We start from the raw sequence: 54,757 nt of genomic DNA, 5'->3' as shown, positions 1-54,757 counted from the left end.
ATGGGAAGTTATTAACCGATAACTTTATCAAAGCCAATTTACCCGTTAGAGATTTTGAAACCTTAATCAATATACAGGGAATTTGTACTTTTACTGAATTAAAACATGTCTGGTACGAATTGAATGGATCATTAACTATTATCAAAAACGGTGAAAAAGATATCGCCGTACTTGTGATTGAGGAAGGAAAAATAAGCCAAGAAAACTTGAAAGAATTAAATAAAAACGAAGATTGGGTTGAAGAGGAAATTAAGAAACAGGGTTATGAAAAATCAGAAGACATTTTCTGTGCTGAATGGTTTGATAATAAATTAATTATTTATCCTTACGATAAAGTAAATAAATAAGCATAATTTATTGATTTTATTTTATAAATAGGTGGATAAATAACTATCCACCTTAATAAATTCTAACGTAATTGGCTATCTTTACTACCACGTCGATTATATAAATTTGCCGTCTTAGCTAAAGTTTTATCTATATTTTGCTGGCAAACTAAGCAATATTGAACCCCCGGTAAAGCTAATTGCCGTGCTTCGGGTATAGGATCACCACATTCAATACAAAAATGAGCACTTTCTAAACCTTGATTTAATTGACGCCTTGCGTTTTCTATTGCATCTGCAATAGTACCTTCAATTTGTTGATTAACTGCATCATCCGATGCCCAGCCACTTGCCATGATGGAATTCCCCCCTTACAACTCAATATGGTGATAATTTAATCATTTTCAAGTAAAAAAAAGTGATTAATAATAGAGATGTTTGCAGTAATGGTGGTATTATGTAACTGGCAACGCTTTTAATTAATATCGTTTAATTGGAGGTTTATATGCAACAATATGAACAAGCAACTTTTGCAGGTGGTTGTTTTTGGTGTATGGTAAAACCTTTTGATAAATATGAAGGTGTAATTGATGTGGTGTCAGGATACACGGGGGGGCAAGTAGCTAATCCTACTTATCAACAAGTTTGTCAAGGTGATACAGGTCATACCGAAGCGGTTTTAATCACTTTTGATCCGAAAAAAATTAGCTATAAAACGTTGTTGAATATTTTTTGGCAACAAATTGATCCAACTGATGCAGGCGGTCAATTTGCTGACAGAGGCGATTCTTATCGTCCCGTTATTTTTTATCATAATGAATTTCAGCATAAACTCGCGCTAGAATCTAAACAGGCATTGGAAGACAGTCACCGATTTTCTAGTCCTATTCAAGTAAAGATAGAACCTGCTGTCGTATTTTATCCAGCAGAAGAGTATCATCAAAACTACTATAAAAAACAATCACAACATTATGACCGTTATTATCAACTCTCTGGACGTTCTCACTTTATATCCAAACATTGGTTAGATAAAAACAGTCCAAAGGTAAATAAATAATGCAAAATTATCCTCAATATAGTGCTTGTCAAAAATGGAACCATTGGCTATCTGCGATATTGGTTTGTATGGTGGTATCACTGTTACTATTTAAAATCACTTTGTCGCAATTTTTAGGCGGAATGTTTTCTATTTATTTACTGCATAAATCTTTTGGCGTAGTGGTATTTTTATTGACGATTTGGCGCATTTATATCAACATCAAACAGGGCGTACCTAATGTTTTGCCCTATGATAAAAAATTACAACGAATTTTGTCAAAATCAATACAAGGATTTATCTATATTTTATTGCTTTTAATTCCATTGTCGGGGTATTTGATGAGTAGTCATGATCTTAATGTTTTTGGGGTCATCTCAATTCCTGCTATCGATATGCCAAACGCGGGGTATATGTTTTTTCATCGTGCTCATCTGTTAGGTTGCTATTTGTTAGCAATATTTTTGGTTTTACATATTGCAGGAGCCTTGTATCATTATTTCGGGATGAGAGATAAAGTATTACAATCGATGCTGTAAAGCCAATTTTTACCATTAATTGATGTTTAACTCTTTAAAATAGTTAGGTGCATTATGAATAAGTTAATGAAAGAAAAAGCAGTGTCAGCATTGAGTCCGATGCAATATTATGTTACTCAACAAAATGGTACTGAGCCGCCTTTTGAAAATGAATTCAATGCAAATCACCAAGATGGTTTATATGTCGATATAGTCTCGGGAGAGCCATTATTTACCTCCTTAGATAAATTTGATTCTGGTTGTGGTTGGCCAAGTTTTAGTAAACCGATTGATAACAAAAGCATTATTGAAAAACTAGATCAAAGTCATGGCATGCATCGTACTGAAGTGCGTTCACTAAAAGCCGATTCCCATCTTGGTCATGTTTTTGAGGATGGTCCTAAAGCATTAGGAGGATTACGCTATTGTATCAATTCTGCCGCTTTACGCTTTATACCGAAAGAACAACTTCAAGCAGCAGGTTATGGTCAATACTTACCGCTTTTTGAGTAATTTGAATAATTTTAATCCTATCATCGTATCGACGATTGGTAGGATTTTCAGCTTTTTTCTAAACGCTCTCACTGGTTTCGACTATACTTTAATGACATATGTGAATAGGAAAGCTTAATTCTGAAATAGAATTATCCTGTTAACTTTTGGATTAAATATTGACTGATATCAAGATAAATATTTTTAGCGCAATGCTGATGAGTTTTTGGCTTAATAATTTTTTGTTTTTAGTAATTAGGTAGAAGCAAAGTTATGATATTTAATCTTTCTTTATGACAAACTACATTGAGATGATTAAAATAGAGATAAAAAGCTTAATTATTTTGCCTACGTGTTTACTGAATGATGCGCAAAAATAATTTTTAAAATACTTGTTATCTCTATCATTAAGGATGAACAATATAAAAATTGCTAGCTAATTCTTACGTTTAAATAAAACATAGCTGATAATTAAAAAAACTAAACTGGTTAACATTGATCCTATCACAGGATAGATACCCATAACGATACTTGCTTGTGCAAAAAGATTATCGGCAATATAGAAGATAAATCCAAAACTTATCCCAATGATGACACGTACTCCCATCGATACGCTACGTAAAGGCCCAAAAATAAACGAAAGTGCTAATAACATCATGACTGCAACAGAAATCGGTTTAATAAGTTTTTTCCAGAAAAGTAGATCATAATATTTAGTGTCTTGACCTGAACTTTTTAAATATTGGGCGTATTGGTAAAGTCCAGAAGCAGATAGTGAATCAGGATCGAAAGCAACAATATTAAGTTTGTCTGGTGTGATGTTTGTTTTCCATGGCATCGATACCATATTATTACCAATTATTTTGTTTGGTTGGTTTAGTTCATTTCTTTCAATTTGCAATAAAGTCCATATGTTATCCTTAAATACAGCACTTTCGGCATGAGTAATTGATAATAATTTATTATTATCTACTGAATAAATATCAATATTAGAGATGGAGTTATCATTATTGACATGGCCGATAAATACATAATCGTTGCCATCTTTTGCCCACAGACCATTTTGTTGTGCCATTAATGAATTTCCATATAATTTTTCAGATCGCATATTACGAGCAGTTTGTTCACTCACGGGAGCAACCCATTCACCAATCGCCATTGTTAAAATCACTAATGGTAATGCTGTTTTCATCACGGCTAATGCTATTTTAAAACGACTAAATCCAGACGTTTCCATGACAATTAGCTCACTACGAGACGCTAATATACCTAAACCTATTAATGCACCTAGTAATGCAGCCATAGGGAAAAAAATCTCTAAATCTTTTGGTACCATTAATAAAGAATAGATACCCACAGCAAAAGCATCATAGTCAACTTTTATTTTTCTTAATTGGTCGATAAAACGTATAATGCCCGATAAGCTAATTAATAAAAATAGGCAAATACCAATTGTGCTTAAAATAGTTTTACCAATATAGCGATCTAAAATCGAAAACATCCTTTTTCTCCTTTATGATGCAATATATTTTAAACGAAGTTTACGCATAAATAAGTTATCCCAACAGTTTAAAAACAAAGCTATTATAAAATAAATTAAATTAATGATATAAAACCATAAGGCGGGATCTAATCGACCTTTACCGGCATTTGCTTTAATAGAGCTTGCTAATAGAAAATAAATCAAATACAGCAATAGGGCGGGTAAAATTTGTGCCAAGCGACCTTGCCTAGGGTTAGAAACACTTAGCGGTATAACTAAAAATGCCATAAGTGGGACAGAAATAATAAGTGTTAGTCGCCAATAAAATTCAGCTTCTGCTTTCAGTGTTTTAGTTTGGATTAAATTTGTTAAACTCAATTGTTGGACATCGGTTTTTTCATCATCAATAGAATCCAGCTCTTTGGGCTTTATAATGCCTAAATAATTATGAAAATTTGATATCCGAAAATCTTTTAACTGCGCCGTACCTTCATAACGATTGGCATCTTCTAATGTAATAATCTGGTTACCATCATCATCATGACCGGTTTTACCTTTATTAGCAATAATAATTGAAGGTCGTTGGTTGTTCTTAGGATTGATTTGTGCAATAAATACTTTATCTAAGGCATTATTATTGACGCTGTTGATATAAATGACTGAATTACCATCTGGTGTTTGTTGGAATTGACCCGCTAAAAGCCCCGCTAAACTAGGATTAATTTTAGCATTTTCAATTAATTGATCTTGTTTAAGACTCGACCAAGGCCCAAACCAAAGGCAGTTTATTGAGGTTAATGCACAAGTCAATATACATAGAAAAAATACAACTTGATAGGTTAAATTCTTTTTTACACCACAAGCTTGCATAGCAACCATTTCACTATCAGAATACAACCGGCCAAAAGTCACTAAAATGCCAAGAAAAAGACTCAAAGGTAAAATTAAATCGGCCATATTAGAAATACCTAAAACCAGTAAAGGCATAATCAAATCACGTGGAATATTGCCCTCAATAGCACTGGATAATATTCTAATTAATTTTTGTGAAAAGAAAATTAATAACAAAATAAACAGTATTGCCCCTTGTGTTTTTAATGTTTCTTTAACTAAATATCGACGAATTATCACATTTAACCTATCTAAACGTTTCTATAAATTTGCCTATTATAATCTGATTTGTTTTGTTTAGTTATCTTTTTGTTGCTATCCCCAAATGAACCGATAAAATATTAGTAATCACAACGAATATAATATAAGAGAATCCTTATGGAAATTTTAATTAAAAATAGCCTTACTATCACAGATCAAAAATCAGAATGTTTAGTTATTGCTGTTAACGACGACAAAACTAAGTCTGCAATATTGAAAGAAGTTGATGATGCTACTAATGGTTTTATTCAGCAATTAATTAAATCAGAAGATATCAGCGGTGAACTGGGTAAAACGGCATTTTTATATTCTGGTTCAAATAATTTAAAACAAAAATTATTATTTGTTGGATGTGGTAAATTAAAAGAGTTCGATTTAGCTCGAGCTAAAACTACAATTAAAGCCGTTATTACAACATTAATTGAAAAGAAAGTTAAAAATATTAGTTGGGATTTATTAACGATTTGCTCAGCCATTAATCACGATATCGTTAAGCAATTACCCCAAATTATTAACGATATAACTTATAATTTTGATCAATTCAAATCAAAAAAATCTCCATTACCAAGTTTAAATAAAATAACATTAGTATCCAGTGATAAAAAACAGCTTAAATCTATTACAAATTATTTAGTACAAGGTCAAATTATTGCAGAAGCGGTTAATGCAACTAAAACAATTGCCAATATGCCATCTAATGTATGCAATGCCCAATATTTAGCTGAACAAGGTAAAAAATTGGGTAAAAAGCACACATCTTTAAACGTGTCGTGCCTAGGCGAAAAAGAGTTAGCTAAATTAAATATGAATGCTTATTTAGCGGTAGGTCGCGGTTCAGAGAACGAATCAATTATGACCGTTATTGAATACAACGGTGCCAAAGACAAAAATGCTCAACCTTATGTTTTAGTTGGTAAAGGATTAACATTTGATTCAGGTGGCATTTCAATTAAACCCGCTGCCGGTATGGACGAAATGAAGTACGACATGTGTGGTGCAGCAACTGTTTATGGGGTGATGCAAGCCGTAGCCGAGCTAGCACTACCTATTAATGTAGTTGGTGTCATGGCGGGTTGTGAAAATATGCCAGATGGTAATGCTTACCGCCCTGGGGACATTTTAACCACTATGTCAGGTATCACGGTTGAAGTGATTAATACCGATGCAGAAGGTCGTTTGGTGTTATGTGATGTACTAACCTATGTTGAAAAATATCAACCTAAAGCTGTTATCGATATTGCAACATTAACTGGGGCTTGTATTATTGCTTTAGGCCATCATTATACTGGTGTGATGGGTAATAATGAACAATTAGTTGCTCAATTAGTTACTGCATCAAATAACGTTGATGATAAAGCTTGGGCGTTGCCAATTGATAATAATTTCCAAGATCAAATTAAATCAACGTGTGCTGATATTGTGAATGCTGCTGGTCGCGATGGTGGGACGATTACTGCTGCATGTTTTTTGTCTCGATTCACTGAAAAATATCAATGGGCGCATTTAGATATAGCAGGAACCGCTTGGAAATCTGGCGCGAGTAAAGGTGCGACTGGTCGACCGGTGGCGATGTTAGTTGAATATTTAATGGCTCAGTAAATTCATTTTATTATGAAAAAAGTCATTTTCTATCTTTTACAAAACCAGACACAAGCAGATCAATCAGGTATTTTATATCATGAAAAACTTGCTTGTGAAAAAATTGTTGAAGCATATCAAAACAATCAACGTATACTTGTAACTTGTCATGATCAGACGCAAGCAGAGAGAATTGATGAGTATCTTTGGCAATTAGATACAGATAATTTTGTACCCCATAATTTAGCAGGTGAAGGCATGAAAGGCGGATCACCTGTTGAAATTTGTTGGCCGCAAAAGCGCAGTAATGGTAATCGACAAATCTTAATTAACTTGCAAGAGCAATTTCCTGATTTTTCTGCTGTTTACCATAATATTATAGATTTTGTTCCGATTGATGAGCGATTAAAATCGCTTGCACGAGAAAGATACAAATCTTATAAAGATGCGGGGTTTAATTTGAAAACTATCCCTGTGTTATGTGAATAAAAAATACTGAGTTAACTCGTTAAACTATATAAAAAATTGGGTAATTAACATCACTAATTCGCGTTTTGTATTGATGAAAATTTAATACTTTTTTACTATCATCTATTTGTTATTCTGTCATTTTATATAAGAAAATGACAGATGTTTATTATCTTTTTATTTTGTTTACTCTCCGTTATTTTGGTGAAGATTGATAATGATTGAAGTTAACAAATCTTAACAAATATCTCAGATTTCTTGTTGCTCAGCCATCTGCAGTTATTTATACTTTCGCAGATTATTAATCTTAATTAAAAATTAATAAAAAAAGTAAATAAAATAGAAAAGGATATGCTAATATGTTAAAATATAAGGGATTAGAGGCCAGCCAGCCAGCCAGCCAGCCAGCCAGCCAGCCAGCCAGCCAGCCAGCCAGCCAGCCAGCCAGCCAGCCAGCCAGCCAGCCAGCCAATAATTCATCAATACTTGGCAACTTTTTAAAAAATAAAAATCTATTATTATTTTTAAGTCTATTTACTTTTATCAATCACACTTCGGCTTTGTCAGCACAATCGGTTAATGCAATTAAAGGTAATGCCCCTTATATATCATTCAACGGCTTAACCAAAGATACTGATATTACCCCTCTTTTAAGAATAATATTGCCCGATGGCACAAAAGTCGCGCCTGATAATGATGTTTCAACCTCATCAAATCCTATTCAGCTTGTTACAGGTAAAGCAAAGTTTTCTGATATTAAAACGTTTGTTTCACCTCCTAATGAAAACTCAAGTTATCCACAACAGTCATTAACACAGATTATTACTGCATCGAATTACTGGGGGGACAGAGATGGTGATGGTCAACCAGCGGTTACTGGGAATATAGCGTTAAATTGGTATGATTATGAGGGAAATAACATAACTGATTTTGTAAAAAGTAATTTCAATAGTGAATTAGAAGGCTGTAATGCACCTTACCAGTTGACGCTATCTACACCCGTAGTTGGGTTTATATCAACACAATATGGCATACCAAATACTAGTATGTTTCAAGGTGGAAGTAAAAGTTATTATCTTTATCCGAACGTTGATTCACTTGCAAAATTTTGCTATGCAAAACCCAATTTAGCGAGCGAAGAAGATGTTGGAGATAATTGGAAGTATGGAAAAGGATTTTATTCTTATGATCCTAACAATCCACAAAATAACTTTCCAACAACGGGATCAAATAATTTATTTTTTGATTTGAAAGTTGCTGGATTATCTGCTGATGAACTAATAAATATCAATGGGAGTAGCGTTGGACAAGTGTCTGGTAGTGGTGTGAGTTTAAGTTTGAGTAATTATGGCGGTTTATTGCGTGTAACCCTAAAAGGTCCATCTTTATCGAGTAATGGTGGCGTATTTACACCTTCCACATTTAGATTATATGCGAATAGAGATAAATCTATCGTTTTTTATACCTTTACGATATCGCGCTGGTATATTGGTATTCCTGGTGCCTCAGGGGGTTATTTGAATTCAGAAAATAGATGTAACTCATTAAATGGAGGTTACCGATTACCAGGGGTTTTGGATTTGACCAATTCGAATCGAGTAACCGATGGAAGTGGTAATAATATTAATTGGAATAATGGCGTACCGGGTGTGAAAGAAGTAGATCGACGATTAATTAGTTACCGAAATAGTAGTGGACAGTGGATGGGTGGATTATTTTCTGAATGGGGAAGTGTAACGAATGATTATTATGTTGGTAGTGATTGGGATAATTATCATGATCCCTATTTTGGAGGTGCTTATTATTGGACATCGGATTTAAGAAGTGATCAAAATCATTATGTTGTGGATGCAAGAAATGGCGTTATAGGTAATCGAGGTGATGAAGAGCCTAATTATTTAACAGGATGCGTCACGCCGTAATTATTTTTTATTTAAATTGTATAATTAGCTTAAAATAAATGCTCTATTTATAAAGTTATAATGGCAAACCTAATATCGTTTTACGATATTAGGTTTGCCAATTTTTTTTAGCTTAAAAAATAACCTAAATTAGTGGTTTTATTTGACAAAATATCAAAGAATAACTAGCAACTCAATGCCATATCATTCAATTAGATAGTGATTGAAATTTTATTAGAGTCGATTATATCAATCGCATTGAATATTAAGGCGATTCAGTTATAATGCAGATCATTTTAAAATTGATGTATTTATATGATTATTGGTTTTATTGGAGCAGGTAAAGTTGGGTGCACACTAGCGAAATATTTTAGTTTATCTGGTTTGCAAGTTGCAGGCTTTTATAGCCGAACTTATGAACATGCCAAACAAGCAAGTGATTTTACTCAATCTTATGCCTATTCATCTTTAGCTGATTTAGTGAATGATTGCGATTGTTTATTGGTGACAGTAGCTGATGGTCAAATTGCTTCTGTTTGGCATGATTTATGTCAATTACCTATTACCAATAAATGGATTGGCCATTGTAGTGGCTTATTGACATCACACATATTTCAGCAAAATAAAGTTGTGCATCCATTTGCTTTTTCATTACACCCTTTATACGCTATTTATGATAAGTTCGATTGCTATAATGCTATGTCGGACGTCTCTTTTACACTCGAAGCAAATAAAGCTATTATCGACCAATTACAACGTTTTTTAGCGCTATTACCTAATCGCTTGGCAATTCTTTCAGCAAATAAAAAGCCACTATATCATGCTGCTTGTGTCATGCTAAGTAATCAAGTGCTAGCTCTGGTACAAATAGGTGTAGATTTACTTAATCAATGTGGATTAGATAAAGAGTTTAGTGAACAAGCTTGGCATCCTCTATTTCTTGGTAATGCTAACAACATTTGTAAAGCGGGTGTCATTGATGCATTAACTGGACCTGTAGAGCGTAACGATATTGAAACCATTAAGCAACATATGATGGCAATGCCAAATGAGCTCAAACCAATTTATCAACAATTATCGACTATTTTGCTTAATATTAGTCGACAAAAACATCCCAATAAGGACTATCGACAATTAGAATTGGAGTTGTTACCTTGAAAAATACTATCCTTACTTTACAAAAATATAAACAAAATAAACAAAAAATTACGATGTTGACAGCTTATGACTATACTACCGCAAAACTAATGGATGAAAGTGGTGTTGATTGTCTGTTAGTTGGAGACTCCTTAGGCATGGTTATGCTTGGATATGATAGCACTGTATCGGTCACCATGGAGGATATGATTCATCATTCAAAAGCTGTTGCTAGAGCGGCTAAAACGGCTTTAGTTGTAACCGATTTACCGTTTATGTCTTACCATGCTTCTGTTTATGATGCAGTGTATAATGCTGGTCGATTGATTCAAGAAGGCAATGCTCAAGCCGTTAAACTTGAAGGTGGGCAGGCTTTTTGCGAACATATCAAAATGATAGCGCAAGCTTCTATACCGGTTATTGCTCATATTGGCTTAATGCCACAATCAGTATTAGCATTGGGTGGTTACAAAGTACAAGGTAAAAATTACCAAGCAGCGAAAGCGATTATTTTAGATGCTTTAGCTGTTGAACAGGCAGGTGCTGCGGCAATTTTACTCGAATGTGTACCTGCCGATTTAGCTAAATTCATAACTGAACTTGTTAGCGTTCCTACTATTGGGATTGGTGCAGGTCATGGTTGTGATGGGCAAGTTTTAGTCTATCAAGATATGTTATCTATGTATGATGGTGTATCGTCCAAATTTGTTAAATCTTTTGCCCCAATGGGGGACCAAATGAAACAGGCATTTGCGGATTATTGCCAAGAAGTTAAACAGCAACAATTCCCTGCACCTATTCATGAGTTTGCTATTGATGATGAGATCATGACTAAACTCAAATCTGAATTTTCAAACTAGCTTGGAAGAATAATAAACATGAAAGTTATAACCACTATCGATGAAGTCCGCGATCAGGTTAAAGCTTGGCGTAACAATGGCGAAAGTATTGGTTTAGTGCCGACCATGGGATATCTGCATGAAGGTCATCAAAGCTTAATGGCTAGCGCTAAAAAAGATAATCAAAGAGTGATTGTTACAATATTCGTTAATCCAATGCAGTTTGGTCCTAAAGAGGACCTAGCTAGCTATCCGCGTGATTTAGAAAGAGATAAAAAAGCCTGTCAGCAAATGGGCGTTGATTTGATTTTTTGTCCGTCCGCCGATGAAATGTATGACGCGAATTTCAATAGCTATGTCAATGTTAATGGTTTAACAGATGCGCTTTGTGGAAAAAAGCGACCGGGACATTTTAAAGGTGTTTGTACGGTTGTCACCAAACTATTTAATATTACTCAACCTGATCGCGCCTATTTTGGACAAAAAGATGCGCAACAATTAGCCGTCATTCAACGAATGGTTCAAGATCTCAATATTCCCATCGAAATTATTGGTTGTCCGATTGTGCGTGAAAGTGATGGATTGGCTAAGAGTTCGCGCAATAGCTATTTGACTGATAATGAGCGCAAAGCAGCCGTTTGTCTTTATCAATCGATAGAACTTGCTAATACTATGATCGCTCAAGGGGAAAGATCAGTAGCGACCATTCTTAGCGCGATGCAATTACTTATTGAACAACAGTCACTTGCTAAAATTGATTATATTGAATTTGTCGATCTTAGTTCATTAAAACCCGTATCGCAGTTAACACAAGATACACTATGCGCTTTAGCGGTTTATATTGGTAAAACTCGATTGATCGATAATTTTATTTATCATCATTAACAATCAATTTATTAATATAAAAGATCGCTTATCGACCGGCGATCTTTTTTTAACATATTCTACCCGTCTCGGAAAATCGATTTAATCAACGACTTTATTCGTATAGCAATTTATTGTTATGTCTTTTTACTGTAGAATAATAGCCATTTTTATGCCTTGAATTAGGATTGATGCCTTTATTATGAAAAATACGACTTATAATCCACAAGAAATCGAACAACCTATCTATCAACATTGGGAAGAAAGTGGTTACTTTAAGCCTAATGGTGACAAATCTCAGCCTAGCTATTGCATTGCTATTCCACCACCAAACGTAACGGGTAGTTTGCATATGGGACATGCATTTCAACAGACCATTATGGATGCACTAATTCGCTATCACCGTATGCAAGGTAATAACACGCTTTGGCAATCAGGTACTGACCATGCAGGTATTGCTACCCAAATGGTGGTAGAACGTAAAATTGCCGCTGAAGAAAATAAAACTCGCCATGATTATGGTCGAGATGCCTTTATCGAAAAAATTTGGCAATGGAAAGCCGAATCAGGTGGTAGCATTACTAAACAGATGCGACGTTTAGGGGATTCGGTTGATTGGGATCGTGAACGTTTTACGATGGATGAAGGCCTTTCTAATGCTGTTAAAGAGGTTTTTGTAAGACTTTATCAAGAAGATTTGATTTATCGCGGTAAACGCTTAGTAAATTGGGACCCAAAATTACGCACGGCAATTTCAGATCTTGAAGTTGAAAATCGTGAAGTTAAAGGTTCAATGTGGCATTTGCGCTACCCATTAGCGGATGGTGCAAAAACGGCAGATGGTAAAGATTATCTTGTTGTCGCAACCACTCGTCCTGAAACACTATTTGGTGATACTGGGGTGGCGGTTAATCCTGAAGATCCTCGTTATAAAGATCTTATTGGTAAATTTGTTATATTACCTTTTGTCAATCGTCGTATTCCTATTGTTGGGGATGAACATGCGGATATGACAAAAGGTACGGGTTGTGTAAAAATTACGCCTGCTCATGACTTTAATGACTATGAAGTAGGGCGTCGTCATCAACTACCGATGATTAATATCTTTACCTTTGATGGTGAGATTCGTACGCAAGCAGAAGTATTTGATACTAATGGTGAGTCAAGCACCGCTTACTCAACTGATATTCCGACACAATTCCAAAATTTAGAACGCTTTGCTGCACGTAAATTAGTTGTTGCAGAGTGTGAAGTTCAAGGTATTTTAGAAAAAATTGAACCACATGATCTCACCATTCCTTACGGCGATCGTGGTGGCGTGGTCATTGAACCAATGTTAACCGATCAGTGGTATGTTCGCGCTAAAGTCTTAGCTGAACCAGCAATAGCTGCTGTAAAAAATGGCGATATTCAATTTGTACCTAAACAGTACGAAAACATGTATTTTTCATGGATGAATGACATCCAAGATTGGTGTATTTCGCGCCAATTATGGTGGGGGCACCGAATTCCGGCTTGGTATGATAATCAAGGTAATGTCTATGTTGGTCGTGACGAAGCTGAAGTTCGCCGTGAAAACGGTCTATCTGCTGATATCGAGTTATCACAAGATGATGATGTACTTGATACTTGGTTCTCATCAGCGCTGTGGACATTCTCAACCTTAGGTTGGCCAGAAAAGACAGATGATTTAGCGACTTTCCATCCAACTAATGTTCTTGTAACTGGTTTTGATATCATCTTCTTCTGGGTCGCAAGAATGATTATGATGACGATGCATTTCATCAAAGATGAACATGGCAAACCTCAAGTACCTTTTAAAACAGTTTATGTAACTGGCTTGATTCGTGATGAAGAAGGGCAGAAAATGTCAAAATCTAAAGGGAATGTTATTGATCCTTTAGATATGATTGATGGGATATCACTTGCCGATTTATTAGAAAAACGTACTGGTAACATGATGCAACCACAGCTTGCTGAAAAAATTGCCAAACGTACTGAAAAACAGTTCCCTAACGGCATTGAAGCCCACGGTACCGATGCATTACGTTTTACTTTAGCCGCACTGGCGTCCACTGGTCGTGATATTAATTGGGATCTAAAACGTTTAGAAGGTTATCGTAATTTCTGTAATAAACTATGGAATGCTAGCCGTTATGTATTAATGAACACTCAAGATCACGATTGTGGATTTAAAGGTGGTGATTTAGAGTATTCATTAGCGGATAAATGGATCTTAGCGGAGTTTAATCAAACGGTGAAAACATACCGCGAAGCATTTGATACTTATCGTTTCGATTTAGCGGCTAATATCTTATATGAATTTACTTGGAATCAGTTCTGTGACTGGTATTTGGAGTTAACCAAATCAGTATTAGCTAATGGCGAGCAAAATCAACAACGAGCAGCTCGTCATACGTTAGTAACAGTCCTTGAAGCACTCTTGCGTTTGGCTCATCCAATCATTCCATTCATAACTGAAGCTATTTGGCAAAGTGTAAAACCATTAATGGCCATCAAAGCAGATACTATTATGTTACAACCAATGCCTGCCTTTGATAGCAAATTAGCTGATAATGAAGCAGTTGCTGATATCAATTGGATTAAAGATGCCGTTATCGCTGTTCGCAATATTCGTGCTGAAATGAATATTGCGCCAAGCAAACCGTTACAATTATTGATCAGAAAAGCATCACCGACTGTGCATCGCATTATTAGTGACAATGTCACCTTTATAGAGTCTTTAGCAAGATTATCCGAAATTGTCTTGTTAGATGAAAGTGAGGCAGGGCCATTATCGGTAACCAAATTGGTTGATGGTGCAGAGTTACTTATTCCAATGGCTGGTTTGATCAATAAAGATGATGAGCTAGCTCGTCTTGAAAAAGAAATAGCTCGCATTGAAGGCGAAATTGCACGTATTGATAACAAGCTTTCCAATGCCAGCTTTGTTGATAAAGCACCAGCAGCTGTAGTGGCTAAAGAGAAAGAAAAACAACAAGGCTATGTGGCTGACAAAGCTAAATTACAAGAGCAGTATGAAGCAATAAAAAGTCTTTAGTTTGAAAAAAAAACTCTCGTTGTTACGAGAGTTTTTTTAGACCTGATAATATTAGAATTTATAACCAACACCAATCATGGCAACCCATGGATCAAGTTTATACTTGGCCGTTACTTTGGTATCACCTAAATGAGTTTTAGCTTTAGTTTCAATATCGATATAACGTAATTGAGCATTGATAAGCCAATTTTCAGTAATGTTATAATCAGCACCAACTTGCGCAGCTAATCCCCAAGAGCTATCCAAATCTAAACCATGAAAACCTACATTTTTAGCATCGCCACTCAGTTTTTCATCAAAGAAGAAAGTATAGTTAACGCCTAATCCCACATAAGGTTGGAACTCATAGCTACTATCAAGTGGGTAAAATACAGCACTTAATGTTGGTGGTAAATGCTTAATTTTACCAAGATGAGCACCCGCTAAACCAGTAGAGTTGCCCCCTCCAAGTTTTACACGATGACTAAATGGGGTTGCGGCGAGTAGTTCAATACCAAGATTATCAGTCACCATATACTGAAAGTTTAAACCAAGCTGTGTGTCCTTATCTGCCTTAGCTTTTAAATCACTTTTGGCTCCGCCTACTTTAACATGATCACTTGAATCTTTTGGGTGAACGTAAACAGGACCACCACGGACGATGATTTCATTTGCATGATGTGCATAAGCCATAGAACTTGCTAAACCCATTGACATGAGCATTGCAATAGAAGATATTTTCATTTTTGCCTCCTCGTTTTACTTCTAATCCATAATTTATAAATATGCAAAAAATGGAATTTTATTTAATGTTTTTCAGATTTTATGTCTAAAATTATTTTATTAGTATAACTCTTTTAATATTAAAAAAATATCATAATAAATTTGATAATTCTGCAATTTAGTTCACATTTTAAAAAAATGCCAATCATAATTTGCATTGTTTATTAAGTTTATATACAATAGCTCCAATTCTTTCGTGGGTTGTTAGCTCAGTCGGTAGAGCAGTTGACTCTTAATCAATTGGTCGCGGGTTCGATCCCCTCACAACCCACCATTAACAATATGATTTTTAACGGTTTTAAGCAGTTTTTGATTCTGTGCCGAAAAAGTCAATTGTGCTTTGTGACGTAAATGTGACATTGTTTGCAAACTCTAACATGTGATCAGCATTCAAGTGGGCGTATTTATTCACCATTTCTAACGTTTCCCATCCGCCAAGATTTTTTAACGTATAGAGTGGTGTACCCGCTTGAACATGCCAACTTGCCCAAGTATGCCTCAAATCATGAAAATGAAAATCTTCAATACCTGATAATTCACATGCATCACTAAAGTCACGACGATCAATATCATAAACACGTTTTAGAGTTGATCTTGTAAAAACAAAATCGCAATTGTTTTTAAATCTCAATTTTCGTATTAATTCAATCGCATCGTGATTTAACAACAAAGCTCTCGCTTTACCCGATTTGGCATTGTCATTTGTTACAGTAGCTACACGATTAACTAGATCAACGTTATTCCATGTTAGCGTAAATATCTCACTCATTCGTGCACCTGTGGATAATGCAAAAAAACAAACATCTTTCATCCATTGCAAACGCAGGTTTTGAATTAGAAGAGCAGCCTTTTCTTTTGTTATCCATCTTACTCTAACTTTAGGCTCTTTAACTCTTGGAACAAACGGCACAGAATCGATCCAATCTAACTTATATGCTAAAGAGAACATACGCATAATATCAGCTCGATATCTGTTTATTGTTGCGTTAGAAACTTTTTTACACGTTTTTTCAACTATAACTGGCAATGATTTTAGTATTTCTTCACCAGTTATAGATGATAGTTCACGACCTGCAAATTTTGATAAAAAGTATTCAGCTCGCGCTTGTTTCACTCTAAAACTTTTTTGCTCTTTACCATCTTTTAAAAATAAAATAACCGCTTCTTCAAATAGCCGTTGCGGTTTTTTATTTAGTTTCACAGTATCCCATAATTCAGCTTTTAGCCTGTCATGATACTCTAACGCTTGCCTTTTGTCTGTCGTGCCAGTAGATTGCCTAATTCTTCCGCCATCTGGCGTGACGATGTCAATGTGCCAGTATTCACCACGCTTTTTGATTGACATTTTTTTACCTCCTTAATTTCAGAGGTTAGCCTATTTGCATTATGATTTGCTTTGAACTTTTCTTCAAACTCTTTTTTATCAGCTAACCATTTCCCAACTTTCTTCTTTTCGGATTTAGATTGATATGAAAACCCGTATTCCAGCTTTCTCTCAAAGAGGTATGTATATGATAGTTTGGATATTTTAGAAGCTTCTTTTAGTGTGATAATCTCCATAATAATTACCTACTCAATCATCTCTCTTTGTTCTTTAGTGTAGTTAGTCATGTTTGGTCCTTAATTTGCTGTATCTCTTAATCTCTTTCACTTAATCACCTCATGCATACCATTTATCGATAGAGTCAAATATTGTTCTTATTTCAGGGTCTAGTTGTGCTAGAAAGTTAATTATTAAATCATCAGCTTCGCCGTGGCATATTTCCTCGTCAGCATTAGAGTTTGCTATACGGATTAATTCTGCTTTTAGTTCATCAATAGTCATAATCATTTCCTTTAGAAAATAGTTATCGCACACTAAATAATCAGCGTGAGAATTGATTTTAAATTAATAGGATAGGGTGGATATCAAACGAGTTATTAACAGATTCGGGGGATAAAGGGCTTAATGCCCTTTAAAAATATTTAGCAATGTCTAATTATTGGCAAAACATTGTTCCATTTATCGATAATATTTTTTGGCTGAATATGTGCTGTTTCCCGTTCAATTATTACTTTAGCACTATATAAAACTCGCTTGTATTCACGAGCCATAGAATAAAAATTGCCTCTAAAACCTGAGTCAATCATGCGCAATGCAGGCTCTATTAATTCTATTTGATATCGCATCCTTTCAGCGGCTTTATATAACCATGCTAAATCATACCAATCTTCGTCAGATAACCCGCTTCGAGAATGCACACCGCCTAACCACTTAATCGCCTCATCAAATTTAGAGGCAGGCAAATCTTGGTAGCGAGGGATTTTGAATTGTTCATAAAGCTTGGTGTAAATTGCTTGATAATGTTCACCTGTTCGGTAAGAACGTTCATTTACGGCTTGCTTGATTGCCTGTTGTTGCTCTGAATTGATAGTTAGCGAATATGAGCCAGTTTTGCGAATTGTTGGTAACACTTCATCAAATACCCAATTTTGGAATTCTACAGCTTCTTTTTTATTACTTCTAAATATTACACGATATAAATTAGGTTCATTGATAAAAGTTACCTCACGATTCTGCCCTCCCGACCTGATATACATTTTATGTATACCAGCTTCTGACATATTGAAACGACTAGCATTGGCATTTTTTATATGCAAAATCTTGATAACATCAGTAAGGCAAAATAAAGGTTCATTATTTAATAATTGAACACGAACTTGAGAATTATTGAAATTGAAAACTGATAGTTGATGTGACATGACTTTATACCTCGTATGTTTAGTAATTTGATCACTTAGTAGGTGATCGGGCTTCAACTACCGCATACGACGGCGGGACTTATTTCTCTTTCGAGTATTGTATTACGTCCTCTCGACCCGATCATAGATATGATCAAATACCTAAAAAATAGGTATAAAAAAACCGCTAATCTATCGGGTGCGGAAGGCCGCGTATGTTGTAGTATTAACAACTATACAACCCGATAAAATCATTGTCAAATTAAAACGGAATAGAATTATCATCAAATTCTGTTGGTGGCTCATCTTGCGGAATAGGGTGATTAATTGGTTGTTGTGATTGCTGCTGGTTTGAATCATCACTACGAGAGCCTAAAATCTGCAATGTTCCACCAATAGGGTTGATAACAACTTCTGTAGTGTAACGATCTTGTCCTGATTGGTCTTGCCATTTACGACTCTGCAATTGACCCTCCAAATATACCTGCGTTCCTTTTTTAACGTATTCACCAGCAATTTCAGCTAATTTACCAAACACGACAACTCGATGCCATTCAGTACGATCTTTCTGTTCCCCAGTTTGTTTATCTTTCCATGATTCTGAAGTTGCAACACTGAAATTGGCAACAGCGCTACCATTTGGCATGTAACGGACTTCTGGGTCTTGTCCTGAATTCCCCACTAGAATTACACGATTAATTCCACGTGCCATTTTTATTCCTCGCTCTTAATTTATTTGATACTTGAGGGATGCTTAAACCTTGTTTATATAATGAGATTAGATTCTCATTGTCCATTTAACCTCCATTTGGTGTCACAGTGATGCACTAATAACAGCACGAATTACTACCCATCTTTCATCTTCAACCATACGCTTGATTTTTTTAACTTCGATTGGGTGTTGATCACGGAAATAACATTTACAAAGATTATCAGAACAATAATACCCATTAATTTGAAAGGTACGTTCACCAATCGCAACAATGCTTTCAACACACATTGTTAAATTTGATGACGGAAAATATTTATCTTCAAGTCTTTCTCCGTGATGAAAAATATACGCAATTTCTTCTTGTGTTAATTTGATTGTATTATCTATTTTATTCAAAATCTTTTTTTCAAAATCGCTAACTTTTTTATTCGCCATTTTCTTTCTCCAATTGGTTTTTAGCATTTTCTAATTCCATCACCTTGCGCATCTCCTCAAGCACTAAGAGGAGCGATTCTTTCAATTCATCATAGTGGGCGCTCACCTTAAGTTCAACATCGCTTACTTCGAATGTCATTTCGTCGATAGATTTTGGCGAGGATAAATAACTAAACGGTTCGTTTTCTAACTGATATAATGCCGATTCTTGAGTTTCAGCTTCAATTTCAAATTGATATTTTGCGTTTGTAGTTATTACTAAAGTTCCTGTGAATCTAGCCATCTAAACCTCTCTTATAATTAACTATTACATTCCCGCACTTGAACGGTACAATTAAAATTAAACATGTTTCAAAATTACAGCTATTCACGGGTTTGGTGCCGTCAGGTAATAAATACTGATAACGACCGTCGGGAACGTAAATAATGCAGTCTTGACCGTGTACATTTTCATGCCATTGCTTGGTTGCAGGGGTGTATGGCAGAACCATTAATACTGACTTTCCCCATTTTTTAGATTGTTCAATCGCCTTATTAAAAAACTTCCATTTTTGAGAAAAGGGCGGATTACAAAACGACGTCGTGAAAATAGGGCTGGAGCAATCAGAATAATAATTATCAGAAAACCAATCTATATCACTCAACGCATCCTGGCTTTCTAACAAACACCAATCGCTGTTTTGGATTTGAACGTCTTCATCAGAGCAACAAACATCAATATCGAATCCCTTAGCTCCGATTAGTTTTAATGCGTCATCAATCAATTCTTGTGGCGTTCGCCAGTAATCCTTGCTCTGCTTCTCTGTTTGTGATTTGTTTAATATTGCCATTTAGTTGCCTGTAAATTTAGTTAAATCAGTTAAGTTTGTCACTCTGTCGCCAACGGCGTGACTACCGTCATAATTGAATTATTAAAACACTGACTTGCATATTTCAAATTAGTGCGCTCTCTATAAGGAATAGGTCTCTGCTAACAGCTAATCATCAACGCATATACCAGACGAAAACAGTAAATTAAGAAGAAATGCCAAGCTTGTTATTTAAATCTTCAATAACTACGGCAGGTAAATTGATGATAGCTATATCAGTTTCTATACTGCCTAGAAAATTAACTGATTCTGGCCATATTTGTTGTAACTTCTTTAGAGTTGCACATCTATCTAGGAGAGCCAGAATCTCAAGCTTCAAATCATTTTTTTGTTTAATTAAACTATCTTTTTTATGCTCTAAATCTAAAAATCGTTTTGTAAACTCATGCTCTGCCGTATAAGTAGGATTTTCTTTTAAATCATAAAAAATAACACCGTCTGGAGTATATAAATTTGTATACATTCCACCGAAAACACATTTAATGTAAGAAGTTTCAAAAAAACCTCTAAAATTAAACGGTAGTTTTTTAACACGTTCTACTATTTTACACATATCTTCAATTTGTTCATTTGTCGCATTATCGTTATAAACATCAAGTGTCAATTTCGATAATTGGCTATTCACCTCTGCCAACTCTTTATTTACTGGTGATTGCTCAATTGCTTTTCTACAAATTTTCTCTTTAATTCTTTTGGTTAATCTGGTCATTGTTTTACTCCTTTTAAAAAGCCGTCACTTAGACGGCTATTAGCTTAATTAAGTTATGTTTTGAAACATTATTCTTTTATAAATGGCTCGGACTTTTTCAACATCAGCGGCACAATATTCTGCAACTTCATTGATTTTGCCCGCTTGCACAAAATCCCATACTTTCGAGCCGTCTATCGCGTCGCCTTTCGTTGGTAAACCCAATGACATACAAATCTCATTGAGAGAGACAAAACCACGTTTTCCCACCCATTCGATCATAGTGTCGAATATATACATATTGTTATAAGATTTGTTGTTGAGCGGTAGAAATGATGGTGGATTTACTCCTAAAACAATTGCGCGTTGATAAATAAAGCGTAGGTCAAAATTTTCGATATTATGACCAATAAAATTAGGTATTATCTCTGCGCTTGGTGTGTAGCAATTCTTCAAATCATTAAAAAATGTTACCAAAATTTCTTTTTCAGATTCAGCCCATTTATCATAATAAATTGTTTTCACATCACTATCGTTAATAGCGTAACCAATACATACTATTTGACCAAAACCGCCGTTTAAAGCGGTTTTACGATATGCTGGCTCTTTATTCTTCTCAACCCAAGCACTGATTGCCTCAGCGGTCTTATAATTTGCTGGAGCTATCAGGCTGTTGTGAATATAATTTTTTATATTTTCAGATTGTGTCGGGATGGTTTCTATATCGAAATAAATGTTAGCCTGCCTCATTATTGTTTGTTCTCTAATTTATGTTTATATCTATCGCTCAATGATTTGAGCTGATCACCTACGCCCAACACATCACAACGTTTATAGTATTTTGCGAAAACCGTTTTTAGCTCATCCTCTGACTTGCAGTTAGCAGCCTCTCCATCAAACAGCGACAAAATATACTCAACTGGTAATGCCCAGTCTGGAAGTGTTGGAGTTTCCCACCAAATATATGTCCCGTCTTTTGTTCGCGTTCTATTCCATCCATCAACTTTTTCCAAAGAAGTCTTAGCAAAGCCTTCTTCTAAATCATACAGATATCTACCAATTCCCCATTGAACACCTGCACGTTTCATTGCCCCAGAAATACCGCCTTTAACAGCCTCTATTTGGGTGTTTTCTGCGCCGTCTTTTTTTGTTATCCACTCACCATTAATCTTGATTTTTATACTGCACATAACCCCCCCATCAGGGGCTGGGTCGTAATCGTTTTGCCAATTTTCTTTTCCGCAAATTTCATCAAGCCGTTGCTGAATAGCTCTGTTTGTTACATACGCTAAAACCATACACCATGGTTTATTATTCGAGATGCCGCATTGCTGTACTCTCCATTCAATATCTTTGGGGTGGAAAGGAGCATCTAATTTAGCTAATTCCATGATTTACCTCGTTTAAATGTGTGTCGTTTTCTTGTTTTTGAACCTGTAAATTTGCCAATTCTGTTAAATCAACCTTATAAGCTTCTGCTATATCAATAATCACTTTTGACGGAATCGGTAATGAGTTATAAATTTCTTGCCATTTCATTTTTTAATCCGTTGCGATCTGAAACATCCAGTGAATCAACATAAATAACATGCCAATCGTTAGTACACAGGTACAAAAAAGGGCGTACATTTGTTCACCCTTGTTTAGTTTATAATCATTTCTAAATCGGTCTGTTTGATAAACATTACAGCCGGCATGGTCTGTTGGTATCGTGTTCATTTATACCCCCTCGGGGCGTTTTGTGAGAGATTTTCGCCAGTCGATGCGGTCTGTGTCTATAGCTAAAATATTTAAGGTGTAACCCCACGAATCAGTGTGCCAACACTCACCGGTGTTGTATGGTTTTTCTTTATAAAACCACACATCACCTTCTTCATCCATTGCTGCCCATTTCCATTCTTCACCTATCATCGCCCACATTTCTTTGGTGATCGGTAATTCGTGGGATTTGATACGGTAGATTGAATCTATACAGATAACATCACGCGTACTTATTGACCAATCACCAATTGAATTCAGAATCTGAACTTCAATTCCCTGCATTTTTGCTAATAAAATTTGAATCATATATTCCTGCTCTACATTCTGTGGTGTTAATTTATCCATTGTTTTGTTCCTCTTTTAACCAAGGTTTGAAAATTCTGTAAAAAAGCCCCAAACTTCGGGGCAAATAGGATGTAGGATGTGCCGTCTTTCCGAGCTGTCAATATTCGTAAGAACTCTTGTAAAAGCGCTTAGGAATATGCCTGAGTAATACTGCAACACGCTCAGGCTCGTGCTTCCTTGACAACCACGTACAAGGATTTAGAATATGTATAACCACGTACATATAAGGATTTGATTATGAATGAAAAAAATAAAGTTATTCTTAATGATCACAAACCAACGAATATGGTGAGACAACCCACGGGTGACATCATTAATAACCATAAACAACCAACAAATGTTAGAACGCCATCACCCCCGCCACCCCCAGCACCAAATAATGGTGGAGGTAAGAAATAGGAGATTAAAATGACAAGAGAAGAAACCATAGACAGGATTATTTATTCTTTATATCTTGAAAAATTATTTGCAAGATTAACTGGGAGAATAGATAGATTAATATTATTACTAATGTTTGTTTGTGGTTCGACAATTGTCTTTAATTTTCATCCAACTTTTTTTGGTTTGTGCATTGTTTTTCTCACAGGTATTCAAGGTAAATATCGATTTGGTGAAACATCTTCCTTTTCGTTATCACAACAATATAAATATCAAAAATTATCAACACTAGCTTATAAGTATAGTGATGATGAACTTATAGATAACTTGTTAGATATTGAGAAGGAAGATAAAACTCCATGGGCAATACTTGAGAATCCAGCAATTTTACTCGCTCAAAAAAATTTAAATGTACCATTAGAGCAACAAATAAAACTCACAAAACCAGAAAAGGCATTTGCATTCCTAGCAGGTGGATGTTGTAAATAACATCAAACTAGATATCTCTCACTGAAAGGCATTTAGTTTGATTATTTATCGTGTCTTATTGCCGTCATCCTGACCCGCCAAGCACCCGACGCATGGTTTAAAGTCGCGCCGTTCGACTATCTAATCAAAACCGCAGTATGTTCATATGCCCCTGCTAGCTACTTGAATCTTCTTAACTTGTTAAATAACTCGTAGTCTTGTTTAACTTTGTTGTTAAGTTGATTTGTTTTGATGTTTAATAATTTAAGATATCTAAAATTAAATGTCAATAAAATAATTAAGAAATCTAAAATATATTTAAGAAGTATAAAATTGGTTATATTAGGAGTCAGGAAATCTAATTTGTAAAAGATTTAGGTTTTTAGATGTGTTTATGCGGATTTTAGGCGTGAAAAAACCCGCTATGGGCGGGTTCGTAATTTATTTTTTTATCGATAAATTAATAATTTGTATAAATGCTAAAAAAACACAGATTAGGCTTGATATTGTCAATGCAATTGATATATACAAAGTGTTGGTGATTATGGGGTTAATGAAGCACATTATTCCTGAAAAAAAAGTTAATATTAACTCGATAAACATTATTAAATAAAATAGAATAAGCGCCTTAAAATAACCATATTTTTTAAACTTATTAATATGATTTCCATTTATGCCTAAAGCAATAGTTAACGATGCAATTAGAAAACCCAAAATGGTTCCGGAAAATTCGCAGATAGAAGAACCATAAGCTTCAATATTTATTTCCTGCACGATGCTTAGGAAAAAATAAGAAATTGTAAATCCAATAGCATTAGATATTGTTACCACGATTAATGGTATAATGGTTTTGCTCATTCAACAATCCTCCTGAGCATATTATACTGTGTTTATGTACAGTGTCTATTGTTTTAGCAATTCTTTTATTATTTTCTTTGAGTTTTGATATCTGGATTCCATTGCAAAAGGAATTTCAGAAGAAACTTTGTGATCGACGTGGTCACATAATATGTTTTCATCTAAATATAATTCGACTGCATGATCTGCCATTTCTTCTTTTGCCATGAATTTCATCTTTTCTATTTCGTTCATCTTATTTTCAATTAAATATTGTGTTAATTTTTTAATATTTTTACCTCTTTTCGGTTTAATTGTAATCTCTAAGCAATCCAATAATTCTTCATTTACACCACTAATACCAAAAAAACCAAGCACTCCAGAACTTTTAGCTTCAACTTTTATAGTGGTTTTACCTATAAATTCAAGTTTCATTGCTGTTTCTGCTGTTACATTTTTGCAAATCGGTTCAAATATTATGTGCCCATTACTTGCATCCATGTAAGAAGAGTTAATGTAACTATAAAATCTATTTATTTTTGCCGATAATAAAGTTGGACCATAACCAATTATGTTATTTTTTATAATAAAGTATGAAGAAAAACCAATACTTTCATCTTTATCTAGTATTGATTGAATTTCTGTTACAGAAAGATCTTGTGTGTTGATTTTTTTTATTAAATCAGTGCTGTTGATTTTTACAAAAACATATACGTCTTTTAAAATCTTAGCAATAAATTCACTTGAATATGCATGCTGATTTTTGATTATATTATCTACTATATCTTTGAAATTAATGTCTATTTTTTCTTTTTTATCTTCGTCAGAATTTTCTTTCTGCTCATAAACTTTATAATAAGATATTTTCATCCTAACTCCTTATATTCTAGTTATTTAGTTATTTATTTAAAAATCAACCATTTTCGTACTTATTATTTTTATCATCTTTTTCTTCTAAATATTCTATGCTCAACCATTGTCCCGATAATTCTTATTTGTTGTTTTAATGTACTCATAATTGTGTAGTCTGGATTTAATGGAATAAGCTCAAACTGCATTCTTTCATGCTTATCATAGCCCAGTTCTCTATATTTTTTAAATGTGGCTTCAGACTCTCCGTTCATTGCTACTACAAATTCGCCTGGTGTTGGTTTTACAGCAGGATCAATAATAACAACATCACCTTCTTTAAACTCAGGCTCCATAGAATCGCCTTTAATTTGTAATGCAAATGCTTTATCCGATAATTCTAATGAGGTCATAATATATTCAAATCCAGTTGAATCTCTTAATTCACAAGACTCTGTCCATACTCCTGCTTGTACATAACTAATAAGTGGAACTTTAAATGATTTTAGTGATGCGGGAACGACATTGGTTTCTTCTCCGCCATTTAGAAGCCATGCAAAATCACACTCAAGAGCTATTGATAAGTCGAATAAATTTTTAGCGCTGGGTGATGTTGTATCTGATTCCCATTGTGATATAGAACCATGACTAGCGTCCTGTAGAGATTTAGCCAAGTCTTTTTGCGTAAGATTTAATGCTTTTCTTCGCCTACGTATTCTTTGACCAATTGTTTCTGTTGCCATATGACACCTCTTTTTTTATTTAAGTTATCTTAAATCATATTGACTTAAGATTTCTAACAATGTAATATTTCAGAAAACTAAAATTATTGGGTTTAAATTATGCTAAAAAAAACAGTTCTAACTTATTTTAAAAGCCCCAAAAAAATAGCTGATATTTTGATGATTAGTCCTGCTGCTGTTTCTCAATGGGGAAAAATAATCCCAGAAAAAAATGCTTATCGTCTACAAGAATTTACTAATGGAAAATTAAAAGTAGACAGTTCTTTGTACCGAAAAATTAACAGAGACCAAATCAATGGAAAAATTATCAAATAAAGCAGATGAAAGATCGAGAAAGATTGAAAGCATAATCTTGCAGCGTCTTGCAGAGAAAACGCAAACAACTATAGCTCTAGAACTGGAAATGAGTGAATCGAAGATATCTAGATTAAAAAATGATGATCTTCCAGTGATTGCAAAGTTAATTACTTGCTTAGGGTTGAAAGTTGTTCCTGATGATTCGTTAGAAGTTTCGCAAGCAGAGCTTAAATCGATAAAAACGTTAGCAAGAAAATACTTAGAAATTGATGAAATGATATAAAAAAGCCACTAATTAGAGAGGTATTCATGAGCATGTTATTAATGGTTGAAGCCATGAAATTAAAAGTTGGCAATCCACTTAGAAAATTGGTTTTAATTAAATTGGCTGATAATGCTAACGATAAAGGCGAATGTTTCCCGTCCGTTTCTTATATTGCTGAACAATGCGAAATTTCTGAACGTTCTGTACAAAATCATATCAAGCAATTAGAAGTCGATGGATTACTGAAAATTGAGAGTAGAAAATCAGAAAATGGGTTAAATAAATCTAATATTTATTACCTCAATTTTAGTGGTGCAAATCCTGCACCCTATGGTGCAAATGGTTCCAGTAGTGGTGCAAATGCTGCACCTAGTGGTGAATCTCCTGCACCATCCTATGGTGCAAATCCTGCACCCATAACCAGTCATATTATTGAACCAGTCAAAGAACCAGTCAATAACCTAGTTATTAACGGATTCGATTTTTCTGGACTTGATGGCATGTTAGAAAAAAATTTGATTGATGATTTTATTAAATTTAGAAAATCGATAAAGAAACCTCTAACCCAAGGCGCTGTTAATTATCTAATTCGAGAACTGAACAAAGCTGTACGAGCTGGGTATAACCCTAACGAACTTATTGAAATGACTTTAAGTCGGGGTTGGCAAACATTCGAGTATAGGTATTTGAACAATCAGCAACAAACACCTAATTGCACACAATCAAAATTCATGACCCTTGCCGAACGTAACAGGGCAGTTTTAGAGAGTATGAGGAGTTAATCATGGCAAAGATTACAGATGATTTTTTAGCTGTCATTGGTGGGCTTCTTGAGCTATACGGACAGCAAGCGAGTACAACCAAAGTCAATATTTATTGGTCAACGCTGGGTCAATACCCGATTGATTCATTGCGTAGAGCTGCTAACACGTGGGTACGTAAAAGTGAGTTTATGCCGAAGCCTGCTGATTTAATAAATCTTATGGGCAGATCGAGTAACCATTTATCACCCGACGAGGCTTGGGCAATAGCAATACTTGCCAGTGATGAAACTAATACGGTTGTTTGGACTAACGAAATAGCAAAAGCTTGGGCGCAAGCTGAAATTGTTTATAAAAATGGCGACAAAATTGGAGCGAGAAGAACATTTATCGAGGCTTACGAACGTTTAGTTAATGAATCAATGATGAGCGGAAGAATTTCAGAAGCATTTGTGTCACTTGGTAGTGATAAAGCAAAGCGTGCGGATGCAATCAATCATGCTGTTTTTACTGGTTTATTAACTCAAGAAAAAGCTAATTACTATCTACCAAAACCAGAAAACACTATCGCAATGCTTGAGTTTAAAGATGATCAAATTTCAGCAAAGAGTATGGAGCATATCGCTAACATTAAACAAATGTTAAAAACAGGTCGGGTTTGTGTTACGACGATTTAATCACTGCCCACAGGGACACTATCACATGCTCGACAAAATAGCGTATGACTATGTGAGAGCGATTAGAGAACACGGTGCAAATATAGCAAAAATTAAATATGAACTAGCAAAACTAGTTAAAAAATATTCTGAAGAAGATAAAGAAAAATTAAGGGAGTTAATACAAAAATGGCTTACAAGATAACAGCAGAAATTAAAAAAGGGTGGCAAAGTTGGGGATCAATTGTTTTACATCGTGATTCTAAGATAACTGAAAAATCATTAATTAAAAAACTATCTACAGTTAAAACGCAATTCGGTAAATCTAAAGTTGATGTGCATGTGCGTAATTTTACATGTGAGAGGGTTTAGATATGATTAAGGAAATTCGATTAACTCATGAAGTTGCACGTAATACAGCCATAAATTTTATTAATCAATTACCAGTTGATAGCGAACATCCGTTAAGAATCGTTATTGATGAAGAAAAGCACAGTTCAATTCAATTGAAGAAAGTATGGGCAATGGCTGGTGATTTATCTGAGCAAGCCATTTGGTTTGGAAAACTTAGACCTAAATCAACATGGAAAAATTTACTAGGCTATCAAGCTTTAAAGGACGAGGCAGAAGAGAACGGGCAATCATTCGAGTTTGAATTTTTACCTTGCTTAGATAAATCAACTCTTTTGAGTGATTACATTTCAATTCGGAACTTAAATAAAAAAATGTTTATCAGAATTATTAATATTGCATTGCAAACTGGTGATGAATTAGGTGTGAAATGGAGCAATGAAGCCAAGGAAGCAATCAAACTAGCTGAGCAATATAAAGACCAATTATCAAAGGTAGGAACATGCCCAAAAAACACAAACTAATTAAAACAGGTTTTAAATGTCCGGAATGCGGCGGTGAATGCGTATATGACATGAATTTAGATTTATTTGTTTGCAATCGTCCTTTGGTCAGTGTTAGCGGTGATGTTAAAGGCTCTTGCGGAAAGTTTTATATGAATAAAGAGAAAGCAAAATGAATAAAAAGCACAATATTAAAATGAAAAAATGCAAAGCGTGCGGTAAGAAATTTACATTATTTAATTCGCTGGCTCAAGTTTGTTCAATTGATTGTGCTATTCAGTATGCAAAAGATAACAAAGTTCAGGAACGTGTTAGGCGTCAATTGAAGAAAATAGCTAAAGAGAAAATTAAAACTCGCTCAGATCATCTAGAAGAAGCACAAACTGTATTTAATGCATTTATTCGAGAAAGAGATAAAAACGAGCCGTGCATTAGCTGTGAACGCTATCACAATGGGCAGTATCACGCAGGACACTATCGAAGTGTTGGCGCATGTCCAGAGTTACGCTTCTGTGAACTCAATGTTCATAAACAATGCTCTGCATGTAACAACCACAAATCAGGGAACATAATTGAATATAGAATTAATTTAGTTAAAAAAATAGGTGCTGAAAAAGTTGAATGGTTGGAAGGACCTCATAAGCCAAAAAAATACACTATAGAACAAATTAAGCAGATTAAAGCTGAATATAAATTTAAGTTAAAAGAATTAAGAAGAGGGGCGCAATGAGAGAAACTAAAGATATTTTAACCGCATGGAAAAATACCCGTGTTTTAAAGCGTATGGGAACAGAATATCCATCCAAATCAGCAGGCATAGAGGGTGCGCCTCGTGATTTTGATTATCGTCAATATTTGACAGAGCAAGAAGCAGAGGTTGTTGATAATGCTGTACTTAGACTTAAAGCTGATAATGTTGAGCGTTGGGCTATTTTAACTGCTTTTTATCTTCGTGAAATCTCTTGTAGTAAACAAGCGCGAATATTGGGTAAGCAAACAACAGAAATAACTAAAACATTACTTGCCGCAGAATGCTTTATTAGAGGTCATATTATTGAATTGTTTACAAAAGTGGCATAGTTGATTTAGTAGATGAAATTTCATACCATTAACCAAAAATTAAGGAGATGGTATGAAAAAGATCTTATTTTGTATATTGATGTTTCCATTTTTTGTTTTTGCTGATGATGAGTTGCAGTCAAAAATTGATTCATGTAAATCAAAACCTAATAAAGATGAACGTTTGAAATGTTATGATAGTTTGTCTAATGTTGAAACTATAGTAATACCTACACAAGGTATAGGGCAGTGGGGAATCTTTAAAGATACATCGCCAGTAGATGATAGTTTATCTGTATATTTAAGCTTAGATGCGAATGATTATATAAATGTTGGTTATAAAAAATTTAAACCTATTCTTATTATTAGATGCAGGGAGAATGCGACATCAGTTTTTATTAATTATGATATTTTTTTAAGTAACAAACCAATTAAACCTTTAACTAGACTTGATTCTGAAAAAGCTATTTCTGATGTGTATTGGGGGACGTCAACTGACCATAAAGCCATTTTTTATGATAGCTTATTAGGCGAGGGAGAAGCATCAATAAAATTTATAAAGAAATTATTAGATAAAAATAAATTTTTTATTCGTGTTACTCCATATAGTGAAAAACCAGTGGATGCTACGTTTGACTTAACTGGTATTAATGAAGCTATAAAGCCGTTAAGGGCTGTTTGTGGTTGGTAGAATAAAGTTATTAGGCTTATTTAAATTTAGTTAATTTGTTTTATTGACCATCAAGAAATTCAAACCCTCTAAGAGGGGTTTTTAATATAAGGTGTTAATCTTTTTTGGGGAAAATAGCTCTAAGCTCTTCCACTCCAGAAGTTATATAATTTAAAGCTCTTTCCATTTTCATTCTTGCAATTTCTTCATTTTTGCCGCCAGATAAAGAAAATGCTTTTGCTAATTCACTTTTTAACGCATCGTAGGAGTCTCTTAATTTATCGTATTCGCTTGTAATAGCTTCAAGCTCATTTTTATAACGGTCAAGCATCAAAATATCATTTATAATTTCGCGTAAATTTGTTTGAGTGATATTTTCAATAACTCTAGTAAGTTCAAGCCGATCAACTAACTCATTATTCAAGCTTCTTTTATTTACCTTTGCTTTTTCTTCTAAATAACTTCGTAAATCTGATGGTAATCTTGTTGGGAATGGTTTGATTGTAGTCATCTCATGATTCCTTTTGATTCATTGCCACAATATAACTATTAAAAAGAATATTGACAAGTGAATCATTATGATCCAAAATAAACATAAAAAATAAGTGTAAATATAACAAAGGAGAATCACTTTGATTCAAAATGTATGCAAAATTAAATCATTCCCGACGCGAATGCCCGATGAATTGAGAAAATGGTATGAAAAAGAAGCTGAGTTATGCAAAAGATCGCTAAACTTTGTGATAGTAGAAGCTCTTACAGAACATAAAGAAAACAAAATCAAAAAAGAAGAGGAAAAGAAAATTGCAAACATCTAAAAAAGCAAAAACCCCAAGTGCGCCAACACCTGAGGTTCAATCATTAATCCCACAGCAAAGAGGAATCAAATCTATGAAAAATGATACATCTTTAGTTAATAAAAGTCAATTGACCATGTCTAGCCGTGAAATTGCGGAGTTGACAAATAAACGTCATCCAGATGTAAAACGTGATATTAAAAATATGTTAGAACAGTTAGAAATAGGTGTGAGCAATTTTGCTCATACCTATAAAGATGTTCAAAATAAACAACAAACAGAGTATTTACTCCCCAAAAAATACATTGAATGTTTATTAACTGGCTACAGCGTTCCTTTGAGAATGAAAGTTATTGATCGTATGCACGAACTAGAAGAAGCGATAGCTCGGTCAACAAATAAAAAAGCAACAGTTTCACAAAAACACATGGGCTTAGCTGAATACAGAAAAGCCAGAGCAATATCAATGGCAACTAAATCAGCAGAAGTTATTTGTAATCGATTCAATAATCTTAGCAAGCCATCTCAGCAAGTTATCTTTGCAAAAATGGTTAATAGTTCAGTAAATGAAGAATTAATCCCTATGCCAATTTTGGAAAACAAAACATTTTCAGCTAGCGATGTGGGTAATATGCTTAATATATCTTCAAACATGATTGGTCGTATAGCTAATAGGCTCAACTTAAAAACAGATGAATATGGAATTTTCGTATTAGATAAATCCCGCTCATCCGATAAACAAGTTGAAACTTTTAGATATAACGAAAAAGCAATAGATGTAATCAAGAATCATCTAATTAATAAAGAAATCGCTTAACTAATTATTATAAGCCCCATTATAGGGGCTACTTGAGGATGTAGAGATGAAACACATTATTGATAATTTCGACTATGAAATAATAGTTAAAAATTTAGAGCAAGCGAAATCATTAGCATATCTCATGGGGAGTAACGTTAATGAAAGCGAAGATAAATCGAATATATTCTGGTTATTACAAGACTTAGTTAATTGTGCTTTGCGACTAGTTGAAGATTCTAAGTCGTTCGTTTAACCCTTTTTTTAGACCCTTTTTTAACGAATTGATTATTATTAATTAATTTTCACATAATAAAAAAGGGTTATTATTTCAAAAATGGCTAAAATTCAGTTAAAACAATAGACTATGTTTGATATAATCTAGTTTACCGCTGCATAAGTGGTTTAGAAAATTATAACAAATAATTATTATAAATAACTTAAACACTTGACTGTTTAAACGTTTAAACGGATAATATGTCTATAATGCGGTTCATAACGCATAAAATATAAGCTCACTAAATAGGTGAGCTTTTTATTATTCATATGCGAGTAATTTTATGAGAACAAGAGCATATAGACGACATCAAGTTAAACGATGCTTAGACAATAGAAAAAATGATTTTTGTTCTGGTGATTCCAGAAAGTCACTTAAAAGACACATCACTACACCAACAACATGTTCTTGTTGGATGTGTGGTAATCCAAGAAAACATCTAGATGAATTAACATTACAAGAACAACGCTCATTATTGAATTTAAGTGAAAGCCTCAATTAAGAGGCTTTTTTACTAAAGTGATTTTTTGTACATTAAGATCGCTTCTTCAATGATCTTACTTTGTGATTTTTCAGTCTTGGCACTTAATTCTATTATTAAGTCAATAATCTCAATAGGCAATTTGTATCCTTTTGATTTTACGCCACGTTTTTCATCACTTTTCTTTTGAATTACAGCTCTTGATAATGCCATATAATCACCTTGATTTCTCATACTATAGTTGTTATATTTAAGGTCATCGGCGAGGCTTTCGCCCCGCCTTTGATTGGTTAATAAACTGAGAAGCTCAAGCTTATTAAAACCAAGAGAAGTAAGATCTGGTACATCTTGTTTCTCCCTTAAGCCCCCATCGAAAGCTGGGGGTTTGCTTTATCAACTCCCTGTTGATGTTTATAATTATAGTCGCACCTACTTTTAAAGTCAACAATTATTACCAAAAAAGTTAAATATTTTTAAATGGATTTATGAAAAAGTTTCTTGTTACTCTGTTATTTATCCCGCTTCTTGCTCATTCAGCACAAAACTTCAATACAGCAAAAACAAAACTAATTCAGTTATACAAATTAAATCCCCAGCAAACCACATTTTATTGCGGTTGTGAATTCGCATTTAATAATAAAAAGGGTATCGTCGATTTCGCTAAATGCGGATATGAGCCAAGAAAGAATTTAAATAGAGCATCTCGTATCGAATGGGAACACGTTATGCCAGCTGAAAATTTCGGACGACATCTAGAATGTTGGCGTGACGGTGGGCGTAAAGAGTGCAAAAAGGATGCGACTTTTAATGAAATGGAAGGTGACCTACATAACTTACAGCCAGCAATTGGCGAAGTTAACGGCGACCGTTCTAATTATCGTTATTCACAGTTCACTAAAGAATTCACTCAATATGGACAATGCAAAACCGCAGTAGATTTTAAAGATAGAAAATTTCAACCTCGTGACGAAATAAGAGGCGTTATAGCTCGCACATATTTCTACATGTCAGATAAATACAATATCAATTTATCGAAATCTGAATATAAGCTAATGCAAGCGTGGGATAAGATGTATCCACCTAACGCTTGGGAATGTGAGCGCAACAAACTAATAGAACAAATTCAGGGTAATGATAATAAATTCGTTACTCAACAATGTAATTAAGCCGACGAAAGTCTTTTTTTAAAAGCCAAAATGCTTTCTTTAAAGTTGTTTATATATTATTCTGTAAATTCCCTTTTAGGAATGAGGAAGATATTGGTGCATAAATTATTAAAATCATTGTTTCTTATTGTTTTTACTCTATTTATTGTATCTTGCACACGAGAAAATTATATGCAAAAACAGTTAGAGGAAACAAATAAAATCATACAAGCTAGATTTTTAGCTAAGAGTCATTTTTACTCTGAGGTGGAACCTAAAGGTAATCAACCAAAGGCTAGAATTACTGTTATTCAAGTTGGATCTGGCGATTTTAACGCTAAAGGTTTATACATATACGAAGCTGGTAATAAATATGATTCAGGATATTTAGTTCCTTACCGATTTGGTGATGAAGGTATGGCACCTGAAGTTTCAGATATTCATGGAGTATCTGTTCCAGATGATTATCTAAAACCATTAAACCAAATTAACATTATACCTGATAAACCATTTATTTTTAATGTGTCTGTAAGTCGATATGATAAAGAAGAAGCAGGATGGTTTCATCCAGCTAGTATAAAGTCAGTCACTTGTAAGTGGAATGATAAAAAATTATTTTTTGTACCTAAAAGAGATAATGATTATTTGTTATCTATTGGTATTAAACCTGTGCAAGATAAAAAGTACCTTTGCATATTGAGACTACAAGAATGGGATAAGAACGCAAAAGAATATAAGAACACGCCTTTTATGCTGTATCCAGAAAAATAGTAAGTTTAATATTATATTTGAAACCGCCCTCAAAGCGGTTTTTTTATACCTAAATTTTGAGTATTCACTCATCACAGAATTGGTAGCAATGCTAGACACACACACGAGCGTTCACTCATTAGCTAGTACGCTACCCTCATTTAATTAAATCAAATCAAGAAATAAAAATGGATAAATATTCTTCACCCGTCTCATATTTCTGGGGGGCTATATGTACTCTGTTTGGCGCCCTGAGCCTGAATGATATTGCCGTTATTGTCGGTATTATTTTATCAATAGCGACATTTCTAGTTAACTGGTGGTATAAACGCCGAGACGCAAATCATAAAGAAAGGCTAAGGCAGTTTTATTATGAAAAACATAAAAAAGATAACGACGACTGCGATTTGTAGTGTTTCGGTAATTATCGGCATAGTCATAGCTAATTACTCAGATGAAATAAGAACAAGCAGGGCTGGGCTAGGCATAATCGGTAATGCTGAATCATGTGTACGAGAGCCGTATCATTGTCCTGCTAATGTGTTAACCGTTGGTATTGGCTCAACTAGTAATGTAGAACAAAAAATATATTCAGATGAAGAAATAGCAAAACGTTGGGTAGATGATATTAAAACAGCTGAGCGTTGTGTTAATCGTTACGCTAATGGTTTTCATCTTCCGCAACCAGTTTTTGATGCTGTTACGTCTATAACATTTAATGTTGGTTGCACAAAAATGCGCGCGTCAACAATGTATAAATATTTGAATACGGGTGACTATAAATCTGTGTGCAATGAGTTCCCGAAATGGAATAAGGCAGGTGGTAAGGTGTTAAATGGGCTGGTTATCAGACGCGAAAAGGAAAAGGCATTATGTCTAAGTGGAATATAGCTTTTGTCGGTGCATTATTATTTGTTAGTTATTTTGCATTCAACTGTTGGCAAGATGAAAGACTTGCAGTAGCAAGAGAAAATCAAATAAAAATAGAATTTGAACAATATAAGCAGAGCAATAATGCCGTTAAACAACTGGAATTAAATATCATTGAGACAATACAAAATGGTCAAGCCAAAACAGACGCTTTGCGCAATGATGTTGATAATGGTCTTATCGAGTTGCGCGTCCAAGTCGAAACCATCGAGCGAGATAGTACCGCCACCAGCAATATTGCTAACAAAGCCTTACGACTTGCACGAACTTCTCAACAAGATTATTACAATCTCTCCAACGCAATCGAGTACAACAAAGTAATAATTGAAGGTTGGCAAAAATACTATTGTAAAGAGATTGCACCAAAGAACAATACTGAATTTATGTGCAAAGGGTTAGAGCGATGATAAACGTATATAACAATCATCGTTGGCGTAAAGCTAGGCAGACATATCTACAGCGTAACCCATTTTGTGTCATGTGCCTAAAGCAAGGCAGGTATGAACCGGCCACAGCGGTAGACCACATTATCCCCCATAAGTTAGAACAAGCATTAATATCTAAAGACCCAATCAAGATAAAGAAAGCCCAGAAATTATTTTGGGATTCATCAAACTATCAGGGCTTATGTAGTACTCATCACTCAAGCACTAAACAACGTATTGAGAATAGAGGAATAGAGATAGGATGCGATGTTAATGGTATGCCTTATGGTGGACATTGGGTTAATGATAAAAAATAACTTATTGATTAATAATATGTTAATTAATATACATAAATAGGGGGAGGGGGTGCTTAATTTCTACAACTTTTTGCCTTCCAAACCGCCCACCCTCATTTTTGTGCAAAATCGCGAATTGAAATCTTTTTTTTGGAGTCCTTATGGCAGGTCGAAGACCAACCCCAACCCCACTTAAACTGGTGACAGGTAATCCCGGTAAGCGACCTTTAAATAATAAAGAGCCTAAACCTAAAGGGGGTTACCCTGATATCCCACCTCATTTTAATAAGCAAGCTCAAGGCATTTATCTTTGGCTGTGCGATATGTTAAATGACATGGGCTTATTAACAGTAGTTGATGGGATCGCAATTGAACGCTTAGCAAAATGTTATATCGAAATTTTAGAATGCGACAAAGTTATAGATAAATTTGGGCAAGTGCAAGAGGTTGTGAATACACAAGGGGAATTAGTTTTGAAGTCTAATCCTGCGGTAGCTCAACGGGCAGATGCTGACAGACGATTACGCGCTTGGATGATTGAGTACGGTTTGACCCAAGCATCAAGATCAAAGGTAAAAGTAAATGGCAAAGAGGAAGAAAACGAACTCGACCGATTCTTCGGTTGATAAAGCAACTCAATATGCCATTGATGTAACATCAGGAAAAATTTTAGCGGGTCCAGACATAAGGAATGCATGCAAAAGACATCTGGACGATTTAAAAACCGCAAAAGAAAAAGGTTTAGTTTGGGATACTGAATCTGCTCAGCGAGCGGCAGATTTCTTTGAGAAGGTACTTAAGTTAAATGGCGGAGAGTATGAAGGTAAGCCTTTTGTACTACTACCGTGGCAATACTTTATTGTCGGCTCATTATTTGGGTGGAAAACATTAGACGGTTATCGCCGTTTTCGCATGGCATATATTGAATCAGGCAAGGGTTCGGGTAAATCGCCGTTAGCCGCAGGGATAGGGCTTTATTGTTTAATGGCTGATAACGAGCCGAGAGCAGAAGTCTATGCTGCAGCGACAAAAAAAGATCAGGCAATGATTTTATTTCGTGATGCTGTTGCCATGGTTGAGTTGTCCCCTGATCTGGATAAGCGAATAAAAAAATCGGGTACTGGTCAGAATGTTTGGAATTTAGCCTACTTACAAAAAGGGGCTTTTTTTAGGCCTATATCTTCAGATAACGGACAATCAGGCCCGCGTCCTCATTGTGTATTAATTGACGAAATTCACGAACATAAAACTAACGAAGTCGTTGAAATGATGCGCGCCGGCACAAAAGGGCGAACTCAAGCAATTATCGTAATGATAACAAACTCAGGTCATGATAAAACAAGCGTTTGCTATGAGTACCACGAGTATGGGCGCAAGGTTGCAGAACAAACATTAATTGATGATGCATTCTTTTCTTTTATTTGTTCATTAGATGAAGGAGACGATCCGCTTACTGATGAATCGTGTTGGCCAAAAGCTAATCCTTCCCTCGGGCATACATTCACGCATAAATATTTGCGTGAGCAAGTTACGCAAGCAAAAGGGATGCCTACAAAGGAATCCATTGTAAGACGGTTAAATTTTTGCCAGTGGGTTGAATCAGCTAACCCTTGGTTGGCTGCTGATATTTGGATGGGCAATGAACAAGATTTTGATATTAATGAGTTAATTGGTGAGGAGTGTTACGGAGGACTTGATTTATCAGGTACGCGTGATTTAACCGCATTGTCTCTTTATTTCCCTAAGCATAAAAAAGCCTTTACTGAATTTTGGACACCGCAAGAAACATTATTAGATAGGGCCAAGTCCGATCATGTTCCCTATGATGTTTGGGTAAAACAAGGTTATTTATTTGCAACTCCCGGACGTGTTGTTGATTATGATTATGTTGCTAATCGTCTAGGTGAGTTAAAAGCTAAATTTAATATTATTAATTTGGCATTTGACCCCTACAGAATTAAGTATTTCCAAAAATCACTGGATAATGCATCCATTGATATTGAAATGACATCACATGGGCAGGGGTTCTATAAGTCTAAAGATAGTGGTTTATGGATGCCACATTCTATCGAACTGCTAGAAAAAGATATTACAGAAAATAATATCATTATTAAATTCAATCCTTGCTTGCGGTGGAATGCAGCAAGCGCAGTCCTCGAATCTGATAACAAGGAAAATAAGGTCTTTGCGAAAAAGAAAAGCTCCGGGCGTATCGACGGCGTTGTATCTTTAGCTATGGCCAGAGGATGCGCCGACGGTGCATCAGAACCTATGAATAATTTATCAGAACACATCTTAAACGTAGGAATACGGTCATTATAATGAATATATTTAACTTATTTAAGCGCAAAGGGGAATCGGTTTCCACTTCTCAAGCACCACCTAATTACACAGGTTTTTTATTTGATACATATGCAGGTCGGAGGGTTAGTCCAGCTCTTGCTATGCAATTAACTGCTGTATTCGGTTGTGTTCGTGTATTAACTGAATCTGTCGGGATGTTGCCTTGTTTTTTATACCAAGCAACAGATAGCGGACGCAAGAAAGCACCTAAAGAAAAACTCTACTCACTTTTATATGTAGCCCCTAACAACTACATGACCCCCCAAGAGTTTTGGGAATATATGATCGGCTGTTTGTGTTTAAGAGGTAACTTTTACGCATATAAAGTCAAAGTATTTGGTGAAGTAGTCGAATTACTCCCTCTTTTGCCCGATAGTGTGCAGCCGAAATTAAATGATAAATGGGAACCAGTCTATCAAGTCACATTCCCAGACGGCTCTTGTGATGTGCTTTCTCAAGATGAAATTTGGCACGTGCGTACGTTTTCGACGGACTCATTGGTTGGATTAAGCCCTATTAGTTATGCGCGTCATGCAATCGGGTTGGGTTTGGCTACCGAAGAACACGGATCGCGACTATTTAGTAATGGCGCAGTTTCAAGCGGTGTATTGCAAACCGATCAAGTATTAACTGATGAAGCATACAAAAGGTTGAAAGAGAACTTTCAAGAACAACATCAAGGGCTAGAAAACGCGCATAAGCCGATGATTTTAGAAATGGGCCTTAAGTGGAATAACATCAGTATGTCTGCCGAAGATGCCCAGTTTTTAGAAACCAGAAAATTTCAGCTTGAGGAAATATGCCGAATATTCCGCGTGCCGATGCATATGGTCCAAAACACCGACAGGGCCACATTCAATAATATTGAAAATCTCGGTATGGGGTTTGTTAATTACTCATTAGTGCCGTATTTAACTCGCATTGAGCAACGCATCAACATTGGACTCGTCAGTAAAGAAAAACGAGGTCAATTTTATGCCAAGTTTAACGTCGGGGCGTTATTGCGCGGTGACATGAAATCTCGCTACGACTCATACGCAACAGGCATTAATTGGGGCATTTTATCGCCGAATGAGTGCCGTGATTTAGAGGAGCGCAACCCGCGTGACGGTGGCGATATCTATCTTACCCCAATGAACATGACTACTAAACCACAGGATAATAACAAAAATGACATTAAAGAAATGCATTGATGTGTCACTTACAATTAAATCAATTACCGATAGTGGCGAATTTGAAGGCTACGGTTCGGTTTTTGGTGTTAAAGATTCTTACGATGACATTGTAATAAAAGGGGCTTTTGCAGAATCACTTAAGCGATGGAATGAAAAAAAACGGATGCCTGCCCTACTTTGGCAACACAACACCCAAGAACCAATAGGTATTTATAAGGAAATTTTTGAGGATGATCAAGGACTGGTAGTTAAAGGGCAACTGCTAATTGATGATGACCCACTCGCAAAACGAGCTTACGCTCATCTGAAAGCTGGCTCTATAACTGGTCTATCAATTGGTTATGTCCTAAAAGATTGGGAGTATAACCACGAAAAAGAAGCTTTCATGCTAAAAGAAATTGATTTGTGGGAAATTTCATTAGTTACATTTCCTGCAAATGACGAAGCACGCATAAGTAATGTGAAAAGCATATTGGAAAAAGGGGAAATTCCTTCACCAAGAGATATAGAAAGAGTACTGCGCGACGTTGGACTCTCCAGAACTCAGGCAAAAGCGTTTATGTCTGAGGGATATTCTTCACTAAAACAGCGAGATGCTAGTAATGGCGAGGAAAACGCATTAAATATTTTAAAATCAATTTTTAACTAGGAGATTATATATTATGGCAGTAGATCAACAAGATGCCGTGCAGGTCGCGCAGGAACTTAAACAACGATTTGAAGAATTTAAGTCTGTAAATGATCAGCGATTAGAAGCAATCACACAAGAAAAAGGGAAGTTAGCTGGTCAAGTTGAAACGCTAAACGGCAAATTATCTGAATTGGATAATTTAAAAACCAATCTTGAAAACGAGCTTGCTGAGTTTAAACGCCCAGCAGGAGGAAATAAACAAGCCTCAGCACATAAAGAAGCGTTCGCAAAATTTATTCGCAAAGGCGACGATCAGGGGCTAGCGGAGTTAGAACAAAAAGCAATGCAAACTGGCGTTGATGCAGACGGTGGATATGCCGTTCCTGAAGAATTAAACACTGATATTTTATCCGCCTTACGTGATGAAGTCGTGATGCGTCAGGAATGTAATGTTATTACAGTTGGTACACCTGAATGGAAAAAACTAGTCAATAAAGGCGGCATTTCTAGTGGCTGGGTGGGTGAAACCGATCCGCGACCTGAAACTGGTACACCTCAATTTGGCGTAATTACTCCTGTATGGGGTGAAATCTACGGTAACCCGTACGCTACACAAACCATGCTAGATGATGCATTTTTCAATGTTGAGTCATTTATTACAGACGAGTTAACGCAAGAGTTTGCCGAAAAGGAAGAAGCAGCGTTCACTTTAGGTGATGGCGATAAAAAACCAAAAGGCTTTTTAACTTATGCAACTGATGCAAAAGATGATAAAACCCGCGAGTGGGGTAAATTGCAAAATATCACATCAGGTGCAGTAAAAGTAATATCTTCTGATGATATTGTGAGTCTTATTTATACTTTGCGCAAAGTCTATCGTAACGGTGCTAAATTTATGATGAACAATCAATCATTGTTAGCAGTTCGTCTACTAAAAGATGATAAAGGCAATTATATCTGGCAACCAGGATTGCAAGTTGGCCAACCATCATTATTGTCTGGCTTCGCTGTTGCTGAAAACGAGCAAATGCCCGATATTGGTGATACATCAGGTAAAGCTCCAATTGCATTTGGTAATTTTAAACGTGGTTTTTATATCTTTGACCGTATCGGCATTCGCATGTTACGCGATCCGTATACTAAGAAACCATTTGTCGGGTTCTACACTACAAAACGTGTTGGCTCAATGTTAAATGATAGTAACGCAATTAAGTTGCTTACAATCAAAAAATCAGGTAGCTAATGTTAAGCCCTCATAACGAGGGCTTTTTTATGAGGTAATTATGGCAGATCAATCTTATAAATTTCCCACCTTAGACGAGATAAAAAATCAATGTCGTATTGATAATGATGATGAAGATAATCTGTTGAATATCTATCTTAAAGCCGCTATCAGTAGAGCGCAAAATTATACAAATCGCATATTTTATGAAGATAAAATTCCAGAAGATGCTAATTCTTCGGCAATGTTGGTTGAACCAGATGTAAAAATAGCGATTTTATTAGCTGTTGGGTATTGGTACCAACAACGAGAAGATGTTACTAGCGAACAGTTATATTCCGTTCCTCTTGGGTTCAATGCATTATTAAACTCTTATAGGTATATCCCGATATGATTCATGCTGCAGGAAAACGGAATCAAAAAATATTAATTCGCCGAAGATTAGATATTCCAGTTGGTTTTAGTGAAGTTGATACCGAATATTCAAAAGGTATTTACAAATGGGCTAAAGTTACGCAACCCAACTCATCAACTTATTTCGATTCAATTCAGACCCAGAATATAATCACCCATTACTTTGAAATAATTGCAAACGATCGAGTACCTATATCTATTGATTATGAGGTTGTTTGGAATGGGTCGATTTATAAAATCAAGCGATGTAGATGGTTAGATCATTCTAAGAAATATTTATTATTGGAATGTGAGGAGATTTGTGCTAATGAGTAATCCAGATTATAACGTTCACGTCGATTTTAATTTAGTTGAAGTTGCTGAACTTGACCGGAAAAAATTGCGTAAAACATTCGTCAAGATCGGTAAGAAAATTCAAGCAACATCACGAGCTTTAGTTAGCAAAAAACAAGTCTCTCAAAGTGGAGAATATCCAGGTTTTCGAAGCGGTAAATTAAGTCGTTCAATCGGTTATAAAGTTCCAAGGCCAACATCACGTAGACCAGGATTAATGGTTATAGTTATGCCAAATGTTAAAGGCGGCAGTAACATGGAAAAGCTGATGGGGGCATATTATCCAGCCTTTTTATTTTATGGTGTGCGACGTAACGCAAAACGAGGGAAAAGTCATAAAAAAGGGGCATCAGGTGGGACGCCATGGCGGATTGCTCCACGAGGGAACTTCATGATTGATGCATTAAATAAAGAATCGTCGTGGAGTAAATACACGTTAGCTAAAGAACTCGTTAACTCTATGAAGCAGGTTAAACAATGAAATTATCAAATATTGTTCAAACTTTACGCCAATTAAGTCCTAGTTTTGAAGGTCGTATTGGCGGCGCTGCTGAATTTTCAGCTATTAAAGATGCCGCATTTTTGAAATTACCAGCAGCTTACGTTGTACCACTTGACGACAGAGCAGAGGATAACAAATCACAAACGGATTATTGGCAAGATGTGACAGAGGGGTTTGGTGTCATTGTTGTATTAAAGCCATTAGACGAACGAGGCCAACATGAGGCCTATGATATTGTCGAAGATATTAAAGCCGAACTCTGGCGAGCCTTACTTGGGCTAGAAGTTTCTCCGGCCCATCATCCAATTCAATATGATGGTGGTGACTTACTTGATTTAGATCGTGGCAGAATTTTTTATCAATTTAATTTTAGCGCTGTGCGTGAAGTAGGATTTGAAGATACTCGTCAATATTTCGATTTGAATCCGACAGAAAACTATAATCCTTTAAATATAGGAAAGTTCAACACATTATCAGGGACTTTAAAAGATACTGATTCATCAGTAACCGTTAATTTTGAACACAATAATATCTATGAGGGTAACAATGATAATTAAACCAGTGAGTGGCAAGCAGGTATATGACCCCAATAGCGGAGATTATTTACCAGCAGACGGTCGTAATGTTGAGTTTAACCAATACTGGGCAAGACGACTAACAAATAACGATGTTGAGGAAGTTAAAAACATCAAAGTTAAACAAGAAAAAAAGGTACAAAAAAATGACGATTAGTTTTAATAATATTCCGAGTAATATTAGAGTGCCGTTGTTTTATGCTGAGGTGGATTCATCTGCAGCTAATACAATTCAAGATACTGGAGCATCATTAATCATTGCTCACCCGCTCACTGATAGCCAAATTGAACGTAATAAATTAGTTATTATGCCATCAGCAGATCAGGCTAAAAAGTTAGCAGGTCGAGGTAGCCAATTAGCAAGAATGGTTGAATCATTTCGAAATGTCGATAATTTTGGTGAGCTTTATGTAATTGCCGTGGAAGAACCAACAACAGGGGCTAAAGCAACTGGCACAATACAAATACTTGGCACAGCTGAAGAAACTGGCACATTAAATTTATATATTGGTAACACTAAAATTCAATCGCGCGTGACCATTTCTGATACCGCCGAAAATATTGCAAATGCCTTAAATAGTGTAATCAATGCTAACCAAGATTTACCAGTCACGGCAACAGTTACAGACAGCACAGTAAAGCTGACTGCAAAAAATAAAGGGCTAAACGGTAATGATATTCCGCTATGCATTAACTATTACGGCGCGGTTGGTGGTGAAGAAACACCGGACGGATTAAAAATTACTATAACTCAAATGCATGGTGGAACTGGCACTCCAGATTTAACGCCGGTTATTGCTGCCATGGGTGACAAACTCCTTGATTTTATCGCATTCCCATTTAATGACTTATCATCTTTGGCAACATTTAATCATGAAATGGATGATACTACGGGTAGATGGAGCTATGCGCGCCAATTATATGGACACGCTTATACCGCTAAAAAAGGCGATTTATCCGAACTTGTCGAATTTGGTGATAAATTAAATTACCAACATATTACTGTCGCCGGTTATGAGAAAACTATTCAAACGGGTATTGATGAATTAGTTGCGATGCGAACTGCTCGTAATGCCGTATTTATTCGTAACGATCCGGCTCGCCCAACACAAACTGGGTTATTAAATGGAGCATTACCAGCATCTGATAGTAATCAGTTTACGCTAACTGAACAGCAATCATTATTAAGTCATGGTATTGCAACAGCATATGTTTCAAGTGGTAATTTATTAATTCAGCGAGATATCACCACATATCAACGTAACAGTTATGGTGTAGCCGATAATAGTTATTTAGATAGCGAAACACTACATACACTTGCATATATATTGCGCAAATTACGCAGTGTGATAACTACAAAATATCCAAGGCATAAACTTGCTAACGATGGTACAAGATTTGGTGCGGGGCAAGCGATTATCACACCATCAATTGCTAAAGCTGAAATCAACGCAAATTATCGTCAACTTGAATTAATGGGGCTAGTTGAAAACTTTGATTTATTCAAAAAGAACTTAATCGTTGAACGAAATATTAACAATCCTAACAGACTAGATGTGTTATTCCCACCAGATTTAGTTAACCAATTACGCGTATTTGCCGTACTGGCACCGTTTAGATTGCAATATCCACAACAGGAGACAAACTAATGTCGAACCGACGAGTAGGCGGAACAAGTTTTGTAAAAGTTGATTCCGAACAATTATCTTTGACTGGCGGTATTGAAGTGCCGATGAATACAAATGTTAAAGAAAGCATTATAGGGCTTGATGGGTCAGTCCATTATAAAGAAACATATCGAGCACCTTACATAAAAGGTACATATAAAATACCTGCTGATTTTCCAATTGATAAAATAACATCAAGCGATTCCATGACAGTTACTACAGAACTAGCCAATGGCAAAGTTTACGTATTGTCTAATGCTTGGGTTAACGGTGAAGTTAATCACAATGCCGAAGAGGGTACAGCAGAAATCGAATTTCACGGTGAAGAAGGATTTTATCAATAATGAAAGAAATTAAATTATCACAGCCGATTCCAGCACACGGCAATGAGCTACATGTGCTGGAATTAAAAGAGCCCACCGTTAAAGATATCAAAAAGTTAGGCTTTCCGTTTGACAGCAATATGATCGGAGACCCAAAAAAAGTCGCAGATTACATTGTTGCGCTAGGTAACGTTACACCTAGTTCAGTTGAACAACTGACACCTTATGATTTTTTAATGATCACCGGTGAAATTATGATGTTCTTCGGCCCAAAGGAGAAGGCAGAGAATACAGCGGAGGAGGAGCAAGTGACAACAGCGGAATAATCACAATCGAATATCTTGTAAACCTTTGTTTTGATCTCGCCAAATATTGGCAACTCTCCCCTTTTTACATCATAGAAGAACGTTCACTATCAGAAGTATTTGAATTAGTAGAACAGGCAAACCGCATAGAAAACAGTAGGGAATCATAATGGCAGGCTTTAATTTAAAAGCTGTGGTGACGTGTGTTGATAAACTGTCGCCGCAGTTAAATACAATGAAAGGCAAACTTGAAAAGTTTCAGAAAACCATGAATAAATCAGGGTTTGGGAAACTTGGGTTAAAGGATGCTGTTACTGGACTTGCTATTTCTGCGCCCTTCGTTAAAGGTGTGAAAGATGCAATGGCGTATGAAGAAGTCATGGCTGATATTAGAAAAGTTGTTGACTTTGACACGCCGGAGCAATTTAAGCAAATGGGGCAGGATATTCGTGAAATGTCGCTTCAATTGCCAATGGCTGCTAAAGACATCGGGGCCATTGTCGCTGCTGGTGGCCAAGCCGGTATACCAAAAGACGATTTAAAACAGTTTGCGGAAGATGCTGTAAAAATGGGTATCGCGTTCGATACTACAGCAGAAGAAGCGGGCAGCACCATGGCGACATGGCGAACGGCTTTAAAAATGACTCAGGGCGAGGTCGTTAGCTTATCTGATAAAATTAACTTATTAAGTAACACACAAAATGCAAAAGCAAGAGATATTTCAGATGTTGTATCGCGGATTGGTACTCTTGCTGCACAATCCGGTGTCGGTGCTGATAAATTGGCAGCATTAAGTTCAACCATTATTGCCACCGGTACAAATACCGAGCAGGCAGCAACAGGTATTAAAAACTTTATGCTGACGCTAACATCGGGCAAAGCTGCAACAGCAAAACAACAAAAAGCATTACAACAACTAGGATTCACATCAACACAAATTGCAAAAGACATGCAAAAAGATGCCGAAGGGACGATTATGAAGGTGCTTGAATCGCTTGGTAAAGTCTCAGCAGATAGACGAGCAGCAGCACTAACAGTGCTTTTTGGAAAAGAAAGTGTTGCAGCAATTTCACCGTTGCTCAACAATATTGATTTGTTAAAAGCTAACTTTAACCGAGTTGGTGATGCAGCACAATATGCGGGTTCAATGCAGAAAGAATATGATTCACGTTCAAGTACAACAGCTAACAAGTTGCAGCTTTTTAACAATGCATTAATGAATGTTAGCTTATCCATTGGTGATGCGTTATTACCAGCATTCACAGAGTTACTTGAAGAATTGCAACCGCTAATAGTTGAATTTGGTCATTTTATTCAAGCCAATCCTGAACTTGTAAAAATGGTGGCGATGGCTGTAGCTGGACTAATTGGCTTAAGAGTTGCTTGTGCAGGTGTAAATATTATTGTTGGTACACTTTCAACTAGCATCACGGTCTTTAATGGAATATTGAAAGGTGTCACTTTAGCAACAAAACTATTTACATTTGCACAAATAGCGTTATCAAATGCATTTAAAATTGTTCGTATAGCGTCTTTAGCTTTGACCGCTGTCATGGCTATGAACCCAATCGGTCTTATCATGACAGGTATTGCTGTCGCTGCAACATTAATCATCACATATTGGGATGATATAGTTAAGTTCTTTCAGTGGTTGTGGGGTGTTATTAAGCCTTACGTTATGCCAATAATCAATTTCTTTATTGAAGGGTTCAAAGTTGGAGCTTCTTTTATTGTTAATGCTTGGGGTGCTGTTAGTAAATTCTTTAGTGGATTATGGTCAACAATTAAGCCTTATGTTATGCCTATTATTGATGTCTTTATTGCTGGGGTTAAAGTTGGCGCAAGTTTTATTACAAGTGCTTGGGGTGCTGTAGGTAAGTTTTTTTGTGGTTTGTGGGAAACTATCAAACCGTATGTCATGCCCATTTTCGATGTGTTCATTACTCCTTTAAAAGCAGCAGGCGATCTTATTCCAAAATTGTGGGAGAAAGTGCAAAATTTCTTTAAAAAATTATGGGATAACGTAAAGTCGGGTATTCAGCCGCTGCTTGATTCGTGGACCTATTTATTTGGTGATAAAGAAAAAAATATCAAAGTAAATGTTGACACATCGAGCTTGCCAAAAGAAATGACAAGACCAATGGTTATGTACCCATACTATGAAACACCACAACTGCCAATGAATAACTTTTCAAATAGCAATACAGCAAATCGTAATAGTAAAGGCGAGTTAGTTGTTAAGTTTGAGAATGCGCCACCGGGGACTATAGTAAAAGAAACAAAGCAATCTAAAGGCTTTGCTAAAGCTGATGTTGGATGGAGTCCTTTTACGAACTTCAACTTCGGGAGCAATTAATGATCTGGTTAAATAATTTATTGCCGGCCAGTTTTCGCGGTGTACCATTTCAAGTTAACGGTGCATCATCAGAATTTGGGCGGCGCAACCAAACGCACGAATACCCGTTTAGGAATGTACCCTATACCGAAGATATGGGGCGTTCCGCACGCAGGAATAAAATTGATGCTTTTCTAATTGGTGACGATCACAAAGAACAAGCGGAAAAACTTGTAGAAGCAATCGAAGAAGAGGGTGCGGGAACATTAATACACCCTCTCCTTGGTGAACTTAATGTCAATATTGTGGGTACCGCTACAGTAAGTAACTCAATTGAAAATGGTCGAATGAGTGTTATTTCATTTTCATTTGTCGAAGCTGGTGAATTAATATTCCCCGATTCATCTGTTGCTACTGACGATGTAGTTAATGAAAATGCGGATAACGTGGATCAGGAGTTGTTAGATGCCTTTGAAGATTTTGATCTTATTGATGCACCTGATTTTATTCAAGAGAATATTCTTGATAACACCGTGTCAATTTTGGACGGTATAGCTGATACATTTAATACAATAACTCCATACGTTAGAGATGCAGTAAAAATAATGAATGGTGATTTATCGCCGATTCTTGGTGCAGGTGGTTCATCAATAGTTAACTCAATGAAAAATGTTTGGAGAAGTGCAACAAGATTTACCAATTCAGTGAAAGGTCTTATATCAAGGGCCAAAGTTTTTACTGGCACATCATTTGTTAAAAATTTATCACCGGTTGGAATATGGACAACTGATAGCAGATCAACAAAACAAACCAAAAAAAACCAAAATATAATTAATACTGCAATACGTGTTACGGCATTAACTGAAGCATCACGAACAATTGCATCATTACCTAAGCAAACTAAAAATGATGCACTAAAAAAAGCGTCATCGTTTCCGCCAATTTGTCTTAGCCCTGTTGCAAGTTCTACTGTAAATAGTGCAGATGGGAGTTTTAATTCACATGAATTAATTGAAAATTCTCAATCACAACAACAGATAATAAATAGAACTAGTAACGCCAATACTACAACGACTGTAAACAGTGGAAATACGGTAAAAAATAATACAATTTCTTTTGATGATTTACTTGAAATTAAAGATGCTATTAATACCTCATTTGATATTGAGCTATCACGAACACAAAATGATAAATTATATGTAGCGTTAGTTAAATTAAAAGCTGCAGTTAATCAAGATATCAATGAACGATTAGTTAAAATTGAAAAGACTATTGTTTATATTCCAACTGATGTATTACCAGACCTAGTGTTATCTCATTATCTCTATAACAACTCTAAACGTTGTGACGATATATCAACGCGCAATAACATTTTACATCCCGGTTTTGTTCCAGTTCGAGAATTAAGAGTACCTAAGCCATGAATAATGTTTTTTTAAAAGTTAATCGTAAGTATTTCGGTGGGTGGACCGATATTAGCATTTCGGCAGGTATTGAACGGCTTGCAAGAGATTTTAATGTCACTATCACACGGCAATGGCCGTCATCTGGTGATGAATCAGAAACCAAAATAGCTGTTAAAAATGGCGATCTTGTCGAGGTTTTTATTGATGATGATGTGGTTTTAACAGGTTATATTGAAGCGTTACCAATCAGATATGATGCGAGTTCTATATCGATGGGAATAGTTGGTCGGAGTAAAACGGCTGATTGTGTTGATTGTAGTGCAGTACCAAAACAATATAGCGGAAGTTCAACAGTTCAAGTTATTCAGGATTTAGTTAAACCATTTAAGCTGAATGTAATTAATCAAGGCGGTGATGCAGGCTCTCTTAGTATTCAAGCTGATCAAGGTGACACCGTTTTTGATGTCATTAGTAAAATAATGGGCATGCAACAGATTATTGTATTCGATGATGAGCAAGGACAAGTCGTAATTGGTGATATCGGTTCAGATGAAGCAAAGACGGCGTTAGTATTAGGTAAAAATATCTTATGTGCGAATACTGAAAAAAGTATTAAAGATCGTTACTCAGATTACTTTGTTTCAGGGCAAAGTGTTGGTGATGATGAAAACTTTGGACAGGCAACGCTAGCGTCAGTTCGAGCATCAACTAAAGATGAAGGTATTCTACGTTATCGTCCTTTAATTATTAAACAATCAGGAGATTCAAATAACGGTACTTGTCAAGATCGTTGTGAGATGGAAAAGACTTTAAGGGCAAGTAAAACCAGAGAAGTTACATACACGGTTCAAGGTTGGCGACAGGGTGATGGAACGCTATGGAAACCGAATCAAATGGTTGTCGTTGATGATCCGCTACTGGGTTACGATAATGAAAAGCTGGTTATTGCCGAGGTTAAATACAGCTTAAGCAGTCGCGGAACGTTATGTGAATTAAAAGTAGGTCCCGTTGAAGCCTATTTGCCTGATAAGAAGAAAACCAAGAAGAAAAAAGGTAAGAAAGCCGATGGCGAGGTATTTTAATGCGTAAAGTTTTAAATAAAATAATGAACCTTGTATCTCGTGGCTATATCACATTCAGTAATAGCGCAAGCAAATGCCAGACGTTGCAAATCAAAATGTCGGGCGGTGAACAAAAAAGTGATGTCGAGCATATCGAGCCGTACGGTTTTACGTCACGTCCGCTTGACGGAGCAGAAGCGGTAGCGTTATTTTTAGACGGCGATAAGTCGCATGGTGTGATTCTTGCTGCTGGCGATCGTCGTTACCGTATTAAGTCGCTTAAAAAAGGTGAAGTTGCTATTTACACTGACGAAGGTGATTACATTATTTTTAATCGCAATAATGAAATCAATGTAAAAACTAATAAATTTATTGTGAATGCTGATGATGCAATAGAGTTAAATACAAAAAGCTTAACAGTTAACGCATCATCAGGAACACAATTTAATACACCATCATTAAAATCGTCTGGAGAAATAGAGGATAAAACTAGCACTATTTCAGATATCAGAACCGTTTATAATGGTCATACACATAACGAAACAAACACGGTAACACGCAATCCAAATCAAAAAATGGGTTAGTTTGTATAGACGTTTAATTCAAAGGGGACAAATTGTGCCTTTATTCTGTCAAAATAATACGTCATTTCAAAAGGCGCATCTTTTGCTAATACCCACAGATGTCCCGCTTGTTTTAAAGCATCGTCTTTGGATGCCAGTTTAGGCTGTAACATCCTCATTACAGAATATGTTGAACACAACATACCTTGTCGTGCTTGTTCATTTTTTGCATTGCCAGTAGATGTTATTTGTATGTTGGTTAATTTATTTTTTTCGTTAATTTTTAATATGACAGTAAACGTAACGTTACCTAGATTAAATTCTTGATAACCGTTTGCACCATCATTTATTAAACGCAACTCATCTACTTTCATTTCTGCACATTGTGGAATTGTGTTGAAGTATTTTTTTATCCCTTTATCAAACTGTTTAGCGGTCAATGGTAATTCTTTTTGCTCTGCGTTTGTAGCACCTGCCAACAGAACCAAAGCTAACAAAGATAATTTTTTCATTTTTATTCCTTAATGTGTGAGTTTAATAATGCTTATAAAAGTTAATGACAGATTGATTTCAATGTCATCACATACAAAGCCACTTTATCGAGCTTTAATAATTTCGCTATTCACATGGCGACGAAAAAACGCCAGTGATGATTCAGAGCACCCTTACGGTTGGTGGGGTGATTCTTACCCTAGTATAGCAAATGACAAAATTGGGTCACGCCTTTATTTATTGGCTCGCTCAAAATTAACCAATCAAACAGCAAACTTTGCAAAAATTTATATAAAAGAGGCTGTGCAATGGATGATTGATGACGGGATAGCTTCTCGAATAGATGTTTCAGTAAAGCGAACAGATTTAACCGTTTTAGTTGCTACTATCAATATTTACAAAAAAGATGGAAGTAACGAAGAATTTAGGTTTGACAACTTATGGAGTGATATTAATGCCTAGTGGATTTTCAAGACCGACTTTACCAGATTTAATCACAACTATTCGCAATGATTTATACGCGCGTTTAGCCGTCGATGACGAATTAATTTCATTACGTCGCAATGACCATGATATATACGGTCGAGTTATAGCGGGGGCCACACATGTGTTATTAGGCTACATTGAAAACATGGCCAAAAACATTTTACCCGATCAAGCAGATGAAAATTGGCTAATTCGGCATGGTAATATGAAGCGTTGCTATCGTAAAGAACCAACGGCGGCAATTGGTTATGTTCGATTTGATGAAGTGGCTGATGGTATTGTTATTAATAAAGACCAAAAGGTCAAGCGTCAAGTTGATCAGTGCACGTATACAGTTACGAAAACAACGACATCAACAAATAATGTTTTAAGAGTTCCGGTAGTTTGCGATGAGGTGGGTAAAAAAGGTAACTGTGATGATGGTACAAGCATGTCACTTATTACACCTGTAACTGGATTATCGTCAACATGCTTTGCTGATTCTATCGAGGCTGGAACCGATATTGAAGATTTAGAATCGTTTAGAAAACGCGTTATCGATAGATGGTATTATACGCCTCAAGGCGGAGCAGACCAAGATTACGTTCAATGGGCGAAAGAAGTACCGGGAGTTACAAGAGCTTGGTGTTATCGTCACTGGGCGGGAACCGGTAGTGTAGGTCTACTGGTCGCAAATAGCGACCCGGTTAACCCAGTTCTGGATAATACAACAATTCAAAGTATTAAAAAGCATATCGAGCCATTAACTCCTGTCGCCGGCTCGATGTTGATTGTGTTTTCACCTGTTTTGAAACCTATCAATTTTAAACTGATGGTAACACCTGATAATCCCGAAATTCGTTACCAAATTGAACAGGAACTGAAGTCATTTTTATTGAGAGAAGGCACACCACAAACGACCTTGTTCAAATCAAGGATCAGTGAAGTTATTAGCGCATCGTTCGGTGAGTATGCTCATGAATTATTCTATCCGAACAAAGATATCTTTATAGAAAAAAATGAAGTAGCGGTATTTGGGGGTATTGAATGGATATAGAAAAACAATACCAAAGTATGGTCGGTAATTTATTGCCCTACGGTCCCGCTTGGGATAAAACAGAGCCAATTCTTTTATCACTTGCATTAACACTATCAAAAACTCATCTTCGTATTGATGATTTAATGAGAGAAATAGACCCATGCACTACAACTGAACTTATCGACAGATATGAGCAAATATGTGGTCTACCCGATAGTTGCTATTCAGAGCAATTTCAGACGTTAACTACTCGACGAAATCGACTAGATTCTAAACTAAATCTAACAGGCGGAATAAACAAAGATTTTTATCTCCAAATATTAGCTATTAATGGCTTTCCAGATGCGACCATTACAAATTATAACAATGATGTTTTTACTTGCGAATCATCATGCGAAGATCATTTGTACGATGAAGAATGGCGCTATTACTGGATAGTTAACATACCTCATAACTATCAAATAACAGAAATGACATGTGAGGATAGCTGTGATTCATATCTGAGAACGTGGGGTGATAAACAAATTGAATGCATAATTGAAAAGTTATGCCCATCGCACACCCATGTTATTTTTAAATACGGAGTAATAAATGCATAGAATTGACACACCAACAGCCCAAAAAGATAAGTTTGGACACGGAAAAAACGGCTTTACTCGAGGGAATCCTCAAACCGGCACCCCGGCAACACAAATTGATTATTCGTATTGTGACGCTATTCAAGAAGAAATTGCTAATGTTATAGAGTCAAAGGGAGTAACGCTTGATAAATCAAAACATGATCAGCTCAAGCTCGCAATTCAACAGTATGTTATAGATGGTAAAGTACAATTAAGCTCAGCAACGAATAGTACAGCGGAAGACCAAGCAGCAACGCCTTTAGCAGTAAAAAATACTTATGATTTGGCAAGTTTAATCATTGATACGTTTAGACCACTGGATTTTGAATCTGTAATATTTTCACCGGATAAGATGTTTCATGCTGTTGTGAGAAATGACGGCGTTGTTGGACTATATAACTCAA

Annotated in this window: 76 protein-coding genes and 1 tRNA gene (1 of these 77 cut by a window edge); 54 read left to right on the top strand and 23 right to left on the bottom strand. The window is 35.7% G+C overall.

Going from position 1 to position 54,757, the window contains the following annotated elements; genetic code table 11:
* On the top strand, positions 1-347 hold the 3' portion of the coding sequence (locus J3U66_RS04590) for a DUF421 domain-containing protein (RefSeq protein WP_267332602.1). 295 nt of this gene lie to the left of the window's left edge; only the last 347 of its 642 coding nucleotides appear in the window; the start codon falls outside the window, past its left edge; it ends in the stop codon at positions 345-347.
* 62 nt (positions 348-409) lie between these two features.
* Here the strand turns inward: J3U66_RS04590 and J3U66_RS04585 are convergent, their stop codons facing one another.
* Complete coding sequence (locus tag J3U66_RS04585) at positions 410-682, bottom strand: DksA/TraR family C4-type zinc finger protein (RefSeq protein WP_267332603.1); 273 nt, start codon at positions 680-682, stop codon at positions 410-412.
* A gap of 149 nt (positions 683-831) precedes the next feature.
* Here J3U66_RS04585 and msrA point away from each other — a divergent pair, with 149 nt between their 5' ends.
* The 3 genes from msrA to msrB are packed head-to-tail and all read left to right on the top strand — an operon-like array spanning position 832 to position 2,393.
* Complete coding sequence (gene msrA, locus J3U66_RS04580; RefSeq protein WP_267332604.1) at positions 832-1,383, top strand: peptide-methionine (S)-S-oxide reductase MsrA; 552 nt, start codon at positions 832-834, stop codon at positions 1,381-1,383.
* Positions 1,383-1,901 carry a cytochrome b gene (locus tag J3U66_RS04575; protein WP_267332605.1) on the top strand — a complete coding sequence of 173 codons (519 nt, stop codon included), beginning with the start codon at positions 1,383-1,385 and terminating at the stop codon, positions 1,899-1,901. The genes msrA and J3U66_RS04575 overlap by 1 nt, the downstream gene beginning before the upstream one ends.
* 54 nt (positions 1,902-1,955) lie before the next feature.
* On the top strand, positions 1,956-2,393 hold the full coding sequence (gene msrB / locus J3U66_RS04570; RefSeq protein WP_323849479.1) for a peptide-methionine (R)-S-oxide reductase MsrB: 438 nt from the start codon (positions 1,956-1,958) through the stop codon (positions 2,391-2,393).
* Between the two features lie 415 nt (positions 2,394-2,808).
* On the opposite strand, the gene lptG is transcribed toward msrB, so the two are convergent.
* A complete protein-coding gene (lptG, locus tag J3U66_RS04565; protein WP_267332606.1) occupies positions 2,809-3,873 on the bottom strand; it encodes an LPS export ABC transporter permease LptG in 1,065 nt (354 codons plus the stop codon).
* Between the two features lie 12 nt (positions 3,874-3,885).
* Positions 3,886-4,986, bottom strand: a complete 1,101-nt coding sequence (gene lptF, locus J3U66_RS04560; protein WP_267332607.1) for an LPS export ABC transporter permease LptF — start codon at positions 4,984-4,986, stop codon at positions 3,886-3,888.
* Positions 4,987-5,124: 138 nt separating this feature from the next.
* Between lptF and J3U66_RS04555 the strand changes: the two genes are divergently transcribed.
* The 7 genes from J3U66_RS04555 (at position 5,125) to J3U66_RS04525 (ending at position 14,855) form a co-directional block, all read left to right on the top strand.
* Positions 5,125-6,606, top strand: a complete 1,482-nt coding sequence (locus J3U66_RS04555; RefSeq protein WP_267332608.1) for a leucyl aminopeptidase — start codon at positions 5,125-5,127, stop codon at positions 6,604-6,606.
* Between the two features lie 12 nt (positions 6,607-6,618).
* A complete protein-coding gene (locus J3U66_RS04550; RefSeq protein WP_267348181.1) occupies positions 6,619-7,074 on the top strand; it encodes a DNA polymerase III subunit chi in 456 nt (151 codons plus the stop codon).
* A gap of 338 nt (positions 7,075-7,412) precedes the next feature.
* Complete coding sequence (locus J3U66_RS04545; RefSeq protein WP_267348179.1) at positions 7,413-8,975, top strand: PT domain-containing protein; 1,563 nt, start codon at positions 7,413-7,415, stop codon at positions 8,973-8,975.
* 294 nt (positions 8,976-9,269) lie between these two features.
* A complete protein-coding gene (locus tag J3U66_RS04540; RefSeq protein WP_267332611.1) occupies positions 9,270-10,112 on the top strand; it encodes a Rossmann-like and DUF2520 domain-containing protein in 843 nt (280 codons plus the stop codon).
* Positions 10,109-10,951: a 3-methyl-2-oxobutanoate hydroxymethyltransferase gene (gene panB / locus J3U66_RS04535; RefSeq protein WP_267332612.1), complete on the top strand. Its 843-nt coding sequence runs from the start codon at positions 10,109-10,111 to the stop codon at positions 10,949-10,951. The genes J3U66_RS04540 and panB overlap by 4 nt, the downstream gene beginning before the upstream one ends.
* Before the next feature lie 18 nt (positions 10,952-10,969).
* Positions 10,970-11,815, top strand: a complete 846-nt coding sequence (gene panC / locus J3U66_RS04530; RefSeq protein ID WP_267348178.1) for a pantoate--beta-alanine ligase — start codon at positions 10,970-10,972, stop codon at positions 11,813-11,815.
* A gap of 181 nt (positions 11,816-11,996) precedes the next feature.
* Entirely contained in the window at positions 11,997-14,855 is a 2,859-nt protein-coding gene (locus J3U66_RS04525; protein WP_267348177.1) for a valine--tRNA ligase, read from the top strand.
* Positions 14,856-14,906: 51 nt separating this feature from the next.
* Here J3U66_RS04525 and J3U66_RS04520 read toward each other — a convergent pair whose 3' ends face one another.
* Positions 14,907-15,578 (bottom strand): OmpW/AlkL family protein, encoded by a 672-nt coding sequence (locus J3U66_RS04520; protein WP_267348175.1) that lies wholly within the window; start codon positions 15,576-15,578, stop codon positions 14,907-14,909.
* A 237-nt stretch (positions 15,579-15,815) separates the two neighbouring features.
* On the opposite strand from J3U66_RS04520, the gene J3U66_RS04515 reads away from it, so the two are divergent.
* Positions 15,816-15,891: transfer RNA gene (locus J3U66_RS04515), tRNA-Lys, on the top strand.
* 24 nt (positions 15,892-15,915) lie between these two features.
* Here J3U66_RS04515 and J3U66_RS04510 read toward each other — a convergent pair.
* The 13 genes from J3U66_RS04510 to J3U66_RS04450 all read right to left on the bottom strand — a co-directional run bounded on the left by J3U66_RS04510 (position 15,916) and on the right by J3U66_RS04450 (position 23,148).
* Complete coding sequence (locus tag J3U66_RS04510; RefSeq protein WP_267348173.1) at positions 15,916-16,962, bottom strand: tyrosine-type recombinase/integrase; 1,047 nt, start codon at positions 16,960-16,962, stop codon at positions 15,916-15,918.
* Positions 16,857-17,177 carry a hypothetical protein gene (locus J3U66_RS04505; protein WP_267348171.1) on the bottom strand — a complete coding sequence of 107 codons (321 nt, stop codon included), beginning with the start codon at positions 17,175-17,177 and terminating at the stop codon, positions 16,857-16,859. The genes J3U66_RS04510 and J3U66_RS04505 overlap by 106 nt, the downstream gene beginning before the upstream one ends.
* 100 nt (positions 17,178-17,277) lie before the next feature.
* Entirely contained in the window at positions 17,278-17,442 is a 165-nt protein-coding gene (locus J3U66_RS04500) for a hypothetical protein (protein ID WP_267348169.1), read from the bottom strand.
* 140 nt (positions 17,443-17,582) lie between these two features.
* Positions 17,583-18,359 carry a BRO family protein gene (locus J3U66_RS04495; RefSeq protein WP_267348167.1) on the bottom strand — a complete coding sequence of 259 codons (777 nt, stop codon included), beginning with the start codon at positions 18,357-18,359 and terminating at the stop codon, positions 17,583-17,585.
* 241 nt (positions 18,360-18,600) lie between these two features.
* Positions 18,601-19,050 carry a single-stranded DNA-binding protein gene (gene ssb / locus J3U66_RS04490; protein ID WP_267348165.1) on the bottom strand — a complete coding sequence of 150 codons (450 nt, stop codon included), beginning with the start codon at positions 19,048-19,050 and terminating at the stop codon, positions 18,601-18,603.
* A gap of 102 nt (positions 19,051-19,152) precedes the next feature.
* A complete protein-coding gene (locus tag J3U66_RS04485) occupies positions 19,153-19,485 on the bottom strand; it encodes a hypothetical protein (RefSeq protein ID WP_267348163.1) in 333 nt (110 codons plus the stop codon).
* Positions 19,475-19,768, bottom strand: coding sequence for a hypothetical protein (locus J3U66_RS04480; protein WP_267348161.1), 294 nt, complete (start codon positions 19,766-19,768; stop codon positions 19,475-19,477). Before J3U66_RS04480 ends, J3U66_RS04485 begins: the two co-directional genes overlap by 11 nt.
* Positions 19,761-20,315, bottom strand: coding sequence for a DNA N-6-adenine-methyltransferase (locus J3U66_RS04475; RefSeq protein ID WP_267348159.1), 555 nt, complete (start codon positions 20,313-20,315; stop codon positions 19,761-19,763). The genes J3U66_RS04480 and J3U66_RS04475 overlap by 8 nt, the downstream gene beginning before the upstream one ends.
* A 184-nt stretch (positions 20,316-20,499) precedes the next feature.
* The gene (locus J3U66_RS04470) at positions 20,500-21,063 is read right to left on the bottom strand and encodes an Nmad5 family putative nucleotide modification protein (protein ID WP_267348157.1); all 564 of its coding nucleotides are present in this window, start codon (positions 21,061-21,063) and stop codon (positions 20,500-20,502) included.
* A gap of 48 nt (positions 21,064-21,111) precedes the next feature.
* Entirely contained in the window at positions 21,112-21,792 is a 681-nt protein-coding gene (locus J3U66_RS04465) for a 3'-5' exonuclease (protein WP_267348155.1), read from the bottom strand.
* Entirely contained in the window at positions 21,792-22,433 is a 642-nt protein-coding gene (locus J3U66_RS04460) for a Rad52/Rad22 family DNA repair protein (protein ID WP_267348153.1), read from the bottom strand. Before J3U66_RS04460 ends, J3U66_RS04465 begins: the two co-directional genes overlap by 1 nt.
* Entirely contained in the window at positions 22,420-22,581 is a 162-nt protein-coding gene (locus tag J3U66_RS04455; RefSeq protein WP_267348151.1) for a hypothetical protein, read from the bottom strand. Before J3U66_RS04455 ends, J3U66_RS04460 begins: the two co-directional genes overlap by 14 nt.
* A 180-nt stretch (positions 22,582-22,761) precedes the next feature.
* Positions 22,762-23,148 (bottom strand): hypothetical protein, encoded by a 387-nt coding sequence (locus J3U66_RS04450; RefSeq protein ID WP_267348149.1) that lies wholly within the window; start codon positions 23,146-23,148, stop codon positions 22,762-22,764.
* A gap of 237 nt (positions 23,149-23,385) precedes the next feature.
* Here J3U66_RS04450 and J3U66_RS04445 point away from each other — a divergent pair, with 237 nt between their 5' ends.
* Positions 23,386-23,547, top strand: coding sequence for a hypothetical protein (locus tag J3U66_RS04445; RefSeq protein WP_267348147.1), 162 nt, complete (start codon positions 23,386-23,388; stop codon positions 23,545-23,547).
* 9 nt (positions 23,548-23,556) lie between these two features.
* Complete coding sequence (locus J3U66_RS04440) at positions 23,557-24,015, top strand: hypothetical protein (RefSeq protein WP_267348145.1); 459 nt, start codon at positions 23,557-23,559, stop codon at positions 24,013-24,015.
* A 420-nt stretch (positions 24,016-24,435) separates the two neighbouring features.
* Here the strand turns inward: J3U66_RS04440 and J3U66_RS04435 are convergent, their stop codons facing one another.
* The 3 genes from J3U66_RS04435 to J3U66_RS04425 form a co-directional block, all read right to left on the bottom strand.
* Positions 24,436-24,852 carry a hypothetical protein gene (locus tag J3U66_RS04435; RefSeq protein ID WP_267348143.1) on the bottom strand — a complete coding sequence of 139 codons (417 nt, stop codon included), beginning with the start codon at positions 24,850-24,852 and terminating at the stop codon, positions 24,436-24,438.
* A 45-nt stretch (positions 24,853-24,897) separates the two neighbouring features.
* Positions 24,898-25,701: a hypothetical protein gene (locus J3U66_RS04430; protein WP_065635067.1), complete on the bottom strand. Its 804-nt coding sequence runs from the start codon at positions 25,699-25,701 to the stop codon at positions 24,898-24,900.
* Positions 25,702-25,772: 71 nt separating this feature from the next.
* Positions 25,773-26,423 (bottom strand): LexA family protein, encoded by a 651-nt coding sequence (locus tag J3U66_RS04425; RefSeq protein ID WP_267348140.1) that lies wholly within the window; start codon positions 26,421-26,423, stop codon positions 25,773-25,775.
* Between the two features lie 99 nt (positions 26,424-26,522).
* Between J3U66_RS04425 and J3U66_RS04420 the strand changes: the two genes are divergently transcribed.
* From J3U66_RS04420 to J3U66_RS04375, 10 genes are all read left to right on the top strand, one after another.
* Positions 26,523-26,738, top strand: coding sequence for a Cro/CI family transcriptional regulator (locus J3U66_RS04420; protein ID WP_065635065.1), 216 nt, complete (start codon positions 26,523-26,525; stop codon positions 26,736-26,738).
* The gene (locus tag J3U66_RS04415) at positions 26,719-27,003 is read left to right on the top strand and encodes a CII family transcriptional regulator (protein ID WP_267348137.1); all 285 of its coding nucleotides are present in this window, start codon (positions 26,719-26,721) and stop codon (positions 27,001-27,003) included. Before J3U66_RS04420 ends, J3U66_RS04415 begins: the two co-directional genes overlap by 20 nt.
* Positions 27,004-27,029: 26 nt before the next feature.
* The gene (locus J3U66_RS04410; protein ID WP_267348135.1) at positions 27,030-27,767 is read left to right on the top strand and encodes a helix-turn-helix domain-containing protein; all 738 of its coding nucleotides are present in this window, start codon (positions 27,030-27,032) and stop codon (positions 27,765-27,767) included.
* 2 nt (positions 27,768-27,769) lie between these two features.
* Entirely contained in the window at positions 27,770-28,423 is a 654-nt protein-coding gene (locus tag J3U66_RS04405) for a hypothetical protein (RefSeq protein ID WP_267348133.1), read from the top strand.
* Positions 28,424-28,448: 25 nt separating this feature from the next.
* Entirely contained in the window at positions 28,449-28,607 is a 159-nt protein-coding gene (locus J3U66_RS04400) for a hypothetical protein (protein ID WP_267348131.1), read from the top strand.
* A complete protein-coding gene (locus J3U66_RS04395; protein ID WP_267332670.1) occupies positions 28,592-28,774 on the top strand; it encodes a DUF1187 family protein in 183 nt (60 codons plus the stop codon). The genes J3U66_RS04400 and J3U66_RS04395 overlap by 16 nt, the downstream gene beginning before the upstream one ends.
* A 2-nt stretch (positions 28,775-28,776) precedes the next feature.
* Positions 28,777-29,277 (top strand): recombination protein NinB, encoded by a 501-nt coding sequence (locus J3U66_RS04390; protein WP_267348129.1) that lies wholly within the window; start codon positions 28,777-28,779, stop codon positions 29,275-29,277.
* A 151-nt stretch (positions 29,278-29,428) separates the two neighbouring features.
* Positions 29,429-29,986 (top strand): recombination protein NinG, encoded by a 558-nt coding sequence (locus tag J3U66_RS04385; protein ID WP_065635058.1) that lies wholly within the window; start codon positions 29,429-29,431, stop codon positions 29,984-29,986.
* The gene (locus J3U66_RS04380) at positions 29,983-30,336 is read left to right on the top strand and encodes an antiterminator Q family protein (RefSeq protein WP_267348126.1); all 354 of its coding nucleotides are present in this window, start codon (positions 29,983-29,985) and stop codon (positions 30,334-30,336) included. The genes J3U66_RS04385 and J3U66_RS04380 overlap by 4 nt, the downstream gene beginning before the upstream one ends.
* Before the next feature lie 52 nt (positions 30,337-30,388).
* On the top strand, positions 30,389-31,006 hold the full coding sequence (locus tag J3U66_RS04375; protein WP_267348124.1) for a type VI secretion system-associated protein TagO: 618 nt from the start codon (positions 30,389-30,391) through the stop codon (positions 31,004-31,006).
* A gap of 94 nt (positions 31,007-31,100) precedes the next feature.
* Here the strand turns inward: J3U66_RS04375 and J3U66_RS04370 are convergent, their stop codons facing one another.
* Positions 31,101-31,496, bottom strand: coding sequence for an Arc family DNA-binding protein (locus J3U66_RS04370; protein ID WP_267348122.1), 396 nt, complete (start codon positions 31,494-31,496; stop codon positions 31,101-31,103).
* Positions 31,497-31,617: 121 nt separating this feature from the next.
* Between J3U66_RS04370 and J3U66_RS04365 the strand changes: the two genes are divergently transcribed.
* The 3 genes from J3U66_RS04365 to J3U66_RS04355 all read left to right on the top strand — a co-directional run bounded on the left by J3U66_RS04365 (position 31,618) and on the right by J3U66_RS04355 (position 33,357).
* The gene (locus tag J3U66_RS04365) at positions 31,618-31,803 is read left to right on the top strand and encodes a hypothetical protein (RefSeq protein WP_267348120.1); all 186 of its coding nucleotides are present in this window, start codon (positions 31,618-31,620) and stop codon (positions 31,801-31,803) included.
* Entirely contained in the window at positions 31,790-32,599 is an 810-nt protein-coding gene (locus tag J3U66_RS04360; protein ID WP_267348118.1) for a Rha family transcriptional regulator, read from the top strand. Before J3U66_RS04365 ends, J3U66_RS04360 begins: the two co-directional genes overlap by 14 nt.
* A 539-nt stretch (positions 32,600-33,138) precedes the next feature.
* Positions 33,139-33,357 carry a hypothetical protein gene (locus J3U66_RS04355; protein WP_267348116.1) on the top strand — a complete coding sequence of 73 codons (219 nt, stop codon included), beginning with the start codon at positions 33,139-33,141 and terminating at the stop codon, positions 33,355-33,357.
* 12 nt (positions 33,358-33,369) lie between these two features.
* On the opposite strand, the gene J3U66_RS04350 is transcribed toward J3U66_RS04355, so the two are convergent.
* Entirely contained in the window at positions 33,370-33,549 is a 180-nt protein-coding gene (locus tag J3U66_RS04350) for a ribbon-helix-helix protein, CopG family (protein ID WP_267348114.1), read from the bottom strand.
* 272 nt (positions 33,550-33,821) lie between these two features.
* Between J3U66_RS04350 and J3U66_RS04345 the strand changes: the two genes are divergently transcribed.
* From J3U66_RS04345 to J3U66_RS04240, 23 genes are all read left to right on the top strand, one after another.
* On the top strand, positions 33,822-34,502 hold the full coding sequence (locus J3U66_RS04345) for an endonuclease (RefSeq protein WP_267348112.1): 681 nt from the start codon (positions 33,822-33,824) through the stop codon (positions 34,500-34,502).
* A 171-nt stretch (positions 34,503-34,673) separates the two neighbouring features.
* Positions 34,674-35,252, top strand: a complete 579-nt coding sequence (locus J3U66_RS04340) for a hypothetical protein (protein ID WP_267348110.1) — start codon at positions 34,674-34,676, stop codon at positions 35,250-35,252.
* Between the two features lie 167 nt (positions 35,253-35,419).
* The gene (locus J3U66_RS12890) at positions 35,420-35,644 is read left to right on the top strand and encodes a phage holin family protein (protein WP_416379719.1); all 225 of its coding nucleotides are present in this window, start codon (positions 35,420-35,422) and stop codon (positions 35,642-35,644) included.
* Entirely contained in the window at positions 35,604-36,122 is a 519-nt protein-coding gene (locus J3U66_RS04335) for a lysozyme (protein ID WP_267348108.1), read from the top strand. The genes J3U66_RS12890 and J3U66_RS04335 overlap by 41 nt, the downstream gene beginning before the upstream one ends.
* Positions 36,104-36,568 (top strand): lysis system i-spanin subunit Rz, encoded by a 465-nt coding sequence (locus tag J3U66_RS04330; protein WP_267348106.1) that lies wholly within the window; start codon positions 36,104-36,106, stop codon positions 36,566-36,568. The genes J3U66_RS04335 and J3U66_RS04330 overlap by 19 nt, the downstream gene beginning before the upstream one ends.
* Entirely contained in the window at positions 36,565-36,903 is a 339-nt protein-coding gene (locus tag J3U66_RS04325) for an HNH endonuclease (protein ID WP_267348104.1), read from the top strand. The genes J3U66_RS04330 and J3U66_RS04325 overlap by 4 nt, the downstream gene beginning before the upstream one ends.
* A gap of 140 nt (positions 36,904-37,043) precedes the next feature.
* On the top strand, positions 37,044-37,508 hold the full coding sequence (locus tag J3U66_RS04320) for a phage terminase small subunit P27 family (protein WP_267332684.1): 465 nt from the start codon (positions 37,044-37,046) through the stop codon (positions 37,506-37,508).
* Positions 37,465-39,204, top strand: a complete 1,740-nt coding sequence (locus J3U66_RS04315; protein WP_267332685.1) for a terminase large subunit — start codon at positions 37,465-37,467, stop codon at positions 39,202-39,204. Before J3U66_RS04320 ends, J3U66_RS04315 begins: the two co-directional genes overlap by 44 nt.
* Positions 39,204-40,418: a phage portal protein gene (locus J3U66_RS04310; RefSeq protein WP_267332686.1), complete on the top strand. Its 1,215-nt coding sequence runs from the start codon at positions 39,204-39,206 to the stop codon at positions 40,416-40,418. The genes J3U66_RS04315 and J3U66_RS04310 overlap by 1 nt, the downstream gene beginning before the upstream one ends.
* Entirely contained in the window at positions 40,396-41,049 is a 654-nt protein-coding gene (locus J3U66_RS04305) for an HK97 family phage prohead protease (protein WP_267332687.1), read from the top strand. Before J3U66_RS04310 ends, J3U66_RS04305 begins: the two co-directional genes overlap by 23 nt.
* A gap of 13 nt (positions 41,050-41,062) precedes the next feature.
* Positions 41,063-42,274, top strand: a complete 1,212-nt coding sequence (locus tag J3U66_RS04300) for a phage major capsid protein (RefSeq protein ID WP_267332688.1) — start codon at positions 41,063-41,065, stop codon at positions 42,272-42,274.
* Between the two features lie 40 nt (positions 42,275-42,314).
* Entirely contained in the window at positions 42,315-42,647 is a 333-nt protein-coding gene (locus J3U66_RS04295; RefSeq protein ID WP_267332689.1) for a head-tail connector protein, read from the top strand.
* A complete protein-coding gene (locus J3U66_RS04290; RefSeq protein WP_267332690.1) occupies positions 42,644-42,982 on the top strand; it encodes a head-tail adaptor protein in 339 nt (112 codons plus the stop codon). The genes J3U66_RS04295 and J3U66_RS04290 overlap by 4 nt, the downstream gene beginning before the upstream one ends.
* A complete protein-coding gene (locus tag J3U66_RS04285; RefSeq protein WP_267332691.1) occupies positions 42,975-43,481 on the top strand; it encodes a hypothetical protein in 507 nt (168 codons plus the stop codon). Before J3U66_RS04290 ends, J3U66_RS04285 begins: the two co-directional genes overlap by 8 nt.
* Positions 43,478-44,059 carry a hypothetical protein gene (locus J3U66_RS04280; RefSeq protein ID WP_267332692.1) on the top strand — a complete coding sequence of 194 codons (582 nt, stop codon included), beginning with the start codon at positions 43,478-43,480 and terminating at the stop codon, positions 44,057-44,059. The genes J3U66_RS04285 and J3U66_RS04280 overlap by 4 nt, the downstream gene beginning before the upstream one ends.
* Positions 44,049-44,234, top strand: a complete 186-nt coding sequence (locus J3U66_RS04275; RefSeq protein WP_267332693.1) for a DUF2635 domain-containing protein — start codon at positions 44,049-44,051, stop codon at positions 44,232-44,234. The genes J3U66_RS04280 and J3U66_RS04275 overlap by 11 nt, the downstream gene beginning before the upstream one ends.
* Positions 44,224-45,726 (top strand): phage tail sheath subtilisin-like domain-containing protein, encoded by a 1,503-nt coding sequence (locus tag J3U66_RS04270; RefSeq protein WP_267332694.1) that lies wholly within the window; start codon positions 44,224-44,226, stop codon positions 45,724-45,726. The genes J3U66_RS04275 and J3U66_RS04270 overlap by 11 nt, the downstream gene beginning before the upstream one ends.
* Positions 45,726-46,088 carry a phage tail tube protein gene (locus J3U66_RS04265; protein ID WP_267332695.1) on the top strand — a complete coding sequence of 121 codons (363 nt, stop codon included), beginning with the start codon at positions 45,726-45,728 and terminating at the stop codon, positions 46,086-46,088. The genes J3U66_RS04270 and J3U66_RS04265 overlap by 1 nt, the downstream gene beginning before the upstream one ends.
* On the top strand, positions 46,088-46,393 hold the full coding sequence (locus J3U66_RS04260) for a phage tail assembly protein (RefSeq protein ID WP_267332696.1): 306 nt from the start codon (positions 46,088-46,090) through the stop codon (positions 46,391-46,393). The genes J3U66_RS04265 and J3U66_RS04260 overlap by 1 nt, the downstream gene beginning before the upstream one ends.
* 148 nt (positions 46,394-46,541) lie before the next feature.
* Positions 46,542-48,728 (top strand): phage tail tape measure protein, encoded by a 2,187-nt coding sequence (locus J3U66_RS04255; RefSeq protein ID WP_267348102.1) that lies wholly within the window; start codon positions 46,542-46,544, stop codon positions 48,726-48,728.
* A complete protein-coding gene (locus tag J3U66_RS04250; protein ID WP_267348100.1) occupies positions 48,728-50,131 on the top strand; it encodes a DNA circularization protein in 1,404 nt (467 codons plus the stop codon). The genes J3U66_RS04255 and J3U66_RS04250 overlap by 1 nt, the downstream gene beginning before the upstream one ends.
* On the top strand, positions 50,128-51,195 hold the full coding sequence (locus J3U66_RS04245; protein WP_267332699.1) for a phage baseplate assembly protein: 1,068 nt from the start codon (positions 50,128-50,130) through the stop codon (positions 51,193-51,195). Before J3U66_RS04250 ends, J3U66_RS04245 begins: the two co-directional genes overlap by 4 nt.
* Positions 51,195-51,758 carry a phage baseplate assembly protein V gene (locus J3U66_RS04240; RefSeq protein ID WP_267332700.1) on the top strand — a complete coding sequence of 188 codons (564 nt, stop codon included), beginning with the start codon at positions 51,195-51,197 and terminating at the stop codon, positions 51,756-51,758. Before J3U66_RS04245 ends, J3U66_RS04240 begins: the two co-directional genes overlap by 1 nt.
* Here the strand turns inward: J3U66_RS04240 and J3U66_RS04235 are convergent.
* The gene (locus tag J3U66_RS04235; RefSeq protein WP_267332701.1) at positions 51,755-52,249 is read right to left on the bottom strand and encodes a hypothetical protein; all 495 of its coding nucleotides are present in this window, start codon (positions 52,247-52,249) and stop codon (positions 51,755-51,757) included. The two genes, J3U66_RS04240 and J3U66_RS04235, sit on opposite strands and share 4 nt — an antisense overlap.
* 61 nt (positions 52,250-52,310) lie before the next feature.
* Between J3U66_RS04235 and J3U66_RS04230 the strand changes: the two genes are divergently transcribed.
* From J3U66_RS04230 to J3U66_RS04215, 4 genes are all read left to right on the top strand, one after another.
* Positions 52,311-52,691 (top strand): phage GP46 family protein, encoded by a 381-nt coding sequence (locus tag J3U66_RS04230; protein ID WP_267348098.1) that lies wholly within the window; start codon positions 52,311-52,313, stop codon positions 52,689-52,691.
* Entirely contained in the window at positions 52,684-53,751 is a 1,068-nt protein-coding gene (locus J3U66_RS04225) for a baseplate J/gp47 family protein (RefSeq protein WP_267348096.1), read from the top strand. The genes J3U66_RS04230 and J3U66_RS04225 overlap by 8 nt, the downstream gene beginning before the upstream one ends.
* The gene (locus tag J3U66_RS04220; protein ID WP_267348094.1) at positions 53,742-54,332 is read left to right on the top strand and encodes a YmfQ family protein; all 591 of its coding nucleotides are present in this window, start codon (positions 53,742-53,744) and stop codon (positions 54,330-54,332) included. The genes J3U66_RS04225 and J3U66_RS04220 overlap by 10 nt, the downstream gene beginning before the upstream one ends.
* Positions 54,325-54,757: phage tail protein (locus J3U66_RS04215; protein WP_267348092.1), on the top strand; the 433-nt coding region annotated here is incomplete at its 3' end. The genes J3U66_RS04220 and J3U66_RS04215, both read left to right, overlap by 8 nt.

The organism is Gilliamella sp. B2969 (assembly GCF_026536195.1).
Taxonomy (GTDB): domain Bacteria; phylum Pseudomonadota; class Gammaproteobacteria; order Enterobacterales; family Orbaceae; genus Gilliamella.
The sequence above is the reverse complement of the archived record's forward strand: the minus strand, read 5'-3'. Positions and strand labels throughout refer to the sequence as shown.

Coding starts and splice junctions, on each gene's coding strand:
- J3U66_RS04425 (WP_267348140.1), bottom strand. CDS start 26,423: ATGGCAACAGAAACAATTGGTCAAAGAATACGTAGGCGAAGAAAAGCA.
- J3U66_RS04455 (WP_267348151.1), bottom strand. CDS start 22,581: ATGAAATGGCAAGAAATTTATAACTCATTACCGATTCCGTCAAAAGTG.
- J3U66_RS04475 (WP_267348159.1), bottom strand. CDS start 20,315: ATGGCAATATTAAACAAATCACAAACAGAGAAGCAGAGCAAGGATTAC.
- J3U66_RS04375 (WP_267348124.1), top strand. CDS start 30,389: ATGAAAAAGATCTTATTTTGTATATTGATGTTTCCATTTTTTGTTTTT.
- lptG (WP_267332606.1), bottom strand. CDS start 3,873: ATGTTTTCGATTTTAGATCGCTATATTGGTAAAACTATTTTAAGCACA.
- J3U66_RS04420 (WP_065635065.1), top strand. CDS start 26,523: ATGCTAAAAAAAACAGTTCTAACTTATTTTAAAAGCCCCAAAAAAATA.
- J3U66_RS04540 (WP_267332611.1), top strand. CDS start 9,270: ATGATTATTGGTTTTATTGGAGCAGGTAAAGTTGGGTGCACACTAGCG.
- J3U66_RS04550 (WP_267348181.1), top strand. CDS start 6,619: ATGAAAAAAGTCATTTTCTATCTTTTACAAAACCAGACACAAGCAGAT.
- J3U66_RS04575 (WP_267332605.1), top strand. CDS start 1,383: ATGCAAAATTATCCTCAATATAGTGCTTGTCAAAAATGGAACCATTGG.
- J3U66_RS04435 (WP_267348143.1), bottom strand. CDS start 24,852: ATGAGCAAAACCATTATACCATTAATCGTGGTAACAATATCTAATGCT.
- J3U66_RS04500 (WP_267348169.1), bottom strand. CDS start 17,442: ATGACTATTGATGAACTAAAAGCAGAATTAATCCGTATAGCAAACTCT.
- J3U66_RS04470 (WP_267348157.1), bottom strand. CDS start 21,063: ATGACCAGATTAACCAAAAGAATTAAAGAGAAAATTTGTAGAAAAGCA.
- J3U66_RS04555 (WP_267332608.1), top strand. CDS start 5,125: ATGGAAATTTTAATTAAAAATAGCCTTACTATCACAGATCAAAAATCA.
- J3U66_RS04300 (WP_267332688.1), top strand. CDS start 41,063: ATGGCAGTAGATCAACAAGATGCCGTGCAGGTCGCGCAGGAACTTAAA.
- J3U66_RS04520 (WP_267348175.1), bottom strand. CDS start 15,578: ATGAAAATATCTTCTATTGCAATGCTCATGTCAATGGGTTTAGCAAGT.
- J3U66_RS04290 (WP_267332690.1), top strand. CDS start 42,644: ATGATTCATGCTGCAGGAAAACGGAATCAAAAAATATTAATTCGCCGA.
- panC (WP_267348178.1), top strand. CDS start 10,970: ATGAAAGTTATAACCACTATCGATGAAGTCCGCGATCAGGTTAAAGCT.
- J3U66_RS04395 (WP_267332670.1), top strand. CDS start 28,592: ATGGCTTACAAGATAACAGCAGAAATTAAAAAAGGGTGGCAAAGTTGG.
- J3U66_RS04330 (WP_267348106.1), top strand. CDS start 36,104: ATGTCTAAGTGGAATATAGCTTTTGTCGGTGCATTATTATTTGTTAGT.
- J3U66_RS04325 (WP_267348104.1), top strand. CDS start 36,565: ATGATAAACGTATATAACAATCATCGTTGGCGTAAAGCTAGGCAGACA.
- J3U66_RS04480 (WP_267348161.1), bottom strand. CDS start 19,768: ATGGCTAGATTCACAGGAACTTTAGTAATAACTACAAACGCAAAATAT.
- J3U66_RS04485 (WP_267348163.1), bottom strand. CDS start 19,485: ATGGCGAATAAAAAAGTTAGCGATTTTGAAAAAAAGATTTTGAATAAA.
- J3U66_RS04345 (WP_267348112.1), top strand. CDS start 33,822: ATGAAAAAGTTTCTTGTTACTCTGTTATTTATCCCGCTTCTTGCTCAT.
- J3U66_RS04275 (WP_267332693.1), top strand. CDS start 44,049: ATGATAATTAAACCAGTGAGTGGCAAGCAGGTATATGACCCCAATAGC.
- J3U66_RS04585 (WP_267332603.1), bottom strand. CDS start 682: ATGGCAAGTGGCTGGGCATCGGATGATGCAGTTAATCAACAAATTGAA.
- J3U66_RS04240 (WP_267332700.1), top strand. CDS start 51,195: ATGCGTAAAGTTTTAAATAAAATAATGAACCTTGTATCTCGTGGCTAT.
- J3U66_RS04450 (WP_267348149.1), bottom strand. CDS start 23,148: ATGGATAAATTAACACCACAGAATGTAGAGCAGGAATATATGATTCAA.
- J3U66_RS04340 (WP_267348110.1), top strand. CDS start 34,674: ATGCAAAAACAGTTAGAGGAAACAAATAAAATCATACAAGCTAGATTT.
- J3U66_RS04410 (WP_267348135.1), top strand. CDS start 27,030: ATGAGCATGTTATTAATGGTTGAAGCCATGAAATTAAAAGTTGGCAAT.
- ssb (WP_267348165.1), bottom strand. CDS start 19,050: ATGGCACGTGGAATTAATCGTGTAATTCTAGTGGGGAATTCAGGACAA.
- J3U66_RS04380 (WP_267348126.1), top strand. CDS start 29,983: ATGAGAGAAACTAAAGATATTTTAACCGCATGGAAAAATACCCGTGTT.
- J3U66_RS04255 (WP_267348102.1), top strand. CDS start 46,542: ATGGCAGGCTTTAATTTAAAAGCTGTGGTGACGTGTGTTGATAAACTG.
- J3U66_RS04370 (WP_267348122.1), bottom strand. CDS start 31,496: ATGACTACAATCAAACCATTCCCAACAAGATTACCATCAGATTTACGA.
- J3U66_RS04305 (WP_267332687.1), top strand. CDS start 40,396: ATGACATTAAAGAAATGCATTGATGTGTCACTTACAATTAAATCAATT.
- J3U66_RS04335 (WP_267348108.1), top strand. CDS start 35,604: ATGAAAAACATAAAAAAGATAACGACGACTGCGATTTGTAGTGTTTCG.
- J3U66_RS04285 (WP_267332691.1), top strand. CDS start 42,975: ATGAGTAATCCAGATTATAACGTTCACGTCGATTTTAATTTAGTTGAA.
- J3U66_RS04525 (WP_267348177.1), top strand. CDS start 11,997: ATGAAAAATACGACTTATAATCCACAAGAAATCGAACAACCTATCTAT.
- J3U66_RS04430 (WP_065635067.1), bottom strand. CDS start 25,701: ATGAAAATATCTTATTATAAAGTTTATGAGCAGAAAGAAAATTCTGAC.
- J3U66_RS04270 (WP_267332694.1), top strand. CDS start 44,224: ATGACGATTAGTTTTAATAATATTCCGAGTAATATTAGAGTGCCGTTG.
- J3U66_RS04445 (WP_267348147.1), top strand. CDS start 23,386: ATGAATGAAAAAAATAAAGTTATTCTTAATGATCACAAACCAACGAAT.
- J3U66_RS04350 (WP_267348114.1), bottom strand. CDS start 33,549: ATGGCATTATCAAGAGCTGTAATTCAAAAGAAAAGTGATGAAAAACGT.
- J3U66_RS04405 (WP_267348133.1), top strand. CDS start 27,770: ATGGCAAAGATTACAGATGATTTTTTAGCTGTCATTGGTGGGCTTCTT.
- J3U66_RS04385 (WP_065635058.1), top strand. CDS start 29,429: ATGAATAAAAAGCACAATATTAAAATGAAAAAATGCAAAGCGTGCGGT.
- J3U66_RS04245 (WP_267332699.1), top strand. CDS start 50,128: ATGAATAATGTTTTTTTAAAAGTTAATCGTAAGTATTTCGGTGGGTGG.
- J3U66_RS04220 (WP_267348094.1), top strand. CDS start 53,742: ATGGATATAGAAAAACAATACCAAAGTATGGTCGGTAATTTATTGCCC.
- J3U66_RS04390 (WP_267348129.1), top strand. CDS start 28,777: ATGATTAAGGAAATTCGATTAACTCATGAAGTTGCACGTAATACAGCC.
- J3U66_RS04400 (WP_267348131.1), top strand. CDS start 28,449: ATGCTCGACAAAATAGCGTATGACTATGTGAGAGCGATTAGAGAACAC.
- J3U66_RS04440 (WP_267348145.1), top strand. CDS start 23,557: ATGACAAGAGAAGAAACCATAGACAGGATTATTTATTCTTTATATCTT.
- J3U66_RS04310 (WP_267332686.1), top strand. CDS start 39,204: ATGAATATATTTAACTTATTTAAGCGCAAAGGGGAATCGGTTTCCACT.
- J3U66_RS12890 (WP_416379719.1), top strand. CDS start 35,420: ATGGATAAATATTCTTCACCCGTCTCATATTTCTGGGGGGCTATATGT.
- J3U66_RS04260 (WP_267332696.1), top strand. CDS start 46,088: ATGAAAGAAATTAAATTATCACAGCCGATTCCAGCACACGGCAATGAG.
- J3U66_RS04235 (WP_267332701.1), bottom strand. CDS start 52,249: ATGAAAAAATTATCTTTGTTAGCTTTGGTTCTGTTGGCAGGTGCTACA.
- J3U66_RS04495 (WP_267348167.1), bottom strand. CDS start 18,359: ATGTCACATCAACTATCAGTTTTCAATTTCAATAATTCTCAAGTTCGT.
- J3U66_RS04265 (WP_267332695.1), top strand. CDS start 45,726: ATGTCGAACCGACGAGTAGGCGGAACAAGTTTTGTAAAAGTTGATTCC.
- msrB (WP_323849479.1), top strand. CDS start 1,956: ATGAATAAGTTAATGAAAGAAAAAGCAGTGTCAGCATTGAGTCCGATG.
- J3U66_RS04460 (WP_267348153.1), bottom strand. CDS start 22,433: ATGGAATTAGCTAAATTAGATGCTCCTTTCCACCCCAAAGATATTGAA.
- msrA (WP_267332604.1), top strand. CDS start 832: ATGCAACAATATGAACAAGCAACTTTTGCAGGTGGTTGTTTTTGGTGT.
- J3U66_RS04250 (WP_267348100.1), top strand. CDS start 48,728: ATGATCTGGTTAAATAATTTATTGCCGGCCAGTTTTCGCGGTGTACCA.
- J3U66_RS04415 (WP_267348137.1), top strand. CDS start 26,719: ATGGAAAAATTATCAAATAAAGCAGATGAAAGATCGAGAAAGATTGAA.
- J3U66_RS04315 (WP_267332685.1), top strand. CDS start 37,465: ATGGCAAAGAGGAAGAAAACGAACTCGACCGATTCTTCGGTTGATAAA.
- J3U66_RS04505 (WP_267348171.1), bottom strand. CDS start 17,177: ATGGAGATTATCACACTAAAAGAAGCTTCTAAAATATCCAAACTATCA.
- J3U66_RS04465 (WP_267348155.1), bottom strand. CDS start 21,792: ATGAGGCAGGCTAACATTTATTTCGATATAGAAACCATCCCGACACAA.
- J3U66_RS04295 (WP_267332689.1), top strand. CDS start 42,315: ATGGCAGATCAATCTTATAAATTTCCCACCTTAGACGAGATAAAAAAT.
- J3U66_RS04225 (WP_267348096.1), top strand. CDS start 52,684: ATGCCTAGTGGATTTTCAAGACCGACTTTACCAGATTTAATCACAACT.
- J3U66_RS04545 (WP_267348179.1), top strand. CDS start 7,413: ATGTTAAAATATAAGGGATTAGAGGCCAGCCAGCCAGCCAGCCAGCCA.
- J3U66_RS04280 (WP_267332692.1), top strand. CDS start 43,478: ATGAAATTATCAAATATTGTTCAAACTTTACGCCAATTAAGTCCTAGT.
- J3U66_RS04355 (WP_267348116.1), top strand. CDS start 33,139: ATGAGAACAAGAGCATATAGACGACATCAAGTTAAACGATGCTTAGAC.
- J3U66_RS04230 (WP_267348098.1), top strand. CDS start 52,311: ATGTCATCACATACAAAGCCACTTTATCGAGCTTTAATAATTTCGCTA.
- J3U66_RS04510 (WP_267348173.1), bottom strand. CDS start 16,962: ATGTCAATCAAAAAGCGTGGTGAATACTGGCACATTGACATCGTCACG.
- J3U66_RS04320 (WP_267332684.1), top strand. CDS start 37,044: ATGGCAGGTCGAAGACCAACCCCAACCCCACTTAAACTGGTGACAGGT.